This window comes from Streptomyces sp. CLV115, assembly GCF_038448545.1.
GTDB lineage: Bacteria > Actinomycetota > Actinomycetes > Streptomycetales > Streptomycetaceae > Streptomyces > Streptomyces sanglieri.
Map to the genome: position 1 here is coordinate 1 of NZ_JBCEWQ010000053.1, position 50,027 is coordinate 50,027.

A 50,027-nucleotide genomic window follows, 5' to 3' on the forward strand; every position below is an offset into this window, starting at 1 on the left:
TCCCCACCCCGCCGCCCGCCCCGGGCACGACCGAGGAACTGTTCGGCATCGACGCCGAACGGGCCGCCCGGCGGAGCGGAAGCCGTCGCGAGGCCCGCCGCGCGCTGCTGCGCAGCCTCGCCCCGGGATCCCCGCTGCTGCCCATCGGCGCCCGCGCGCTCCTCGGCTGCGCCCTGGCCGGATACGTCTCCCAGGCGGTCGGCGTCGGCCGCCCCTACTGGGCGATCGTCACCGCCGCCTCCCTGTACCAGGCCAATGTGACCCTGTCCTGGAACCGGGCCCTCCAGCGCACCCTCGGCAATCTGCTCGGCGTCCTCGTCTTCGCCGCCGTCCTCCCGGTCAGCCGCACCGGACCGCTGGCCCTCATCGGCTTCTGCCTCCTCTTCGGCTTCGCGGCCGAGGCGCTGATCACCCGCAACTACTGGCTCGGCTCCGTCGCCGTCACCCCGATGGCCCTGCTGGTGCTGGAATTCGGCGGCACCCACCCGGCGGGCGAACTCGTCGGCGACCGGGTCCTGGACACCGTCATCGGCGCCGGGGTGGGCATACTCGCCGCCGTGCTGGTGACCAACCGCCGCGCCGCCGGACGCCTGGAGAAGGCGCTGGCCGCCACCGACCTGGCCCGCGCCCACGTCGTACACGCGCTGGCCGCCCCGCAGCCCACGCCTGCCGCGCTCGACGCCGCCCGCCGCAGGCTGACCGGCTCGCTCGTCGAACTGCGCGAGGCGGACGACACGGCCGCGGGCGAATGGTGGCAGCGCGCACTGCCCCAGGAACGGGTCCTCGCGGCCGAGCAGGCCGGACACCGTACGCTCGCCGCGACAGCAACACGGCGGGGGCCGATCGCCCGCGCCCCGGAGAACGGAGCGGTGTGACCGACGACATCGTCGCCTCGGTGGTACGGCAGTGGCAGGCCGTCAACCCGGAACTGGACACCGGACCGATGGAACTCATCGGCCGGATCAACCGCTGCGCCGCCCTGCTCCAGCAGGCGGAGGACGCCCCGCTGCGCGCCGCCGGACTGACCCGCGCCGAGTTCGACCTGCTCGGCGCCGTACGCCGCACCGACCGCGAACTCACCCCCGGCGAACTGGCCAGGGAGACCTTCTCGTCCGGCGCCGCCGTCACCAAGCGGCTGCGGATCCTCCAGGAGCGCGGCCTCGTCGACCGCCGCGGCGACGAGCGCGACCGCCGGGTCAACCACATCCGCCTCACCGAGGAGGGGCGCGAGCTGGTGGACATGCTGCTGCCCCGGCAGCTCGCCTACGAGCGCACGGTGCTGTCCGGTCTCGACGAGCAGTCGCGCGCCCGGCTCAGTGCCCAGCTCAGCGAGCTGCTGGTGCAACTGGAGGGACGCATCGGCGGCGTCCGGCACTGAGCACGGGGGCAGGCCGGGGCCGGCTCCGACGGCCCCGGAAAAACCCGTGCGGATTCCCGCACGCCGTTGCTAACGTCCACCGCATGAAGCGCGCTGCCATGACGACGACGCCGGAGAGTGTCCCGGCGCGCTGACGACTGTGCAGTGAGAAGCCCCGGGGCGAGTGCCCCGGGGCTTCTTCCTGCGGTCACCCGCCCGACGACGCGAGGAGACCGCCATGCACGACCACCGCAAGCTCGGCCGCGAGCTGGGCCTGTTCGACACCGACCCGCTGATCGGCGCGGGACTGCCGTACTGGCTGCCCGACGGCGCCGCCGTGCGCCACACCCTGGAGGAGTACATCCGCACCGCCGAACGGCGGGCCGGCTACCGGCACGTGTACTCGCCGGTGCTCGGCAAACGAGAGCTGTACGAGATCTCCGGGCACTGGTCGCACTACAGCGACGACATGTTCCCGCCGATGGACCTGGGCGGGGAACAGGTCGTGCTGCGGCCGAGCCTGTGTCCGCACCACGCCGTCATCTACCGCTCCCGCTCCCACAGCTACCGCGAACTGCCGCTGCGCATGGCCGAGCTGGGCGGCATGTACCGCTCCGAGCTGTCCGGAGTGCTCGGCGGGCTGACCCGGGTGCGCTCCATCCAGCTGAACGACGCGCACATCTTCTGCACCCCGGACCAGGTCGCCGAGGAGGCACGGGCCGCCCTGGAGATGATCGGCGCGGCGTACCGGGCGCTGGGCATCAGCGCGGCCCGCTACCGGCTCTCCCTCCCCGGACCGGGCGGGAAGTACGTCGACGATCCCGGGATGTGGCGGAAGTCCGCCGCCCTGCTGACCGAGGTGCTCGACGGCTCCGGGGTGCCCTACGAGGCCGCCGAGGGGGAGGCCGCGTTCTACGGCCCCAAGATCGATGTCCAGGTGGCCGACGGCGCCGGGCGCGAGTCCACCCTCTCCACCGTCCAGATCGACTTCCACCAGCCGGACCGGTTCGACCTGCACTACATCGGTGCCGACGGGGCGAAACACCGCCCGGTCATGATCCACCGCAGCGTCGTCGGCAGTGTGGAGCGGGCCGTCGCCCAGCTGATCGAGGTGCACGGCGGGGCCTTCCCCGCCTGGCTGGCACCCACCCAGCTGGCGATCATCCCGATCTCCGACGCCGAACTCCCCGACGCCGAGGCGCTCGCCCGGCAGTGCGCCGAACTGGGGCTGCGGGCCGAGATCGCCGGACCGGAACGCGGCACCCTCTCGGCCCGCGTCCGGGAGGCCCGTCTGGTGCCCTGCCAGGCGGTGGTCGGAGCGAGGGAGGCCGCCGAGGGGCAGGTAGCCCTGCGCCTGCGCGACGGAAGCCGGCCGGCGTCGCGGCCCGCGGACGAGGCCCTCGCACGGATCGCCGCCCTGGTGGAAGCACACGCCGTCGAACTCCGGCTGTAGGCGACGCCGGCGGCGGACCGCCGGAGCCGGGCGCCGGGGCGGGACGGCGCGCTCCGGCGGTCCGCTCCGGCGCACCCGCACCCGTGGTCACCGGGCCGGAACCACTCGGTCCGTGTCCAGCAGCGCGGCGGACGAGCGGAGTTCTCCGGCCAGGCGGGCGAGCGCCGCGTCGTCCCCGCGATCGGCGGGTGCCGAGGCCATCAGGGCGAGCCGGTCGCGCCAGCTCGACCCCGTCAGCGGCACGGCCACGGTGTGCATGCCCCGGACCGACTCCCCGCGGCTGAGCGCGTATCCGAGGGAGCGGATCTCCTGGAGCTCGGCGAGCAGCGCGGAGCGCGAGGCGAGGGCGTCCGGCGTGGCCGCGGGCAGCTCCTCGTACGGGTAGAGGGCGCAGACCTGCTCCGGCGTCATCCGGGAGAGCAGCAGCTTCCCGCCGGACGTGGCGTGGGCGGGGTGCGTACTGCCGGGCTGCGCCATCACCCGTACCGGCAGGGGGGACTCGCGGCCGTCGGTGACGATGATCCGGTCGCCGCTCAGCGCCGTGCACTGCACCGTCTCGCCGGTGCGCAGCACCGCGTCCTCCAGCACCGCCGCGAGCCGCTCGCGGACGGCCGGGCCGAACCCCGCCGGGCGGCCGAGCCGGACCAGCTCCGGACCGGCCGAGTAGCCCCGGCCGGAGAAGTCCCGGATCGCGAAACCGCGTCCTTCCAGCGTGCTGAGCACCCGGTGCGCGGTGGACCGGCCGACGGAGAGCAGCTCGGCGGCCTCGGAGACGGTGAGCGTGTCATGGGCGAGGAAGAGCTGCATCAACCGGAGCCCGGTGTCCAGCGATTCGATGGTGTAGCTCCGTTTCGGTCCCATGGTGTGCCGGTTCCCCTTCGCTCGAATGTGCCCCTTTCGATGCAGTTCGATCACCTGTGCGCATGTCCCGTGCTGAGGGACGGAAGCGAGTGACCAACCGGACCGAAATCTCTGAACTTCCTTGTTCCGAGCCTACGTTGTCCCGCGCCCCGGTACGCCCGACCCCCGGCACCGACGGATTGCCCCGCCTGTCACTCCCCGTGCACGTCTGACGGCGGTGTGTGTAAAAACTCGTGAGTGTATTACCGCTGGAGCGCTCGCGCAGGGGGTTGGGTGAATGTGCCGAAGCACTGATTCGATCTGACTAAGCTCACGCGCAGTGAAGTCGAGTTGATATGAATTCGAGCGCTTGTTCCCGACTGTCCTGCAAGCGTGCATACCTCCCGAATCAACCGCCAGAGGTCTTAGATGGTTCGTGTTGAATCACCGCCGAGCGACCGAGAATCCTCCGTCGCTCGCGCCGTGTTCCTGCCCGTGCTCCTGATGGGCGGCGCCACCGCCGCCGCGGCGGCACTGGCCTCCACGGCCGCGCGGATACCAGTCGTCTGGTGCGGTGCCGTCGCCACCGTCGTGGTCGCCGCCCTGAGTGTCCAACTCACCCGCCGGGCGCGCGACCTGCGTGCCCAGCGCGCGGTGTACGAACGCCGCTTCGCCGACCTGGAACGGCGCATCGCCACCCACGACGACGAGACCGTGCGGATCAGCAAGGAGCTGCTGCCGGCCGCCATCCACCGGCTGCGCGTGGGCAATTCGCCCGAAGAGGTGCTCCGCGACGTCGTCGACGCGGACGAGATGTACCGGGACCTGCCCGACGCCCAGCGCACCCTCGTCTACACGGTGCTGCACATCATCGACAACGAGGAGGCGATGCGCGACTCCGCGCAGCGCGCCTTCGTCAACGTCGCCCGTCGCGTCCAGGCGATCGTCCACCGCCAGGCGAGTGAACTGCGCGAGATGGAGGAGCACCACGGGCGCAACCCCGATGTCTTCGACGACCTGCTCCGCATCGACCACGGCACCGCACTGATCGGCCGGCTCGCCGACTCCATCGCGGTGCTCGGCGGTGCCCGGCCCAGCCGCCAGTGGCCCAAGCCCGTACCGCTGTTCAGCGTGTTGCGCGGCGCCATGTCGCGGATCCTGGAATACCCCAGGGTCGACCTGCACTCGATCGCCAAGGTCGCCATCATCGGCACCGCCGTCGAGCCGCTCATCCACGCCTGCGCCGAACTCCTCGACAACGCCACCCGGTACTCGCCCCCGCAGACCCGGGTGCACGTCACCGCCGTCGAGGTGCAGACCGGCATCGCCATCGAGATCGAGGACGGCGGCGTCTCGCTCAGCGAGGAGGCCCGCTCGCGGGCCGAGAACATGCTCGCCAGGGCCCAGGCCGGCTCCAACATGAACGACCTCGGCGAGTCCCCTCGACTCGGCATGGCCGTCGTCGGCCGGCTCTCGCGGATGTACGACCTCCAGGTCTCCCTGCGACAGTCCGCCTACGGCGGTGTCCGCGCCGTGCTCATCGTGCCCCGCGCCATGATCACCACCGGACCCGCTCCCGGCATCGCCCACGGCATCGGCGCCACGTCGAGGCCCACCAGCGACATCGACCAGGAGGCGATGAAGCACGTCGTGCCGGCCCGCCGCAAGCCCCGTACCCCCGTGGCCCAGCGACCCGCCACCGGGCCGGTCGCACCCGCCACCCGGCCGGTCCTGCCCCCCGCCGCCATGGAGGACGACATCCCGGTGGTGACCGAATGGACCGCGGGCGGGCTTCCGCAACGCCGCAGCCGCGGCCGGGCACCGCTCGGCTCGCACAACCTCCCGGCCCAGCCCGCCGAACCCGCCGCAGGCCGGCACAACGGCCACACCAATGGCCACGGACCCGGTCCCGGCGGTGAGGGCGGCGGCAAGGAGCAGCCTCCCGGGCTCTGGCTGGAGGCCTTCACCAACGCGGTCAACGGCGTGCCGCAGGACCCCAGGACCGACGAAGACTCTGACGATGCGTGGGACAAGGGAGACCTGAAGTGATCCAGCAGCGGGGAAACATGGACTGGATGCTCAAGGAACTGGCCGACGACGTACCGGACATCCACCAGATCGTGGTGCTCTCCGCCGACGGTCTGCGCATCGCCCGGCACGGCGGCGACCCCGATGTCGCCGACCGCCTCGCGGCGGCCTGTGCCGGACTGCAGAGCCTGGCCGCCGCCGTCGCCTCCGAAATCCCCTACAGCGACGGGCTCATGCGGCTGGTCGTCATCGAGGTCACCGGCGGCTTCTTCTACCTGATGGCCGCCGGAACGGGCGCGTACCTCGCGGTGCTCGCCGGTGAGACGGTCGACGCGGGGCTCGTCGGATCGCGGATGCGTGACATGGTCGTCAGGATTGGCGCCCACCTGACGAGCCCGCCGCGCCACGACGGGCAGGCCGGATGAACTCTCCCCGACGAGAACGCCGAAAAGCCGATCCGGCTCTGAGCGATCCGGAACGGCTGTATGTGATCACCGGCGATCCCGACGGCAGCGAGCGGGCGCAGCTCGACCTGGTCACGATGATCGTCGCGCAGGCACAGCCGACGCCGACGGTCCAGCCCGAGCAGGCCGTGATCCTGCGGCTGTGCCAGGCACCGTTATCCGTCGCCGAGATCTCGGCATACCTCGGTCTGCCCTTCAGCGTGGTGACCGCGCTCCTCACCGAACTCCTCGCTGCCGGACTCATCGAATCGCGCGCACCCATCGTCCGCGCCACCCTCCCGGACAGGTCCCTTCTCGAAGCGGTGATGCATGGACTTCAGAAGCTCTGACACGATCACCGGCCCCCGGCGCGAGGACGTCCTTCCCACCACGGCGACAGCCGCGGTGAAGGTCGTGATCGTCGGCGGGTTCGGGGTCGGCAAGACGACCATGGTCGGATCCGTCAGCGAGATCCGGCCGCTGACCACCGAAGAGACCATGACCCAGGCCGGCGTCGGCGTGGACGACAACTTCGGGGTGGAGAGCAAGACCGCCACCACCGTCGCTATGGACTTCGGCCGGATCTCCATCAGTGAGGAGCTGATCCTCTATCTCTTCGGCACCCCGGGCCAGGAACGGTTCTGGTTCCTGTGGAACGGCCTGTTCGAAGGAGCCCTCGGCGCGGTGGTCCTCGTCGACACCCGCCGCCTCGAAGTCAGCTTCGACGTCATCGGGAGACTGGAGGAGCGCGGCGTGCCGTTCGTCGTCGCCGTCAACACCTTCCCCGGCGCCCCGAAGCACCCCGTCGAGGCGCTGCGGACCGCACTGGACCTCCCCGACGAGGTTCCGATGATCGACTGCGACGCCCGACTGCGCGGCTCCAGCCGCGACGTGCTGATGACCCTGATGCGCTATCTGCACAGTCTGGCCCTCCCGCTCGCCTGACCGCAGTACCACCCCCCCCCTCGCGCATCCCCATCCGTCCGGTACTCGGCCTGATCCCTGGAGCGATCGTGACAACCCCATTCCACTACGAGCCCGGAGCGGCCCCCGGGCCGGTTCCGCCCCCCGGATGCCCGGCGCACGGCCTCGGCGTCGGCCCCGGCGGACTCCGCCGGTTCTACGGCCCGGAGGCCGAGCGGGACCCCCACGGGCTCTACGAGAAGCTGCGAGCCGAACACGGCACCGTGGCCCCCGTGTTGCTGCACGGGGACGTACCCGCCTGGCTGGTCCTCGGACACAGCGAGAACCTGCACATGACCCGTACCCCCTCGCAGTTCTCCCGCGACTCCCGGCGGTGGCGGGCGCTGCAGGACGGCAGCGTCGCCCCGGACCACCCGCTCGCCCCGATCTTCACCTGGCAGCCGGTGTGCGTGTTCGCCGACGGGGCCACCCACGAGCGGCTGCGCGGCGCGGTCACCGACAGCATGGGCCGGATCGACACCCGCGGCGTCCGCCGCCACGTCAACCGCTACAGCAACCGGCTCGTCAACGACTTCTGCCAGCAGGGCCGGGTCGACCTGGTCAGCCAGTTCGCCGAGCGGCTGCCGATGATGGTGATGTGCGCGATCCTCGGCATGCCCGAGGAGTACAACGACCGGATGGTCCAGGCCGCCCGTGACATGACCCGCGGCACGGCGACCGCCGTCGCGAGCAACGCCTATGTGCTGGACGCGCTGACCCGGCTCGTCCAGCGCCGCCGGCGCGAACCCGCGGAAGACTTCGCCACCTGGCTCGTCGAACACCCCGCAGGGCTGAACGACCAGGAGGTCAGCGAGCACCTCCGGCTGGTCCTCATCGCCTCCTACGAGGCGACCGCCAACCTGATCGCCAACGTCCTGCGGATGGTGCTCACCGACCCCCGATTCCGGGCCAGGCTCAGCGGTGGTCACATGACGGTCCCCGAAGCGGTCGAGCAGACGCTGTGGGACGAGCCGCCGTTCACCGCGGTCTTCGGCCGCTGGGCGGTCGGCGACACCGAGCTCGGCGGCAAGCAGATCAAGGCCGGCGACGCGCTGATCGTCGGCATCGCGCCGGCCAACACCGACCCGGTGGTCCGGCCCGATCTGGGCGCCGACATGGCGGGCAACCGCGCCCACCTCGCGTTCAGCGGCGGCCCCCACGAATGCCCCGGGCAGGACATCGGGCGAGCCATCGCGGACGTCGGCGTCGACGCCCTGCTGATGCGCCTGCCCGACCTCGAACTCGCCGTCGAGGAGAGCGAGCTGAGCTGGGTCGGCAACATCATGGGCAGGCACCTGGTGGAGCTGCCGGCCGACTTCGCCTCCCGCCCGCCGCAGGACGACAAGGAACCGCCTTCCATGGGCAGGCCCAATACGCCGCGCCAGGACTGGGAGGTGCAGTCGACCGTCCGGCACACCGCGCCCACACCCGGCCGGGCCACGGCCACCGCCCCGATGAGCACGACGTCCACGGCCACCGCCGTCGACGAATCCGGGAGCCCCGCCGCCGCCCCTTCCGCCGTCGGAGGGATCCCGCAGCAGCGCGGCGAATCCGCACCGGCGAGGCTCTGGCGGGCCGTCTCCCGGTGGTGGAGCGGCAACTGACCCGACACGCCCCCCGGGAACGGGTGCGGCAACGCCGTCCGGCCCGGTGACCGAGGACTTTCGCGTCCACGGCCACCGGGCCGGACGCTGCCGGGCCCCCGGACCGGTCCCGTCCCCGTACCATGCACAAGCGTGAAGCTGACAATTCTGGGCGGCGGCGGATTCCGGGTACCACTCGTGTACGGGGCGCTGCTCGCCGATCACGCCGAAGGCCGCGTCGACGCGGTCACCCTCTACGACACCGACGCCGACCGGCTCACCGCCGTGGCCCGGGTGCTCGGCGAACAGGCCGCCGGTGTCCCGGACGCCCCCGCTGCCACCGCCACCACCGACCTCGACGAAGCGCTGCGCGGCGCCGACTTCGTCTTCTCGGCGATCCGCGTCGGCGGCCTCGAAGGCCGGGCGGCCGACGAACGGGTCGCCCTCGACGAAGGCGTACTCGGCCAGGAAACGGTCGGCGCGGGCGGCATCGCGTACGGACTGCGCACCGTCCCCGTGGCCGTCGACCTCGCGCAGCGCATCGCGCGGCTCGCCCCCGAGGCCTGGGTCATCAACTTCACCAACCCGGCCGGCCTGGTCACCGAGGCCATGTCCCACTACCTGGGCGACCGGGTCATCGGCATCTGCGACTCCCCGGTGGGCCTCGGCCGCCGCATCGCCCGGGTGCTCGGTGCCGACCCGGACCGGGCCCGGATCGACTACGTCGGGCTCAACCACCTGGGCTGGGTGCGAGGACTCTACGTCGACGGGCGGGACGAACTCCCGAGGCTGCTCGCCGACCCGGAACTCCTCGGCTCCTTCGAGGAGGGCAGGCTCTTCGGCACCGACTGGCTGCGGTCGCTGGGCGCCGTCCCCAACGAATACCTGCACTACTACTACTTCAACCGGGAAGCGGTCCGCGCCTACCAGGACGCCGAGCAGACCCGCGGCGCCTTCCTGCGGGAGCAGCAGGAGGGCTTCTACGCCCGGATGAAGGACCCCGCCACCTCCGCCCTGCCCGCCTGGGACCGCACCCGCGCCGAGCGCGAGGCCACCTACATGTCGGAGAACAGGGAGGTCGCCGGGGTGGGCGAACGGGAGGAGAGCGATCTGGAGTCCGGCGGCTACGAGCAGGTGGCGCTCGCCCTGATGCGGGCCGTCGCCCGCAACGAACGGACCTCGCTCATCCTCAACGTCCGCAACCGCACCACGCTCCCGGTGCTCGACGCGGACGCCGTCATCGAGGTGCCGTGCCTGGTCGATGCCAACGGTGCCCACCCCGTCGCCGTCGATCCGCTCCCCTACCACGCCGTCGGGCTGGTCACCGCGGTCAAGGCGGTCGAGCGCGCGGTGCTGGACGCGGCGGCGAGCGGATCCCGCGCCACCGCGGTGAAGGCCTTCGCACTGCACCCGCTGGTCGACTCGGTGACCGTGGCCGGACGCCTCGTCGACGGCTACCTCAAGGTCCATCCCCAACTCGCCTATCTGAACCGCCCGTAGGTACTACCCGGACACGTTCCATGGTTTCCCGGGTGTCCCGGACTCCGTTCCGTCGGAGCGGAGTTCGCTGCTGACCAGGAGGTGGAGCTGGGCGTCCAGCCACGCCCGGGAACGGGCCGCGAGGGCTTCCCCGGCCGGCAGGGCCCCGTCCTCCAGCGCCTCGGTGAAGGCACGCAGCAGCGTCGCGGCACGGGTCAGGCCGGTGCGGGACAGCGCGGTCGCCGCCTCGTCGATCCGGGCGCGGGCGGGGACGCCGAGGTGGCGCAGCCCGCTGTGCGGCACCGCCGACATCGCGGAGATCGCCTCCTCCAGCGCCGCGGTCAGCGGATCGGACGGCCGCCGCACCGCCGCGGCCAGGGCCGCGGAGCCGTCACCGGCGGCGAGATCCGGCACGACCGGCCCCGCCGGGGTGAGCACGCCGAGCGGATCGATCCGCACCCCACCACCGGACCGGTGCAGCGAACCGCTGATGTGCGTGGCGCCGCCCTCCAGGGCATCGGCCAGGGCGTCCAGCGCACCGGGGCACTCCGGCCGGTACTCCGACGCCACCAGCGCCCGGCCCCCCGCCGCATCCCGCACCACGGCTTCCAGGCGCTGCTCGGCGGGGTCGTAACCGACGCTCTCCACCTCGGACAGTTCGACGACATGGACCGCCTCCGCCTCGACCCGGGGCCGGATCAGCCGCGGCGGCCTGTTGTTCCAGCTTTCCGCCAGTGCGGTCACGTCCCGTACCAGCAGGGGCTCGGGCAGTTCGGTCCAGGCCGCGCCGACGGGGGTGACGGTCGTCGCGCCGAGCCTGCCCCGGGCCACGGTCAGCGCACGGCTCGGGGTGCGCCGGACGCTCTCGCTGACCAGGCTCCCGGTGGCCAGTGAGGCCAGTGTGGTGCCCAGGACACGACGGGTGGCCAGCCGGTGGGCGGACAGCTCCTTGCCCTCGGCGGCCGTCCAGGCCTTGCGCAGCACGAGTACGGTGCCCGCGCCGGGGTGGGCGAAGTACACCTCGGAGGTCAGGGACTGCCCGGTGCCGTGGACGCGGCAGCCGAGCGAGACCAGCCGGACCCGGCGCAGCGGGGTGTCCCCGGCCTCGCGGGTGCCGAGCACGCCGGGACGGGCGGCGGCCCGACGCCGGGCGTGCACCTCGGTGAGCAGGGCGGCGACCGACTCCGGGCGGTACCGGGCGGTGCGCTCGGCGTACGCGGTGAGCTGCTCCGCCAGCTCGGTGATCGCGCCCGCGGGCCAGTGCACCGACCGGGCGGTCAGCGCGGCGCCGGCGCGGGCGAGGGCTCCGCCGTGCACCGGGCCGACATGGGCCACGCCCTCCGCCAGCAGTTCGTCGGCCGGCCCGAGGGCCGCGTCGAGCGCGGACAGCGCCGTGGACGGTGCGGTGGCCCGGCCGCCGACCTGGACGGGCACGGAACGCTCGTCGGTGTCCGTGGCGTCGGCGGCCCGGAACGCCCAGACCGCCAGCGCCACCACCTCACCTCGCAGCGCGGCGGCCGCGTCCGTCAACGCGTGGGCGATCTCGCCGGGCACCGGGAAACGCACCGTGCAGGTGGGGAGCTCGACCCGGGGCTCGGGACGATCGGGGGTCGGGCGGTGCACGAGAGCGGCATAGCCCCGGTCGAGGGCGCGCCGCGCCGAGGCGACCGGGCGGGTGCCGACCGCGCCGGTGAGCGCGTCGTCGTCGGTGCTGCCCGGGGACCAGTCGGTGAACGCGGCGGGGGAGCCGGCCGGATCGGCCTCGGCACTGCGCTGATGAGCCAGCACCAGGGCGATGAGATGGCGGCACACGCCCGGTGCGGCGCAGCTGCAGTCGCCCTCGTCCAGTCCGGTGCCGGGCGGCAGCGCCGAGGTGGTGCCGTCGCCGAACCTGGCCCGCACCGTGGTGTCCGGATCGGTCGTGAGCACGGGCACCGTCCCCGCGTCCAGCTCCTTCGCGGCGCGCTTGACCAGGCCCCGGTTGGCGAGCGCCGCGAGTGTCTCCTGGGTGAGGGCGAGCAGATCGGGGCGCGCGGCGGCGGCACCTGCGGCAGTCATCGGCTCGGTCATCGGCCCAGCCTCTCGGCGACGAACTCGGCGAGCCGGCCAGGCGTCATCGCCCCGATGTGCGCCCCCGCCGCCGCGAGCTTCCCGGCCGTCACCCGGTCGTAGTCCGGGTCGGCGTCCTCGTCGAGCGCGGCCAGCCCCAGCACGGTCGAGCCCTGCTCCACCAGGCCCCGCACCGCCCGCACCAGCCGGTACGGGTCGCCGCCCTCGTAGAAGTCGGTGATCAGCGCGACCACGGTACGGCGCGGGTTCTCCACCAGGCCCGCGCCGTACTCCACGGCCCGTGCGATGTCGGTGCCGCCGCCCAGCTGGACCCGCATCAGCAGCTCCACCGGATCGGTCACGTCCGAGGTCAGGTCCACCACCTGGGTGTCGAAGGCGACCAGGTGTGTCTTGAGGCCGGGCAGGCCCCACAGACACGCGGCGGTCACCGCGGAGTGGATGACCGATCCGGCCATCGAGCCCGACTGGTCGACCAGCAGGATCAGTTGCCACTGCGTCACATGGCGTCGGGTGCGGGAGTGGAAGTGGGCGCGCTCGATGAGCAGGCGCCGTTCGTCCGGCTGGTAGTGGGCGAGGTTGGCCTTCACGGTCTGCCGGAAGTCGAAGTCCCTCGCCAGCGGCACCCGGCTGGGCCGGCGGGAGCGAGTGCCGTGGAACGCCCGGCGGATCTCCGGCTGGAGCCTGGCCATGAGCTGTCTCACCACCGACTCCACGATGCGCCGGGCCAGCCGCAGCACCTGCGGGTTCATCAGATGCCTGGTGCGCAGCACGGCACGCAGCAGGGTCTGGCTGGGCTCGACCCGCTCCAGCACCGCGGGGTCGGTGACGATCTCCTGGATGCCGTACTTCTCGACGGCGTCCCGCTCCAGCCGCTCGACGGTCTCCTTCGGGAAGAGCCGGTGGATGTCGTCGAGCCAGTCGACCGCGGTCACCGCGGACGGCCCGTCGCCGCCCGTCCGGGGGGCCGAGCCGGAGCGGCGCACCCCGCGCCGGGTGAGGCCGGGGTCGCGGCCGTAGAGCCAGTCGAGCGCGGCGTCCCGGCCGGCGTCGGCCGGACCCGGCTGTCCGGTGTGCCGTTCGGCGGCGGCGCCGAGGACCAGCCGCCAGCGCTCCAGCCCCGCGTCGGGAGCCGTGCCGGAACCCTTCTCGGGCCCGGGCGCCCGGCCGGGCTCCTGTTCGGGCGTGGTCATGGGGCGGCATCCAGTTCGTAGCGGGTCAGCAGTCGGGACACGGACTCCTCCAGGGCGCGGGCCCGGGCGATCAGCAGGGGATCCGCGGTGGTCCGAAGCAGGGAACGCGAGGAGCCGCGCACTCCTCGCCGTTCCAGCAGACGCGCGGCGATCCGGTCCCGCTCGCGCGGCGGGAAGAAGGCGAAGGCCTGCCGCAATGCGGGCAGCCCCGACAGGAACTCCTCGTCGGACAACGCGCTGACCAGGCCGTCCAGCACATCGATCAGTGACTCGGACGCGCCGTCCGTTCCACGGCCGTCGTCGTTGCCCACCGCGCCCGTCACCTCGTCGCGGGCGAGCGCGAACAGCCCGGCCAGCCAGTCGCCGAGCGCATCGGCTCCGGACCTCGCCACCGCCCGCACCACCCGGGCCGGATCGCCGGACGCGCCGGGGGCCCCAGGGGCCCGGCCCAGGGACCGGGCCAGCCCGAAAGCGGCCCCGCGCACATCGACCGGGGCCCGAGGGTCCTCGGCGATCCGCCGCGCGACCCCGGCCACCACCTCACGGGTGACGGAGAGCAACTCCGGCGCGTGCAGCACCGCGTCGCGCACCGCGACCACCGCCCGCAGCCGGGGGAAATCCACCCCCGGCGAGCCGCGCACACCCTCCAGGAGCCACAGCAGCTGCTCCGTCGCCCCGTCGATCACGGCGGCGAGCAGCGGACCGCGCACCATGCCGAACACCCGGTCGTGCCGCCACAGCCCGAGAGCCGTGGCGAGTATCTCCCCGAGCGGGCCGGTGACCTGCAACTCGCTCACAGAGGAGGAGAGTTCTTCGAGCAGCTGCTCCGAGAAGCCGCCCATTCCGCACAGCACCGCGTCGAACAGCGCCCCTGCCGCACCGTCGGCTCCCGCCGGACCGCTGCGGGTGCGCTCGGTGAGGGCGACGGCGGCCGCCTCGGCCAGGGTGGCCCCGTACGCCCCCGCCTCCACCAGCGCGGCCTCGCGCCCCAGGGCGGACTGCGCCTCCCAGCGCTCGGTGAACACCGGGTCGACGCCGTGCGTGGGACCGGCGGTCCGCACCTGGCCGGGGACACCCAGCACCCGCAGCCGGTGGAGCACCCGGCTGCGTTCCAGGTCGGTGGCGTCCGTGAGATCGAGGCGGTACGTCGCCTCCGGGCCGCCGTCCAGTGCCAGCCCGGCGAGCCGCGCCGCCACGTCATGCACCAGGGGCGGCGCCGGAGTCTGCGGATGGAGCCGCCCCGTGCGGTCGCCGCCGCAGGCCGCGACCATCTCGACGACCGCGGGATGGGCCCCCGCAGTCAGCGTGCCCCGGCCGGTCCACGGCAGCGGCCGGTCCAGGTCGTCCGTGATCAGAGCGCCCGCCAGGCCGTCCAGCACATCGATCCTGGCGGGGCTCGGATGGCCGCGCAGCGCCGTCAGGCCCTCGGCCAGGCTGCGGGCGGCGATCAGATCGGAGGTGGACACCGGGTACTTCCGGGCCCGCAGCCGTTCGACGACCACCCGCAGCAGGCCGTCCGCCGCGGCCTCGGGGCCCGCCTCCCACACCTGCTGGTAGTAGCCGGGGGACGGCATCCCCGACTGGTACCCGGCGAACGCGTCCAGCTTCCGGAAGGAGTACGGAACCAGGAAACTCCCGGCCATGGCGCCGTCCGGCGGGGCCGGAACCACCGGCCACCCGTCCGCGCCCCGCTCCCAGCCGTCGCCGTCCGCCCCGTCCCGCGCACCGGACGCGGTGAGCGCGCGGAGCGCCGGCTGATGGAAACCACCGGTGACCACCAGCACCGGCCGGTCACCGGCCGCCGCCACGGCAGCCCGCACCCACGCGGCCATGTACGACTCCCGCGCCCGGTCGCCGGCGTCGGCCTCCGCGTCACCGCGCACCAGCGCGAAGTACGCGTCGAGCCGTTCGGCGAGACCACGGTCCGGCTCGACCTCGAACAGGCGGTCCCACAGGGCGTCGGACGAGTCCACCGCGAACCGCCGGCACAGCCGCTCCGTCGCCTCCGCGTAACGCGCCTCCGCGTCGGCGTAGCGGTTGGTGCGCTCGGCGAACGCCGGATGCCAGGCCGGCAGATCGATGAAGCGGACCCGCGCCCCGGCCGCCCACCCCGCCCGCAGCGCCACCCACTCCGGCGAGTAGTCGCACAGCGGGGCCCAGGACGTCGCGGACCGCTCTTTGTCGCGGTAGTGGCTGAACACCGCGACCGGCAGCTCGTGCCCGAGCAGCAGCTCGTCCAGCCGCCCGTTCATCTCGGCCGGACCCTCGATCAGCACCTGGGCGGGCCGGAGCTCCGCGACGGTCCGTGCGACGAGCCGTGCACAGGCGGGGGAGTGGTGACGCACCCCCAGGAACACCGCGGACATCAGTCGGCCAGCAGATGGCGTGCGTCGTGCAGGGCCTTCCACTGCGGTCCTCGGCGGCGCGGCACCTGCTGCTCCAGATAGCGGCGCAGTCTGGCCAGGTCCTCCGGGCTGTCCTTTGCCGCGGTACCCGCCAGACACGCCACCACGTCGGCGGCGCTGCCCGGCTCGCCGCGCAGGAACCAGCCGCGTACCCCCACGGCGTGGGCGACCGACACGGCCTCCGCCGTACTCATCACCGCCGACGGGCGGTCCGCACCGGCACCGCCCTTCTCGCCGGCCCCGGCACGCAGCTCCCGGAACGTCCCGACCAGGACCTCCAGCACATCCCGGTCCGGCGGCGGCTCCACCCCGGAGCGCCGCAGCAGGGTCGTCACCTCGGCCTCGACCAGGGCCAGTTCGGTGTCCAGGTCGGGGATCGGGAAGACCGTCTCGAAGTTGAACCGCCGCTTGAGCGCGGCACTCATCTCGTTGACGCCCCGGTCCCGGGTGTTGGCGGTGGCGATCACATTGAAGCCCTGCCGGGCGAAGACCATGCCGTCCGGCCCGGTCAGCTCGGGGACAGCCACCACCCGCTCGGAGAGCAGCGACAGCAGCGAGTCCTGCACCTCCAGCGGGCAGCGGGTGATCTCCTCGAACCGGACGAGCCTGCCCTCCGCCATGCCGCGCAGCATCGGGGCCGGTACGAGCGAACGGGTGGACGGCCCCTCGGCGACCAGCAACGCGTAGTTCCAGCCGTACTTGATCTGGTCCTCGGTGGTGGCCGCGCCACCCTGCACCGTCAGGGTCGAGTCGCCGCTGACCGCGGCCGCGATCAGCTCGGAGAGCAGCGACTTGGCGGTGCCCGGCTCGCCGACCAGCATGAGCCCGCGGTTCGTCGCCAGCGTCACCAGGGCCCGGTCGACCAGCGAGGGGTTGCCGACGAACTTCCGTCCGATGCCGGTGTCCGCGTCACCGATGACGAACCGGCGCGCCGCACGCAGGCTCAGCTCCCAGCCCGGCGGACGCGGATCGCGGTCGCCGGCGCGCAGTGCCGCCAGCTCCTCGGCGTACCGGACCTCGGCCGGGGGCCGCTGCACCGGCTCCTCCCCGCCGCCCGGCGCCCCGGCACGGGTCTCCTTCCGCGCGGTCACGACGCCACGTCCTCGGTGAGTTCGGCCAGGTCGTTCAGGAACTCGGACACGGTCACCGCGTCCAGGCCGGCGAAGCGGTGCGGATATTCGCCACGCCTCCAGTGATCGTCGGGCCGGCTGTCGAGCCAGACCGTTTCCAGGGTCTGGTCGGGGAACATGTCGACCACGCCGACCGCGATGCCCGGGTCCAGCGCGATCACGAGAAAGCAGTTCTCGCCCAGCCGCTTGGAGATCCAGCGCTCCACCCCGGCGTCCTGCGGCACCCCGCGTTCCCAGCCGCGCCGCTGCAGTCCGAGAACCTTCCCGATCGGAACCTTGAGCCCCTCGAACCGGGCGAGCCGGTACTCGTCGGTCTCCTTCTCGGAGAGCGCGAGCACACCCCGCCCGAGCTGCGGGAACGGCTGCAGGATCTCGTAGTCGGCGAACAGCTCCGACCAGACGGCCAGTTCGTCACCGAGGTGCAGCGGGTGCGCGAGCCGCACCGTCGCGTCATCGGCCAGGTCGAAGACGTCGTCCTCCGCGTCGGCGAGCGTACGGTCCTCCGCGACGCGGAACGCGCTGCGCGTCCCGTCCTCCAGGTCGCTCAGCCACACCAGCCGGCGCACCAGGTGCCACAGCAGCGGATGCCCGACGAACAGCTCCTGGAACTCCTGGGCGGTCCAGGAACGTCCGGTGACCATCGCGGCCTCCAGACGCCGCACCTGGTCGGAGGCGATCGTCCGGACATCCTTCTTCAGCGCCATGAACCGCTTGCGCTCCGCCGGGGCGAGCTCCGCGTCGTCGCGGGCACCCGGCTTCGGCAGGTCCTTGCGGCGCTTGCCGTCTCCGTCCAGCACATACGGTCGCAACTGCTCGTCGAATCCGACCGTGAACGAACGGGGGCCGTAGTCGATGACCGTCGAACCGTCGGCGTCCAGCCCGAGGTCGGGCACGAGGCGGTCGGACAGCTGCTCGCCGGTCAGCCCCAGTCCCGCGGCCACCTCGGCGATCTTCTCCCCGGCCCGTACCTTGAGGCCCTTGAACTTCACCCGCTGCGCGATGCCGTGCAGATGCAGCAGCGCCACGTCGCTGCCGATGGCGGCCAGCACATCGAGGCCCTCGACGGCCCGGTGGTGCGCCGACTCACCGGGCCAGGACCGGATCATCGGGGTGAGCCGGCGGACCGTCTCGTCGTCGCCGAGCAGCCCCAGCGCGTGCAGCGCCCACGACTCCTTCGCGGGCATGTTCTCCATCCGCCACTGCTCGAACAGGGCCCAGGCGAACTCCGCGAGCGAGGCGGACTCGGCCGTCCCGGTCAGCGCGGCGACCCCCGGATACACCTCACCGGGCTTCGACAGCGCCAGCGTCATCAGGGCGTTGCGCACCGCCGCCACCGGCAGCGCACCGCCGGTCCGGACCGCGATCTGCGGCAGCACCGAGGGCTCCGCCCAACCCGGCAGCACCGGCATCCTGGCGGGCAGCGCACGCTCCAGCGGATCGGCGGCCAACAGTTCGTCCACCGCTGCCGCGGCCTGCGGACCGTACGTCCGGGCGGCCTCGCGCACCACCTCGTCGCCGTGCGTCGTGGCGATCGATGTCAGCGCCTGCTCGGCGGCGAGCCGCGCGGCGCCCGCCTTGCCCACGGCGGCCGGGACCAGGAGCGGCGCGGCCGCCACTCCGTGCCGGGCGAACCAGGCACGGGCGGTCGACGCGGTGGACTTCAGCCGGACCGCCCAGTCGGCCATGTGCCGGGCGACGTCCGCGTCGACGTACGGCAGGAACAGCGGGGCGAGCGCGCTCGGCTGCCTGGGAACGGCGCGCAGCAGCATCGGCAGCGCTGCCAGGCCGAAACGCGCGGCGATCGGCTTGAGGGTGTCCTCGCCGTCCCACAGATCGTCCGGATCCCAGGTGGCGAGCAGCGGGGCGACCACGTCCTCGTCGCCGTGCACGAACACCCACGCCGAGCGCAGATCACCGGGGGGCGACTCCTGGCGCAGCACGTCGATGTACTCGTGCATGTCGCCCTTGTCGCGATTCTGTGTGTACCAGGAGGAGGTGGCCGCCCAGGCCTCCCGCTCCTCGGGCAGCCACTCCAGCACGGGCTCGCAGACCGCGGTCAGCCCGGACACGGGCTTGGCCCTGACCGTGGTGCGGGGCCGGGACCACGGGGGAGCCGTCAGCACGGCGGGCAGGGCGTCCGCCGGTGCGTCGGCGACCAGATCCACCGGGTTCAGCAGCGGCTCGATGATCTCCACGACCTCCGGGCCGAGATCGCCGAGCGCCAGTGACACCACGTCGCGGTGGGCACCGACATGGCTCCGGAGCAGTTGCCGGGACCGGGACGCCGCCGCCGGACCGCCGACCGCATCGGCGGCGAGCAGCCGCACCGCCCGTACCGGATAGCGGCGCATGGCTTCGAGGAGCGAGGGGCGGACGTGCTTGGAGTCCGCGTGCGCCAGCAGGCCGAGGAAGGCGTCGTCCGTCGGCAGCTCCACCAGGGCGCCGGCGGCGAGCTTCACGCTGTCCGAGTAGTAGTGGGTGCCGTCGAGCGTGTCGGCCAGCGCCGGAGCGATGGCGGGGCCGACGCCCTCGGCGACCGTGGCGATGGTGGCGACACCGAGGGTGTAGTCCGGGCGGTAGGGCAGCAGGGCCATCTGGTCGGCCGAGTACAGCGAGCTGAACACCATGGCACGCAGCGTGCGGTCCTGCTCGGCGTGCACCGCCGGATCCGCGCAGAGCTCGTCGACCCAGCCGGTCTCGCTCGGGACCAGATAGCAGACGATGATCCTGCGCAGGGTGTCGGTGCGGCACTCGGCCAGGGCCTCGACCGCCGCCCGGTAGGTGGCTTCGTCGGCTGCCGCGAGCAGCGCACGGACCCGGTCGATCGGCGCTCGGTGGTGCCAGGCCCAGTACTGGTGGCGGGGGCCCGGAAGCGCCCTGAGCCGGGGTGCTCCCCGGGTGAGGCCGCTCTGCTGCCAGTCGGCGTCGACCGAGAACACTTCGGTCGCGGCCCGGGCGGCGAACGGGAGACCGTAGCGCTCGGACCAGAAGTCCGCCCATCCGGAGGTGTCGATGATCGCGGTCAGCGCGGCCGCACCGGCCGGACAGGGGTCTGCGCCGAGGTGCGCGCGCAGTGCTTCGGCCGCCGCGGTGTCCGAACGCGGCGAGTCCGCGAACTCCGCGATCCAGGCGGCGTCCTCCGCGAGCTTGGTCTCGATCGCCTCGAACGTCTCGCGCTTCGCCCTGGCCGGGCCGCGGCGCGCTCCGCCGCGCCGGGGGTGCAGCGCCCGCTTCCAGTTGTCGGGCAGGGTGAAGGTGTCCTCGTCGGGGAGAACGGTCGCGCTGTCGTCCACGACCGTGGCGGAGGCGGAGGCGGTCTCGGCCGGAGCCGCACCGGTGACGGTCGTGGTGTCCGGGGCGGCGGGCGTCGAAGCGGACGCCCCGACCTCGCGGTACCCCTTCTTCTCCTTCTCCGCGATCGTCCTGACGACCTGGGCGGCGGCGGCCTCGGCCGACGGGTACTCCTTGGCCTGTGTACGGCCCTCGCTCCCGCACCGCCCGTAGCGCACCGTCACCACGGCGCCCTCGGCCTCGGTCTCCCAGAACTTCGACGCGGTGCCCTCGACATATTCCCAGCGGTGCACAGTTCCGCCCCCTTCCCGCCCGCAGCCCGCTCCGCAGCGGGCTTTTCGATCAGTGGTGCCACAGTAGAACGGAGCACTGACAACGCAGCGTGACCGAGGTGTCCTGCAAGCAGAACCGCAGGTCAGAGGCTGGCCGAGGCGCTTGTTCGCATCGCGACGCACGGCATGGCTCCGTACGGTGACGGTCCGTGGAGCACCGTTTCGGTGCGCGGCCGTCCCGGCGCACCGCACCGCCCCGACTCCACGTACGCCATCGATCCGCGCCTCACCGCAATCCGGTGGTCCCGCCCCCCGTCGTCACGGAGCGGAAACGGCTCGCTCGCCGCCGGACGGGGCCCAGGACGGCGCCACACCGGTGACCTGGCACACCATCAGGAACAGCGGGATGGGCGGTGTGTAGGGCGTGCGGTTGTCGGGCTGGTGGATCAGCCGGGGCCGGACCGCGGGGACGAACGCCCCCTTCGCGTAGCAGGCCTGCGCGGGCCAGTCCAGATCGAGGTCGGAGCCCGCGGGCACGATCCACCACCAGCGCTCGGCGTCCGCGAAGACGCAGCCGGTGCGCGGCAGGTGCGACATCAGCCGGAAGCCGTACCGGGCGGGCACCCCCACCGCGTCGCACCCCAGGCTCGCCGAGAGCGCGGGCGGCAGGGGCAGCCGGACCGTGCCGACCGGGCCGGCGGCGGGCCGCAGCTCGCGGGGGCGCCGGGTGCCGAGGAGATGGGACATCGCGTTCTTCAGCATGGGCGCTCCGAGCCGTGCGGCAGTTCCGCCCAGACGATGCGTCCCGAGCCGTTGCCCGCGTCGCGGGAACCCCAGGAACTGCACATCGTGTCGACGAGCAGCAGGCCGCGTCCGTGCTCGTCGTCGGAGGTACGGCGCAGCTGCGGTCCGCCCGGCAGGTGCCCCTGGTCCTGCACGGCTATCCGCAGCCGTCTGTCGAGACAGCGCAGCTCGCACAGCACGCGAGCGCTCATGGTGTGCACGACCGCGTTGGTGACCAGTTCCGAAACGATCAGGATCGCCGAGTCATGGGCGTCCGCGTCGAGCTGCCACTGGTCGAGCCGGGCCCTGGTCAGCCGCCGTGCACCCGCCACCGATTCGGGGTGCGCGGGCAGGGCGAAGCAGTACCGGAGCGCCTCCGTCCCGGGACTGAGATCCATGAGCCGGGGGATGAGCGCACTGCCAGGTGCCACAACCGATTCCTCACAGTGGGGGCTGCGTCACGCTCCGCACGCCCATGGGAATGGGAGCGGTCGCGACATCGTGAACTGGTTCACTCACCAACTCTCCCCCTGTCGTGAACACTTGGCAAGGGGCACTCTGAAATTTTCAGAGTGGCTGTGTTCTGGTCGGCCCGCACATGGCACACTGCTCAAAAACAGCGCATGGGGAGGTCTGAAGTGAGCGAACCGCGGTCCGCCCCGACCGTGGGTCAGGTCGTTCTCGGCAAGCGCCTGCAGGATCTGCGGGAGCGTGTCGGCCTGAGCCGTGACCAGGCTGCCAAGGTGCTGCGGGTCGCACCTGCGACGATACGCAGGATGGAGACCGCCGAGGTCGCTCTCAAGATCCCTTATGTACAGATGCTGCTGAAGGCCTACGGGGTCGGCGACGACGAGGCCGACGCCTTCGTGGAGCTCGCCGAGGAGGCCAACAAGCCCGGCTGGTGGCAGCGGTTCCACGACGTGCTGCCCGACTGGTTCAGCATGTACGTCAGCCTGGAGGGCGCCGCGAGCCTCCTGCGCATGTACGAGCCGCATTTCGTCCCCGGACTGCTCCAGACCGAGGACTACGCGCGTTCGGTGATGCGTACCGGGGCCGTGGGCCAGACCAGACCCGAGGACATAGAACGCCATGTCGCACTGCGGATGCAGCGCCAGTCCCTGCTGACACGGCCGGACGCCCCGAAACTCTGGGTGGTGATGGACGAGACGGTGCTGCGCCGTCCCGTCGGCAGCGTCGAGGCCATGCGGGAACAGATCGACCGGCTGCTCGAAGCGACCGAGCTGCCGCATGTGACCCTGCAGATCGCCGAGTTCTCGACGGGACACCACCCCGGAACCTACGGCCCGTTCGTCCTCTTCCGCTTCGGTGTCCCCGAACTCCCCGACATGGTCTACAGCGAGTACCTGACCGGTGCCGTCTACTTCGACGCGCGCCCCGAGGTGGCCTCCTACCTCGAAGTCATGGACCGCATGGCGGCTCAGGCCGCAACTGCACAACGCACGAAGGAAATCCTCCGGGACTTCCGCAAGGAGCTGTGATGGATCCCATATACAACGGCATGCCGGCCGCCGAACTCGGCTCCGAGGGCTGGCACAAGCCGTGGAGCGGCGGGAACGGAGGCAACTGCGTCGAAGCGATGAAGCTGTCCGACGGCAGGATCGCCGTACGCCAGTCCGCCGATCCCGACGGCCCGGCCCTGATCTACTCCCCACGCGAGATCGCCGCCTTCATCCAGGGCGCCAAGTCCGGTCAGGCGGACTTCCTTCTCACCTGATTCCACGGCCTCCCGGGCGGGCCGGCCCCGCACCCGGAGCGGTCTTCTTGCCCGAATCCGCGGCGCCGGGGCCGTCCCGGCCCCAGACTCTTGCTTGTTCGCCGACCTCTGGACCCTTGGAGCGCGCTATGACCGGGCACGACCCCCGAGCCATCGAGATCGACACCACCAAGCCGCATCCCGCCCGGATGTACGACTGGTTCCTCGGCGGCAAGGACAACTACCCGGTCGACGAAGAGATGGCCCGGCAGCTGCTCGCCCTCGACGCCCGGGGGCGGGACATGGCCCGGGTGAACCGCGCCTTCATGCACCGGGCCACCCGATGGCTCGCCGAGAACGGCATCCGCCAGTTCCTGGACATCGGCACCGGCATACCGACCGAGCCGAACCTCCACCAGATCGCCCAGGCGACCGCCCCGGACGCCCGTATCGTCTACTGCGACAACGACCCGATCGTTCTCGCCCACGCGGCGGCCCTGCTGCGCTCCACTCCGCAGGGCGCCACCGAGTACATCCAGGCAGACGCCCGCAAGCCGGAAGCCATCCTCGAAGAGGCCGGCCGGGTGCTGGACTTCGACCGGCCGGTCGCCCTGTCGCTGCTCGCCCTGCTGCACTTCCTGGACGACGAGGACGGTGCGGCCGAGCTCGTCGACCGACTCGTCGAACGGCTCGCCCCCGGCAGCTATCTGGTGCTCTCGCACACCACCGGCGACTTCGACCCCGAGCGCGCGGAGGAGGCGTCCGCCATGTACCGGGCCCGGGGGATGACGCTGCGGCTGCGCTCCCACGCCGAGTTCACCAGGTTCTTCCACGGGCTCGAACCGGTCGAGCCCGGCGTCTCGCTCTCCGCGGACTGGCACCCTGAGCTCGGCGAGGTCGTCGAGGTCCCGGGCGACGAGCCGATCCCCGGCTACGCGGGCGTCGCCCGCAAGCCCTGACCGACGCCGCACCCTCCGGGTCCGGCCGGTCCCGCGCCGTTTTGGACCAGGAGGTCCTGGCCGCCACCGGCTCCGGCACGGTGTCCGCGCCGGGCAGGCGCCCGCCCCGTTCGGCTCCCCAGCCCATGGCCGGTCGTCGCGTCCACCGCTGGTCCGCCCCGACCCCGACGTGCTCTTCGTCGACGAGGGCCGGATCATCACCGCGGCCGGGAGCGCGGCCGCCCCGGACACCGGACCCCGCATCGTGCGCGCCCAGCTCGGCACGACCCCGCCCGGCCGAACGCCGGATCACACTCGCCCGGCGGCCGCCGGAGTGCCTCGACGTGGTCGCCCGGGCCGGCGGACTCGGCACGACGGCCAACCTGCGGACCCCCTTCCGCCGCAGTACCGGACCGACCCCCGGCGCACACCGCCGCGGGTTCACCCCGGTCCCCCGAGCCGGCCTCGCCGCAGGTCACAATGGACGCATGTCACGACGCACGAAACGACCGGGACGGCCCGCCCCCGCCGCGGCACGCACCTCCGCGGTCACCGCGGAATCGCCCTGCCCGTGCGGCCTGCCCGCGACCTACGCGCGCTGCTGCGGCCGGCTGCACGCCGGGAGCGCCGCCGCGCCGACCTGCGAGTCGCTGATGCGCTCCCGGTACGCCGCCTTCGTCGTCCAGGACGAGGCGTATCTGCTGCGCACCTGGCACCCGGACACCAGGCCGCCGTCCCTCGATTTCGACCCCGGGCTGCGATGGGTGCGCCTGGAGGTGCTGGAGACGACCGACGGCAGTGCGTTCCATACCACGGGCACGGTCACCTTCCGCGCGCACTTCACGGACGACGGGCGGCCGGACTCCCTCCACGAGAAGAGCCGCTTCGTCCGGCACGACGGCGCCTGGGTGTACGCGACCGCGGTCTTCGCCGACTGACGTGACCGGACGGCGGCGGATCCCGCTCAGCCCGCCGTTCCCGCCAGGGCCTTCTGCGGCGACAGTTCCTGTGCCAGATCCTCCGCCAGCAGCCGTTTGGCGATCACGTCCACCGCGGCCCGCAGCTGCCGGTCGTCCGCCCGCGTCCCGTGCTCGTCCAGCCGCTCGCCCAGCCACCGTGCCCAGGCGTCGGTGATCGCCGCCGCCTCCCGGCTCCCGGCGGCGGTGTGCGTGAACACATGACCGTCGCCGGTGAGATAGCCCTCCTCGATCATCCGGTCGAAGACCGGCACCAGCACCTCGGGCGGCAGTCGGTGCCGGGTCGCGATCAGCCGCAGACCCGCGTGGCCGACCATGCGGGTGAACAGCTCGACCTGCATCACCGCCCAGGCGCCCGCCATGTCCAGCCGGGTGTCCGAGTCCGCGATGATCCGCCGGGCCGTGTCCGGGCCCGCCCCGTGCAGGATCTTGGCCACGGCGAATTCGAGGAGCTTGGCCGAGTCGGCGTTGCCCGGCTGCGCGAAGCCCTCGCCCATGTCCGTCGAGCCGACCCGGGCCGTGTCCCGCAGCTTCACCTGCTTCAGGAAGAGCGCGACGAAGAACCCCAGCACCGCGACCGGCACCGTCCACAGGAAGACGGTGTGCAACGTGTCTGCGTACGCCTGGGCCAGCGGCGCGGACTGCGCGGCGGGCAGAGCGTGCAGGCCCGCCGGGCTCTGCGCCGCCTTCGCCAGTACCGCGGGGTCACCGCCCGCCCGCGCCGCCGCCGCGACGCCGTCGGTCAGATTGGGCTTCAGCGCGTTGGCGTAGATCGTGCCGAAGACCGCCGTGCCGAAGGAACTGCCGAGCGTACGGAAGAACGTCACGCCCGATGTCGCCGTGCCCAGGTCCGCGTAGTCCACCGTGTTCTGCACGGCGATCGTCAGGACCTGCATCGCCAGACCGATGCCGGTTCCGAGCACCAGCATGTACAGCGACTCCAGCCACACCCCGGTGCCGGGGCCCATCCGGGAGAGCAGATACAGGCCCACCGCCATGATCAGTGAGCCCACGATGGGGAAGATCCGGTACTGGCCCGTCTTGGAGACCACGTTGCCGCTGAAGATCGAGGCGACCAGCAGCCCGAGGACCATCGGCAGCGTCCGCACGCCGGACAGGGTCGCCGAGTCCCCGTCCACGTACTGCAGATAGGTCGGCAGGAAGATCATCGCGCCGAGCATCGCGAAGCCCACGATGAAGCTCAGGACCGAGCAGACCGTGAACACCGGATTCCGGAAGAGCCGCATCGGCAGCATCGGTTCCTGCGCCCGGAACTCCACGAGGCAGAACAGCGCCAGCGCGAGGAGGCCGCCCGCGAAGAGACCGAGGATGACGGGCGAGCCCCACGCGTACTCGTTGCCGCCCCAGCTCGTCGCCAGGATGAGCGCGCTCGCGCCGACCGTGACCATCGCGATGCCCGGATAGTCGATGACAGGTCTGCCCGCGGCCTTCACCGAGGGGATCGTCCGGGCCGCGGCGATGACCACCACGATCGCGATCGGCACATTGACGTAGAACGCCCAGCGCCAGCTCAGATGGTCGGTGAAGAGCCCGCCGAGCAGCGGCCCGATCACCGTCGACACCCCGAAGACCGCACCGATCGCGCCCTGGTACTTGCCGCGCTCGCGCAACGGGATCACATCGGCGATCAGCGCCATCGAGGTGACCATCAGCCCGCCGGCCCCGATGCCCTGAAGCCCGCGCCAGACGATCAGCAGCGTCATGTTGGTCGCGAGACCGCAGAGGAACGAGCCGGTGATGAAGATGATCGCCGACAACTGAAAGATGATCTTCCGGCCGAACAGGTCACCGAACTTGCCCACCAGGACCGTCGCCACGGTCTCGGCGAGCAGATACGCGGTCACCACCCAGGACATATGGGCCGCGCCGCCCAGATCCGAGACGATCGTCGGCAGCGCGGTGCCGACGATCGTCTGGTCCAGGGCGGCCAGCAGGATCCCCAGCACGATCGTCGCGAAGACGATGTTCCGGCGGCGCGGATCGAGTACGGGCGGCGCGGCGGCACTCTGCGCGACGGTGGCGGTCTCGCTGGCAGTGGTCACGCTTGCACCTTCACACCGCCCCGCCCCTACCGCATGTGGGGGACGGCCGGACGGGTCGTCAGCCCAGCAGATCCCGCACGGAGGCCTTCATCCGGGTCACGAAGGCCTCCTGTACGGGCTCCGCCACCCGGTCCAGCGACAGATACGGATTCAGGTCCTCCAGCTCGACGAGCAGCAGCTCGCCCCGCGCGGTCCGGCAGGCGTCGACCCGCTGGATGCCGTGGTCGAGGCTGTTCCACTCCACGAAGCCGCGGGCGAACGCCAGATCGGCCGCGTCCGGCACGTACGGCTCCAGCACCCACCGCCGCTCCGGGGCCGGGGCGTACAGCGCGTACTGGAAGTCGTGGTCGACGAAGTAGAAGGACACCTCGTAGCGGAAGTCGATCCGGGGCTGGACCAGCAGCGTGCCGTCCTCGCCGTCCGGCAGCGCTGCCTCCCGTACGAACCGCAGCCCGGCCGAGTCCGCCCCCAGCTTCGGCTTGACCACGTACTCGGGGGCCTCGGGCAGCCTCCCCAGATCGGCGGCCCGGTCCACGGTGGGGATCACCGGATGACCGGCCCTGCTCAGATCGACCAGATACTGCTTGCCCGCCATGTCCCCGCGACCGTGCAGGGGGTTGTAGACCCTGGTGCCCAGTTCCCGCGCCCGTGCGCGGAACGCGTCGTACTCCTCCCGGTAGTGCAGCACCGGGCCGCTGTTGCGTATGACGACCGTGTCGAAGCCGTCCAGCAGCGCGGCGGCGTCCCGGGGGTGACAGAGCGCGACGTCGAACTCCTCCCGCAGCCGTGAGGTCAGCCGGATGTCCTCGTCGCAGTAGCGCCGGCCCCGCGCCCGGTAGGCGAGGTCGGTGACGAACAGGACGGACGGTCGTGAACCGGCGGGCATGGCGTTCCTCCAGAGGGTGTGCCGGTGGACGGCTGATCAATAACCTTGACGGCGTTGCCCGTTCACGACTCCGGAGCGTCATGACCCCTGCCCCGCACGAGCCGGTCGCACCGCGATCGCCGTCCCCGCCCGACATTCTCTCGCCCGCCTTCGAGGCCGATCCCTACGGGGCCTACCGGATCATGCGGGAGAGCGCGCCGCTGATCCGCCACGAGGCCACGAACAGTTATCTCGTCTCCCGGTACGAGGACGTGGAGCGGGTGTTCAAGGACCGGGCGGGGGAGTTCACCACCGACAACTACGACTGGCAGATCGAACCCGTCCACGGCAGGACGATCCTCCAGCTCAGCGGCCGCGAGCACGCGGTGCGCCGGGCCCTGGTCGCCCCCGCCTTCCGGGGCACGGAGCTGCGGGAGAGGTTCCTTCCGGTCATCGAGCGCAACGCACGCGAGCTGATCGACGCCTTCCGGCACACCGGAGAGGCCGATCTCGTCGCCGACTTCGCGACCCGCTTCCCGGTCCTCGTCATCGCCGACATGCTCGGCCTGGACCGGGCGGACCACGACCGGTTCCACGGCTGGTACACCACCGTCATCGCCTTCCTCGGCAATCTGGCGGGCGACCCGGAGGTGGCCGCGGCCGGTGAGCGGACCCGCCGGGAGTTCGCCGAGTACATGATCCCGGTCATCCGGCGGCGCCGGGACGAGCCGGGCGGCGACCTGCTCTCCACGCTCTGTGCCGCCGAGGTCGACGGGGTGCGGATGAGCGACGAGGACATCAAGGCGTTCTGCAGCCTGCTGCTCGCGGCGGGCGGCGAGACCACCGACAAGGCCATCGCCTCCGTCTTCGCCAACCTGCTCACCCATCCCGAGCAGCTCGCCGCGGTACGGGAGGACCGCGGCCTCATCGACCGGGCCTTCGCCGAGACCCTGCGCCACAGCCCGCCGGTCCACATGATCATGCGTCAGACCGCGAAGGAGGTGGAACTCAGCGGCGGAACGGTCCCGGCGGGGGCCACCGTCACCTGTCTGATCGGCTCCGCCAACCGCGACGGGGCGCGCTACCGCGAGCCCGACCGGTTCGACATCTTCCGCACCGACCTGACCGGCACCACCGCCTTCTCGGCGGCCGCCGACCATCTGGCGTTCGCGCTGGGCCGGCACTTCTGCGTCGGTGCGCTGCTGGCCAGGGCGGAGGTGGAGACGGGGGTGAACCTGCTGCTCGACGCGATGCCCGATCTGCGGCTCGCCGACGGATTCACCCCCGGTGAGCAGGGCGTCTTCACCCGCGGCCCGCGGTCGCTGCCGGTCCGGTTCACCCCGGTCGCCGGCTGAGACCGGGGCACCCGCGCCGGAAGGGCCGGCAGGACGCGGGGGTCAGCGGATGTGGCGACCGGAGATCGCCCGCGCGATGACCAGCCGCTGGATCTCGCTCGTACCCTCGAAGATGGTGCAGATCTCGGCGCCCCGGTACATCCGCTCCACCGGGTGCTCCCGGCTGTACCCGGCGCCGCCCAGGATCTGGACGGCCCTCTCGGTCGCCGCCACGGCGAGTTCGCCCGCGCGCAGCTTGGACATGGAGCCCTGTCCGGCGTCGAAGGTCCGGTCGTTGCGGGCCATCCAGGCGGCCTGCCAGATCAGCAGCCGCACGGCCTCGATCTCGGTGCGGATGTCGGCCGGCGCGAACGCGATCGACCGGTTCTCGATGACGGGACGGCCGAAGGCCTCCCGCTCACCGGCGTACTCCAGCGCGTACTCGTACGCCGCGCGCGCGATGCCCAGCGCCTGTGCGCCGGCGGTCGGGCGGCTGACCTCGAAGGTCGCCATGGCCGCCTGCCCCTTGGCGTTGGTGCCCTCACGGGCCCGGGCCGGCCGGGCGTCCAGCTTCTCCTTCCCGCCGAGCAGAAAGTGCCCGGGTACGCGTACGTCGTCCAGGAACACGTCCGCCGTGTGCGAGGCGCGCAGGCCCAGCTTCTTGATGGTGCGGCTCACCGCGAGGCCCTTCGTGGCGGGCGGCACGATGAAAGCGGCCTGACCACGGGCCCCCGGCGCCGGGTCGACCGAGGCGACGACCACATGGACCCCGGCGATCCCGCCGTTGGTGATCCAGGCCTTCTGACCGGTGAGCACCCACTCGTCACGGGCCTCGTCGTAACGGGCCCCGGTGGTCATCGCGGAGACGTCGGAGCCGGCCTGGGGCTCGGAGACGCAGAACGCGGGGACGAGGGAGAAGTGGCTCACGGGATCAGGCCTTCGGAATGTCGAAGTAGCGGGTCAGCCCCGCAGCCGGGCCGACATCGCCGGAGACCTTCAGCTTGCGCATCATGAACGTGGTCACCGGATTGCCGTTGCAGGAGACCAGGTTGAGGAACTCGGCGTCCGCCATCACCAGCGTCGTGCGGGGCTCGGCCTCGGACCTGCCCTCGCCGACCGTGCAGGTGCCCCTGTCCATCGAGGTCTCGTAGACCACCTCGCTGTCGCCGGTGATCTTCCAGCGGATCCTGCCGTTGTCGGCCACACCAGTGCCTTACTCCGAAGTAAATTTACTTTTGAGTAAGGCAGGTGTCGGGACGCCCCTTCGCAAGACGGGCCGTGCGGGCGCATCACCAGGGGCTGCCGGGCCGCACCGTGAGCCGGGGATGGTGCGCGGCGAGGATCTTGTTGGCGCGGGCCAGGTCGGAGAGGGCCTGCTCGCGGTCGGCCCGGTCCTCGTCGCAGAGTCCCGGACCGCGGAACCTGCGTACCTCGCGCGCGGCGCAGTCGGCGTCGAATTCCGCCTGGAGGATGTGCGGGGGGATGCAGGATCCGATCAGTGCGGCGACCCGGTCCGGAATCGGCACGGGGACGAGGAGGTGCGAGGCGGTCATGGGGGGTTCCCTCTCGGAATGGTCGGCCAGGAGGCGGTTCTCGGCCCGGCCGCCGGGTGCGGCGGCCGACTTCTCCATATGTACGGGACGCGGTTCCGGGTTTCTCGTTGAGAACGTCTCCGTGTGGCAACCGTTTGAGAGTGACCGGCTATTTCGCCTTACCCGTAGGTAAGTTGACTCGTGGTGAGGACCGTGATCCGGCCGGAAGCGGACTCAGAGCGGTGTTTCGTCGCCCCGGGCCCGCAGTTGGAGCGCCCGCAGCACGGCTTCGGTGGAGAAACGGCTCTCGGGATCGGTGAGTTGCTCGCCGAAGATGGACTCCAGATTGCGCATCCGGTAACGGACCGTCTGCGGATGGACGTCGAGCAACTCGCCCATGTGGGCCGCGGTGCCGCGGGTGTCCAGCCAGATCCGCAGGGTCTCGACCAGCCGTTCCCGGCGAGTGGCGCTGATTCCGGAGATCGGGGCCAGTTCGCGCCGGGCGAGCTGGTCGACCAGGACCGGGTCGGAGAGCAGCCACAGGGTGATGAGGTGGTTCTCGCACAGGACGACGGGTGCGTCGTCGATGATCTTCGCGTCGACGAGTTCGAGCACGCGCCGGGCCCAGCGGATCGAGTCCGAGGCCAGGGCGACGGGCACGGTCAGGCCGATCGCGGCGTGGGTGCCCAGGAGTGCCTCGTCCAGCATCCGTCTTCGGGCGTCGTCGAAAGCTCCGGGAATCAATAAGTGCGGCTGCGGTGCGCTGAGATCCGCCAGCAGATCGCGGTCGGCCGAGGCCCGGTCCAGGGTGGCGGGGGCGCGGACGGCGACCAGGGTGACCTCGTCGGGCAGCGCCCATCCGGTCTGTTCGCACAATTCGGCGATGGCGGTACGGGGGGAGGGGCGTCCGGCGAGGATCAGATGCAACAGGCGCCGGCGCATGGCCTCGGTCTGTTCGCCGGTCTGCGACTGCACTTCCAGGAAGCCCTCCCTGGAGAGGGATTCGAGCTCGTCGATGTAGGTGAAGAGTGCGTCGGCGAAGCTGAGCATGAGGGCCGGCGAGAAGTTGTGACTCCGGCCGACCTTCTTGGCCCGGCGCAGTGCGACCCGGGCCCCGAGGCGGTAGGCGCCCTGGAGCGTTTCCATCGTGCGGCCTTCGTACGCCTCGAAACGTCCGAAGCGGCGGCACATGTCGTCGCGCAACGAGGTCGAGGCGGACGGCTCGGCGACCAGGTCCACGAAGGAGGAGAGGCTCTGTTCCACGCCGACCCTGATGGCCTGTCCGTTGGGACCGTCGAGCAGCCGGGCGTATTCCGGGTAGGCCCGGGTGACCTCGACGCCGATCTCCTTGATCAGGCTCGGCAGTTCCGGCCGCATGATGGCGGCGAATTCCTGGGGGAGCGGTCCCAGCGGATCCCCCGTGTCCAACGGCTGAATGAGTTCAGGCATGACTGACCCCCCTGCTCTCCGGCGCCCGGTGGGGGGACAGGCGGTGGGAAAGCGCTCCCACGAACCGACAGGTGCGTACCAAGTTCGCGATGAAGATAGACCAAGTCAGCGGTCGTGCCCACTACTTGGACAAGATCGAAGTGCAAGGGGCACATATCTCGGCCCCGTTGTGGTGCTTCGGTGCAGGTGGGAAGCCAGTGCTCACTTCAGGACAATGTTTTTCGGACATCTGCTCTCCCGGCGACAAGAAAGCAACCACGGGTCGCGGATTCCCGTCCGGGTGATTGGTGCGGATTCGTGCCGCTGGTGTGCATCTTCCCTGGGCGCTGCGGTCGTGGCGGGAATCGGTCATTTGCTGCCTCTTGGGCGCGGAATTGCAAGGGGGGCCTGCTATTCGGAGAAGGGGAATCCTTTGGGGTCGGCGGGCAAATTTCAAAACCGGTCGGCCGGAATGGATAATTCACCGGCGGCCCGCCGGTGGCGGTTCGGACCGTGGCCCGGGGCGGTGCTCCGTGATGCCCTGCGAGGGTCCGGTCGCGTGGTGGACGCCGGGCGCCAGGACGTCATTCGGCCGAGGTCCCGACGATCTTACCGGCGGGTACGCGGCCGGTCGGCGGGCCGGCCCGTCGCTGGTGACTGCGCCTGGGGTGAGTGTCCGGCGGGGGCCGGGGCGCACGACACGGCCGTAACTACTCACTTTCGTATAGAAAATCGCGGCGATCTGCTGAGTTGTCGCTAAGGCGGAATGCTTTTGCTGAGAGGCGCGGGGATTTTCTGCGCCGGGTATTGCCGCGTCGGGCTACTGGCTCGTAACGTTCGATCCGCACGGAGTTCGATCACGCAGTCGAGTCCATCGACTTCTGCGTTCCACGATGTGAGCCGCCCTCGTGCCGGGCCCATTCCCAGGGCGTGGCGCGAGGTAATCGGGTACGTCCAACTCCACTTCCCGGAGGTAAGTTCCGTGAGAAACACCCTCAGACGAGCATTGTTCGCCACGACCGTCGCCGCAGCCGCGTTCGGCTTCGCCGCCACGTCGGCCTCGGCCACCGCCCTCGCGCAGTGGACCGTGGTCAACCCCAACGCGAACGGCACCTTCACGGCCCAGCTCAAGGCCGGCACGGTGGCGACCCTGGTCGACACCAACACCAGCCAGCAGGTGGACTGCTCGGTGGGTACCGCCAGTGGCACCGCTCCCAGTGGCACGTACTCCACCGGCGTCGGCATCGCGAAGATCACCGCCGCCGCCTGGGGATCCGCGGCCAGCCCGTGCCCGGGACCGCTCGGCTCGAACTTCACGGCCGCACTCGCGTCGGGTGCCACCATCAGCATCGACGCGAGCAGCTACAGCGGTGGCATCACCTCGGGGAGCCTGTCCGGGGTCAAGGTCAACCTGACCGGTGACACCATCCTCGGCACCTGCAAGGCCGTGATCTCCGGGTCCGTGAGCAACGTGACGTACAACAACGCCACCGGCGAACTCGACATCAACACCGGCACCGGCCTGAAGGTCGACAGCGCCGACAACTGCTCGGGGCTGCTCAACGCGGGTGACTCGGCGACGTTCGACGCGACGTACAAGGTCGCCGCGCCGCTCACCATCACCTCGCCGTAACCGGTCCGGACCGGAACCGGTGGCAAGGAAGGGCCGCGGAGCGGAGGTTCACCTCCACTCCGCGGCCCGCCGTCGGCAGGTCCCTTCGCAATACGCAACGAGAGCCGAGCACCGAGACGACGGCAGGTAGGCCGAGATGAGAACAAGGACCACGGACCCGCGGCGCGCCGCGCGCATCGCCGCAGTCGGTGCGGTGACGCTCGTGGCGGGATTCATGCCGGGGACGGGAGCCGCGACCGACACCCGGACCGCCGAGGCGGACGTCGCCTACACCTGTGAACTTCCCTCCGGCGCACAGCCGGTCAAGGTGCACATCGCGGCGGAGCTGCCGGTGACCACGAGTGTCGGGACGGCGATCCGGATCCAGGACGTGGCCCTCTCCTTCGAGCTCCCGCGTTCCGTGCTCTCCGCCTTGCCGGGGGCCGAACCCGTGGCCGTCTCGGGATCCGCGCGGATGCTGACCGAGGTCTCGCAACGGGGCGAGTCGACGGATGTGCCCTGGCAGGGGCTGGAGATCCCGGAGACCGCTCTCCCCGCCACGGGCGACCTCGCGCTCCGGGCGACGGGCGAGGTTCCGACGATTACGCCGAGGTCCAGCGGTGACGTGCTCTTCGCCCTGGGGCAGCTGGACGTGGGCCTCGCCCCGCGAGCCGCCGAGGGCGCCGGGGACGCGCCGCCCCCGCTGGCCCTCTCGTGCAAGGCCGATCCGGACCAGAGCGCGGAACTGGCCACGGTCACCGTTCCCCCGGAGAGCGGAACCACGCCGCCTTCCGGGGCCGCCCCCGAGCCGTCCGGAGGCACCGGCCCCGACCCGTCCGGCGGTGCGAAGGCCGGACGGGCGGCGGATCTGCCGTCCGGGGGCGTGCAGCCGCCCGCCGACTGCACGGTCATGACCGGTCCGCTCCCGCAGGTGCCGAAACCGGCACACGGCTACATGGCGGGATACTCCAACGTCAACAAACTCGCCGGGGCGATCAAGTTCAGCGACCCCGGACATCTTCGCCTCAACCTGAACACGTCCGTCTCCTTCCTCAAATGCCCGACCGGCGTGAAGAGCTGGCTGACCACCGACGGCACGCTCGACTACAGGGGCAGGGCCCAGATGCCGCCGGCCGAGGCCACCTTCCTCACCTTCGGCTTCATGCCGACGACGGCGAAGGTGGAACTGATCCTCGAAGGCAGGATCGACATCGGAACGCTGGGCGACTCGGCCCCCGACCCGGAGACCAAGAAGTACAAGGAGACGACGACCGCCATCGCTCCCATGCGCGCACGCCTCTATGACGTGGAGGTCAACGGGGAGCCGCTGGACGTCGGCCCCGACTGCCGCAGTGCGAGCCCGATGACACTGAAGCTGGTCGGCAAGGGAGCCTCCGGCGCGGGCGGCCCCGAGGGCTACACGGTGAAGACCGGGGGGCCGCTGACCGGCTACGCGGATGTGCCGCCGTTCTCCGGCTGCGGGGTCACGGAGGATCTCGACAACCTCTTCACCGCCTCGGTCTCCGGAAAAGGCAACTACACGAAAATGATGCAGTCCCCGCTGTGTGTCGAAGGCGTTCCGGCGAACTGTCCCGAGCCGCCGAAGCCCGAGCCCGAACGCTGAGAGCTGTTCCGCAAGCGCTGACTCCCGGATCCCCAGAAAGGCTGGACCAATCATGCGAGCTGCCCCGAAAAGCGTCAGACCCGCCCTCCTCGGCGCGCTGATGGCGGTCGCCGTCGGCATTCCCCTGAGCACCTCGCCGGCGAGCGCCGCCTCCGCCCAGGAGATGAACGGCAACTGGGCGCCCTTCACCCGGTGTCCGGTCGACGACCCGGCCATGCTGGCCGCGGACGGCCAGACCGAGATCGCGATCTGCGTGGCCTCGCACTCCGAGAGCGGCTCCATCAAGCTCGGCAACACCCTGGCGACGACCGGTGCCAACGACCTCCAGTTCGGCGTCGTGCGGAACACAACGACGGGTGAGTCCAAGGTCGTGCCGCCCGCGGGCGGGGCGATCGTGGGAGCGCCGACGGAGATACCCGGCGGCCTGCTCGGCCTCATGTGCCCGAGCGGGATTCCGGTGGTCAGCGACATCTGCAGGCAGCTGACGGACAACAGCCTCAACCGGGTGGTCGCCACCGTCCAGTCGGCCGGCACGCCCAGGAACTTCGACGTGGCCGCAGGGATGCAGAGCGGGAAGACGATCGTCGACATCCCGGTCCGCATCCATCTGGAGAACCCCTTCCTGGGTTCGAAGTGCTACATCGGGACCACGTCCGACCCGATCGTGCTGCGCCCGCAGAACCTCACCCAGCCGGCCATCGGCAGCAAGCGCTTCGACGCCAACGGCACGGCGAACACCGGCGGTGCGCTCAACCGCATCGAGCTGACCGGAAACGCGCAGGGCGACGCGGGCTTCGCCGTCCCCGGGGTGAGCGGCTGCGGCCCCCTGACCCTCGGTGAGCTGAACTGGGCGGTCAACCTGAAGACGGCGCTGCCGTCGGCGGCCGGAAAGAACAACCTGGTGCTCAACAACGCCGCCACGTACACCGGGGGACTGGCACTGCCCGGTGCGGCGGCCCCCAACGCCGGCCGGCTGCTTTCGGAGAGCTGGCACGCGGGAGTGGCGCGGTAGGCACCTCGCCGGTACCTCATTTCGCGGAGTACGGAGATCAGCGATGCCGCCCGCCGCACCCGGCACATTTTCCGGGCGCGGCGGGCGTTTGCATACCGGTGCGCCGAATGGCTCACTTATCGACAAACGAGCGATGCGCAATACTCACTCGCTCACAAAAACAAAAAGGCCGTCGAATGGCGTGCAAAAAGTTTACGAACCGGTATTGCGGTGGCTGGTTACCGGGCCGTAGCGTCCCGTTGAGCAGCGGGGAAACGCATCCGCTGCTGTCTGTTCGGTACCTCTGGAGCCCCGGTGGCTCCGGTTCGCCGGCCGCGGGGCCCCGGTTCGTGGGCCGGAAACCTTGCGCAGATTTCGACAAAGCCCGCATCCGGCTTTGTCACTCGGTGACAAATGATCCACACCGAGAGCCCGGTTCGTCGATTTCCGCTGTTCAACGGCTTGTCCTGGCGGTTTCGACGGACATAGCGTGCGCCTCCTGGTGCATGTGTGACGAGCCGCCAACGCATTTCTCAGAGCCGGAGCGCTGACAGATGACTTCCACAACAACTTCGAAGGAGGGCCGATGGGAATCGAAGTAGTCGTCGAGGGCCTCACGAAGTCCTTCGGCAAGCAGAACATCTGGCAGGACGTCACCCTTACGCTGCCCGCCGGCGAAGTGAGCGTGATGCTCGGGCCTTCCGGCACCGGAAAGACCGTCTTCCTGAAATCCATCATCGGTCTGCTGAAGCCGGAGCAGGGGCGCGTCCTCATCAACGGCGTCGACATGGTGAACAGTCCGGAACGCGAGATCATGGAGACCCGTAAACTCTTCGGGCTCATGTTCCAGGACGGCGCGCTCTTCGGATCGATGTCGCTCTTCGACAACATCGCCTTCCCCCTGCGTGAACACACCCGCAAGAAGGAGTCGGAGATCCGCCGGATCGTCATGGAGCGGATCGACATCGTCGGCCTCCTGGGCGCCGAGGGCAAGCTCCCGGGCGAGATCTCCGGCGGGATGCGCAAGCGGGCCGGCCTGGCGCGCGCGCTGGTCCTGGACCCGCAGATCATCCTCTGCGACGAACCGGACTCCGGACTCGACCCGGTGCGCACCGCGTACATCTCCCAGCTGCTCATCGACCTCAACGCACAGATCGACGCGACGATGCTGATCGTCACCCACAACCTCGACATCGCGGCCACCGTCCCGGACAACATGGGCATGCTCTTCCGCCGCAACCTCGTCACCTTCGGACCGCGCGAGGTGCTGCTCACCAGCGACGTGCCCGTGGTCGCCCAGTTCCTCGCCGGACGCCGCGAAGGACCCATCGGGATGGCCGAGGAGAAGGACGCCGCCACCCTCGCGGCCGAGGAGATGAACGGGTACGGAGTCGGCATCAGCTCCGCCAACGGGCCGCGCACCGTCGTACCCCAGCTGGAGCCGTCGCCCGGCATGCCCGTACGGCAGGCCGCCGTGCGCCGCCGGGAACGGGTCCTGTCGATGATGGGCCAGCTGCCCGAAGCGGCCCGCACGGCCATCATGAAGAGCTACACCCCGGCCGTGGGCGGTGAACGCCTGTGACGGCCCCCATGCCGGTGCGGCCTCCGGAGCCGCCGCCCACCGGTGCGGTGGCGCCGAAGCAGCCGGCGGAGAAGCCCCCGAACCGGCTGCTCTCCCCGCTGCGCGAGACCGGGAAGCTGTTCTCACTGGCCGCGACCGTGAGCCGCGAGGTCTTCCGGCGGCCCTTCCAGGTACGGGAGTTCATCGAGCAGTTCTGGTTCGTCGCCAGCGTCACCATCCTGCCCGCGGCGCTCGTCTCGATCCCGTTCGGCGCGGTCATCGCCCTCCAGGTCGGCTCGCTGACCCAGCAGCTCGGCGCCCAGTCGTTCACCGGCGGCGCCAGCGTCCTCGCCGTCATCCAGCAGGCCAGCCCGATCATCGTGGCCCTGCTGATCTCCGGCGCCGCGGGCTCGGCCATCTGCGCGGACCTCGGCTCCCGGAAGATCCGCGAGGAACTCGACGCGATGGAGGTCATGGGCGTCTCGCCCATCCAGCGCCTGGTCGTCCCGCGGGTCCTCGCCACCATGCTGGTCGCCGTGCTGCTGAACGGACTGGTCTCCGTCGTCGGCACGCTCGGCGGCTACTTCTTCAATGTGATCCTCCAGCACGGCACCCCCGGCGCCTACCTGGCCAGCTTTTCCGCCCTCGCCCAGCTTCCCGACCTGTACATCAGCGAGGTCAAGGCACTGATCTTCGGCTTCATCGCGGGCATCGTCGCCGCCTACCGCGGGCTCAACCCGCGCGGCGGCCCCAAGGGCGTCGGCGACGCGGTCAACCAGTCCGTCGTCATCACCTTCATGCTGCTGTTCTTCGTGAACACGGTCCTCACGGCGATCTACCTCCAGATCGTCCCCGCGAAGGGGAGCTGACCGATGTCGATGCTCAGCTGGCTCGACCGATCCGGCGAACAACTCACCTTCTACATACGCGCGTTGATCTGGGTGCCACGAACCCTGCGGCGCTATCTGCGCGAGGTCCAGCGGCTGCTGGCCGAAGTGGCCTTCGGCAGCGGGGGTCTCGGTGTCATCGGCGGCACCATCGGCGTGATGGTCGCGATGACCCTGTTCACCGGGACCGTCGTCGGCCTCCAGGGATACGCCGCCCTCAACCAGATCGGCACCTCCGCCTTCACCGGCTTCATCTCCGCCTACTTCAACACCCGCGAGATCGCCCCCCTGGTCGCGGGACTCGCGCTCTCCGCGACCGTCGGCGCCGGCTTCACCGCCCAGCTGGGCGCGATGCGGATCAACGAGGAGGTCGACGCCCTGGAGGCGATGGGGATCCGGTCCATGCCGTACCTCGTCTCCACCCGGATCATCGCCGGGGTCGTCGCGATCATCCCGCTGTACGCGATCGGGCTGCTCTCCTCGTACCTCGCGTCCCGCTACATCACCGTCCTGTTCAACGGGCAGTCCGCGGGCACGTACGACCACTACTTCAATCTCTTCCTCTCCCCGGACGACGTGCTGCTGTCGGTGCTCAAGGTGCTGATCTTCAGCGTGATGGTGATCCTCGCCCACTGCTACTACGGCTTCCACGCCACCGGCGGTCCCGCCGGAGTGGGGGTCGCGGTCGGACGGTCGGTGCGCAACGCCATCGTGCTCATCAGCGTCACCGACTTCTTCCTCTCCCTCGCCATCTGGGGCGCGACCACGACGGTGAAGGTGGCCGGCTGATGAACTCCCACCGGACGCAGACCGTCCGCCGCAGGCTCGCCGGAGTCACCTTCCTGCTCGTACCCGCCGTGCTCGTCTGGGTCTCGGTCTCGGTGTACCGGAAGGACTTCACCGACGACGCCACCGTGACCGTACGCACCGCGAGCGTCGGCAACGAGATGCACGACAACGCCGACGTGAAGCTGCGCGGCGTCGTCGTCGGCCAGGTCCGCGGCATCGCGGCCGACGGGAACGGGGCCCGGCTCACCCTGGCCATCGACCCCGGCAAGCTCGACCGGATCCCGGCCGACGTGACCGCTCAGATGCTGCCCACCACGCTCTTCGGGGAACGCTTCGTCGCCCTCGTACCGCCCGAACTGCCGTCCACGCAGCCGCTGCGGGCCGGCTCGGTCATCCCGCAGGACCGTTCCAGCAACGCCATCGAGCTGGAGGAGGTCCTCGACAACGTCCTGCCGCTGCTCACCGCCGTCAAGCCGGAGAAGCTCGCCGCCACCCTCGGCGCGGTCTCCCAGGCCCTCGAAGGCCGCGGCGAGAAGCTCGGCGACACCCTCGCCACGCTCGACGCCCACCTGGCCAAGTTCAACCCCCAACTCCCCACGCTCAACGCCGACATCAAGGAACTCGTCAAGGTGAGCAAGGTGTACGGGGACGCCGCGCCGGATGTGCTCGACGCGCTCACCGACTTCACCACCACCAGCGGCACCATCGCCGAACAGCAGGCACAGCTCGCCGGGCTGTACGGGTCCACGACCGCCTCCGCCCAGGACCTCACCTCGTTCCTGCGGGAGAACAAGGACAACCTGATCCGGCTCTCCGCCGAGAGCAGGCCGACGCTGGAACTGCTGGCGAAGTACTCCGCCGAATTCCCCTGCACCCTGCGCACCCTGGCCGGTTTCGTCCCGGCCATGGACAAGGCGCTCGGCAAGGGCACCGACAAGCCCGGACTCCACGTCACCGTCAAGCCCGTGAAGTCCAAGGGCAAGTACGTGCCCGGCAGGGACACCCCGGTCTACGACGCGACCGGCGGACCGCACTGCTACTCCGTGCCGTACGTGGGCAGGGCCGTCCCGACCGCGGACACCCGCGCGGCGACGCCGCCCGCCGCACCCGGCACCGCGCCCGCCGGCGAACGGGCCGGCGCCGCGCCGTCGGACCCGAAGTCCGGTCTCGGCATGCCCAACTCCCCACAGGAGAGCCGGCTCGTCAACGAGCTGGTCGCTCCCTCACTGAAAGTCCAGCCGCAGACCCTGCCCGACTGGAGCAGCGTGCTCATCGGTCCGGCCTTCCGCGGTGCGGAGGTGAAGCTCAAGTGAAGCGCCGCTCTCTCGCCGCTCCGCTCACCAAGTCCATCGCCTTCATCCTGGTGACCGTGCTGGCCACCACCGTGCTGGCGCTCTCCATCGCCAACACGAGCGTCGGCGACACCACCACGTACAGGGCCAGGTTCACCGACGCCACCGGGCTGGTCGTCGGCGACAGCGTCCGGATCGCCGGGGTCAAGGTCGGACAGGTCGAATCCATCCGGGTGGCCGACAGACGGCTCGCCGAGGTCGGCTTCGCCGTCCGCAAGGGGCGCAAGCTCCCCGCGTCGGTGACCGCCTCGATCAAGTACCTCAACATGGTCGGCCAGCGCTACATCGACCTCGACCAGGGGGCCGGGCCGGTCGGCCGGAGCTTCGCCGCCGGAGCGACCATCCCGGTCTCCCGCACCACTCCGGCGCTCGACCTCACCCAGCTCTTCAACGGCTTCCAGCCGCTCTTCGAGGGGCTGTCCCCGCCCGACGTCAACCAGCTGGCCGGATCCATCGTCCAGGTGCTCCAGGGCGAGGGCGGCACCGTGGACAGCATCCTCTCGCACGTCGGCTCGCTGACCGGCACGGTCGCCGCCAAGGACAAGGTGATCGGCGAGGTGATCAAGAACCTCAACACGGTCCTGAAGACCGTCAACGACCGCGAGGCCGGATTCGACGACCTCGTCGTCACCCTGCAGAAGCTCGTCACCGGATTCGCCGGCGACCGCAAGCCGCTCGGCCAGGCGGTCACCGCCATGGGCGCGCTCACCACCGTCACCGCGGACCTCCTCGACGACGGCCGGGCGCCCCTCAGGAGTGACATCAAGCAACTCGGGCGCCTGTCCGACCAGTTGGGCAAGGGAACCCCGCAGATCGAGAACTTCCTGCAGAAGACCCCGGCCAAGATGGCGGCGATCAGCAGGCTCACCTCGTACGGCTCATGGCTCAACCTCTACCTCTGCGAGGCCAAGGTCGGCGGAGTGACGACCGAGGACGGCAGCGCCCCGCCCACCGGCATCGAGGTCGGGAAGCCGAGGTGCCAGTCATGAGGATCAAACCCGTACGGGAACGCAACCCCGTCGCCGTGGCCGTCGTCGGACTGCTCGTCCTCGCCCTCGTCGGCCTGGGCGCCTACCGCGTGGACTCGCTGCCCTTCATCGGCGGCGGCACCACCTACAGCGCCGACTTCACCGAGTCCGCCGGACTGAGCGAGGGCGACGAGGTACGCGTCGCCGGGGTCAAGGTCGGCGAGGTCACCGGAGTCTCGCTCGACGGCCCCAAGGTGAAGGTCAGCTTCAAGGTCAAGGACGTCTGGATCGGCAACTCCTCCACCGTGGGCATCGCCATCAAGACCCTGCTCGGCGAGAAGTACCTCGCCGTCGACCCGCTGGGCAACGCCCCGCAGGACCCGGACGAGCGCATCCGGGCGAGCCGCACCACCTCCCCGTACGACGTCACCCAGGCGTTCAACGGACTCGGCGAGACCATCGGCGAGATCGACACCGCACAGCTCGCCAAGAGCTTCGAGACGATCTCCGCCACCTTCAAGGACTCCCCGCCCGACGTGAAGAGCGCGGCCGAAGGGCTCTCCGCCCTCTCGAAGACCGTCTCCGAACGGGACGCCGAACTCGCCACCCTCCTCAAGGGCAGCAAACAGCTCACCAAGACCCTCGCCGACAAGAAGAGCAGCTTCGAGATCCTGCTGAAGGACGGCAACCTGCTCCTCGGCGAGATCCAGGCCCGCCGCGACTCCATCCACCTGCTGCTCACCGGCACCCGGAACCTGGGCACCCAGCTCACCGGCCTGGTCAAGGACAACAACCAGCAGCTGAAGCCCACCCTGGACTCGCTCGGCCGGGTCACCGCCGTACTGGTGAAGAACCGCAAGAGCCTCGACAAGGTGCTCTCGCTGGCCGGCTCGTACAGCCGGCTCGTCGGCAACACCCTCGGCAGCGGCCGCTGGTTCGACAACTACGTCTGCGGAGTCGTCCCGAAGGAGTACCTGCCCGCGGGCACCCCGGCCGGGGCCGAGTGCAAGCCACCCAAGCAGCAAGGCGGCCGCTGACATGAGAATGAAGCGCATCGTCGGCATCGGCGCCGGACTCGCCGTGGTGGCCGTCGCGGCCACCACCGGAGTGATGGCCCTGGACGACGAGGGAACGACCACCGTCACCGCCTACTTCGACCAGGCCACCGGCGTCTACGCCGGATCGGACCTGCGGATCCTCGGCGTCAGGGCCGGCCGGGTCGAATCGGTCACGCCCCACGGCAAGGAGGTCGAGGTGATCCTGCGCATCGACAAGGGCGTCAAGGTCCCCAGGGCCGCGCACGCCGTGGTCGTCGCACCCAGCCTCGTGGCCGACCGCTACGTCCAGCTCGCCCCCGCCTACGACGGCGGGCCGGAGCTCGCGGCGGGCGCCGTACTGCCGGCCGCGAACAACGCCACCCCCGTCGAGGTGGACCAGCTGTACGACTCCATCACCGAGCTCTCCAGGGCGCTGGGCCCGGAAGGCGCCAACGCCGACGGCGCGCTCTCCGGACTCCTCGACACCGGCGCCAAGAATCTCGACGGCAACGGAAAGGCCATCGGGGACTCCATCGAGCAGTTCGGCAAGGCCACCAAGACCCTCGACAGGAGCAGCGGCAACCTCTTCGACACGCTGTCCTACCTCCAGTCCTTCACCACCATGCTGAAGGACAACGACGGCAATGTGCGGGCCGCCGAACAGCAGCTCAACTCGGTCACCGGGTTCCTCGCCGACGACAAGGAGAACCTCGGCGCGGCGCTGAAGGAACTCGGCACCGCGCTCGGCCAGGTCAAGGGCTTCATCCAGAAGAACCGCGGCGCCCTGAAGGCGAATGTCGACGCCCTGGTGCCGCTCACCCAGACCCTGGTCGACCAGCGGGCCTCGCTCGCCGAGTCGATGGACACGCTGCCGCTCGCCGCGGGCAACGTCGTCAACGCCTACGACCCGGTCAACCGCACCCTCAACGGCCGCACCAACCTCAACGAGCTCTCCATGGGACCGCTCACCGGGGCGAGCGGACTCGCCGGCCTCACCCCGGTGGACGGCGCACGCCGCAAGGCCCTGCCCACCCTGCCGCTCCCGGCCGTCGGCACCGTCTACGGCACCCCGGCGAAGCCCGTCACGGAAAAGAAGGGGGCGAACCGATGAGCCGTGCGCTGCGCAGACCCGGAGCCCGCACGACCGGCATCGCCGCGGTGCTGGCCGTGGGCATCGGCCTGGCCGTCGTCGTCACCGCCTCCGGCCTGCCGTCGTTCACCGGGATCGACCAGGTGCCGCTGCCCGGCGGCGCCGACCTCGGCGACCACCCGTACGAGATCACCGCGGAATTCGCCGATGTGCTCAGCCTCGCCCCGCAGGCATCGGTCAAGGTCAACGATGTCGCCGTCGGCCGGGTCACCGAGGTCTCCCTGGGCTCCGGCAGCTGGAACGCCAAGGTCACCATGCGCGTCAACGGCAAGGTCGAACTGCCCGCCAACGCCTACGCCCACCTGGAACAGTCCAGCCTCCTCGGCGAGAAGTACATCCAGCTCGCCGCCCCGGCACGCGGCGCCGCACAGGGCAGACTCACCGACGGAGACCGCATCCCGCTGACCCGCACCAACCGAAACCCCGAGGTCGAAGAGGTCTTCGGCGCCCTGTCGATGCTCCTCAACGGCGGTGGCGTCAACCAGCTCAAGACCATCACCACCGAACTCAACAAGGCGCTCGCCGGACGCGAACCCCAGGTCCGCTCCATGCTCGGCCGGGTCAACACCCTGGTCACCGACCTGGACGACCACAAGAAGGACATCACCGACGCCCTCGACGGGGTGAACCGGCTCTCCGCCACCCTCGCCACCCGCAAACAGGACGTCGGCACGGTCCTCACCGGACTGAGCCCCGGCCTGAAGATCCTGGAGAAGCAGCGCGGCTCGCTCCTGACCATGCTGCGCTCGCTCGACACCCTCTCCACCGTGGCCGTCGACACGGTCAACAGGAGCAAGGCCGACATGATCGCCGACCTCAGGGCACTCGCCCCCAGCCTCAAGGCGCTCGCCGACTCCGGCCGCGACCTGCCCGACTCCCTCCAGGTGCTGCTCACCTACCCGTTCACGGACGAGGTGCTGCGCGGGGTGAAGGGCGACTACCTCAACGTCTACCTGGATGTGACGGCCATGCCCGGCACCCAGATCGTCCCGCCGATCGTCCCGGCGGTCCCTCCCGGGAGCACGGCCGCTTCGGGCCGGTCCGGGCAGGCACTGCCGCTGCCCCTTCCCGCGGTCCCGACGGCGGGCACGAACGGGAGCAGCCGATGATCACCCTCGCCGTCCGGCTCAAGAACATCTCCTTCCTGATCATCGCGGTGCTCGTACTCGGCTACCTCGGAGTCCGGTACGCCGACCTCGGCCACTACATCGGCCTGCGCAGCTACTACACCGTCAAGGTGCAGCTCCCGCGCACCGGAGGGCTGTACACCCACTCCAACGTCACCTACCGCGGTGTCTCGGTGGGCCGGGTCGGGCCGATCGAGCTCACCGACGACGGAGTCGAGGCCGAACTGCGCATCGAGAAGGACGCCCCGAAGATCCCCGACGGGCTCAAGGCCGTGGTCGCCAGTCTCTCCGCGGTCGGCGAGCAGTACGTCGACCTGCGGCCCACCCGCACCGAGGGCCCGTACCTGGCGAACGGATCCGTCATCGACCAGGCCGACACCACCGTCCCCGCCCCCGTCACCAACGTCCTCACCAGCGTCAACGACCTGGCCGGCTCGGTCGACCTGGAATCCCTGCGCACGGTCGTCGACGAGTTCGGCACCGCGTTCGAGGGGCGCGGCGACGACCTCCAGGTACTGCTGGACACCGGGAGCGAGTTCGTCCGGGCGGCGGACGACGCGCTGCCGGTCAACACCCGGCTGATGGCCGACGGCCGGACCGTGCTGCGCACCCAGGCCGAACAGGGCGAGGCACTCAAGGGCTTCGCCTCCGGCGCCGCGGAACTGGCCGCACAGCTCAAGGGGTCCGACACCGATCTGCGCAAGCTGATCGCGGTCGCCCCCGACGCGACCGGACAGATCAGCGGACTGCTGCGGGACCTCGACCCGAGCTTCGGCGTCGTCGTCGCCAACCTCCTCACCACCTCCCAGGTCGCCGTCACCCGCCAGCGCGGCATCGAGGAACTCCTGGTGAAACTCCCCGCGGTGGCCGCCGCCGGATCCAGCGCGATCGACGAGAAGGGCGCCCGGTTCGGCATGTCGGTCACCTTCTTCGAACCCCTGCCCTGCACCGCCGGATACGGCGGCACCGTCTACCGCAGCGGTCTGGACACCTCGGCCGGCCCGCCCGTCAACACCAAGGCCCGCTGCACCTCCTCGCCCGGCACCGGCATCAACGTCCGCGGCAGCGCCAACGCGCCGAAGGGCGGCGCCGTGCCCGAACCCGCCCGGCCCGGCTCGATGCTGCTGGGGAACGGATCCGGGAAGCGGCTCCCGGGGGCGCTCGGTGTCACCGGCCGGGCCCCGGCCGAAGACGGCATGGCCGGACTGCTGGGACTCGGACGGGAGGACGGCCGATGACGCCCCGGACCAGGACCCTGACCGGCTTGGCGGCACTGCTCGCCGCGGTACTCATCTGCGCCCTCGGCGGCTGGTCGTACGCCCGGGCGCGCGGCGACGACAGCCTGGCGTACGCGAAGAGCCGCGATGCCGCGCTGGCCGACGGCAGGCGCCACCTGGCCCGGCTGAACAGCCTCGACGCCAAGGACGCCCGGACCGTGGACGCCGGACTCGGCGCCTGGCTCGACTCCTCGACCGGGCCGCTCCACGACCAGCTCGGACGCACCCGGAGCAAGGACGCGAAGGAACTGGTCCGGGCGGGCGCCACCGCACGGGGGAAGGTCACCGACGCGGCGCTCACCGCGCTCGACGAGCGGACCGGGACCGCGGAGCTGATCGCGACCGTCGATGTCGAGGTCACCCCGCGCACCGGAAGGAGCGGCACCGAACGCAAACGCTTCGAGGCCACGCTGTCCCGGACCGCGGACGGCTGGAAGGTCAAGGCGCTCACCGCGATCCCGGTCGGGAGCGGCGCATGAAACAGCGGGGAGGGACGGCGGTCGTGAGCACGGACGTGGACGCGCGGGACGTCGAGGAACACGAGGAGACCGCGGCGGAGCCCGGTGCCGTCACCGACGACGGGCAGCCGGACCCGCCCGCCCCCGCCCGGCGGTGGCCGGGCGTCGTGGCGGCGGTCCTGGCCGTCGTACTCCTCGTGGCCGGCGGAGTGCTCTTCGCCCAGGGCAGAGCGCTGCGCGACACCCCCGCCACCGCCAACCGCGCACTGACCGACAGCGAGGCCACCACCCGGGTCGCGGGAGACGTCAGCAACGCACTCGGCAAGGTCTTCTCCTACAGCCCCCGGGCCACCGCCGTCACCAAGGAGTCGGCGAAGCAGCTGCTCGCGGGCAAGGCGCTCCAGCAGTACGCCGCCCTGTTCGGCCAGGTCGAGAAGCAGGCCGCCGACCAGAAGCTGACCCTCACCACCCATGTCGTGCGCGCCGGGGTCACCCGGCTGACGGAGCACAGCGCCCACCTGCTGGTCTTCCTCGACCAGGTCTACGAACGCGAGGGCAGGCCGGCCACCACCGCCGCCGCCCAGCTCTCCGTCACCGCCCAACTGAGGGACGGCCACTGGACCGTGGTCGAGATCACCTCCAGATAGCAGTACCCACACACGCGCAACTCGGTACGGATCGGCCGGCAGGGGAGAGACAGCAATGGCACGGGTACGGATCACGAGGAACCCGCTGACGGCGGTGGCGGTCGTGCTGACCGTCGCGGCGGCCGGCGCGGCGGCCTGGGGCGGAGTTTCCCGCTACGAGGCCGCGCACGACGAGTCGGCGGCCTACGCGCAGGCGCGCGACGAGGCGCTGGCGGCGGGGGAGCAGGCCGTGCAGAACATGAACACGCTGGACCACCGGAAGCTGGCGAAGGGACTCGACAGCTGGGAGGACTCCACCACCGGCGATCTGCACCGGCAACTCGTCGACGGGCGGGACGCGTTCGTGAAGCAGATCCAGGAGGCGAAGACGGTCAGCACGGCCCGGATCCTGTCCGGGGCGGTGACCGAACTGGACGACCGGGCCGGAAAGGCCGGAGTGATGGTGGCGCTGCGGGTCACCGTGACCGCGCCGAAGGGCAAGCCCGCGGTGAAGGAGAGCCGGATGCTCGGCCGGCTCAGCCGTACCTCCGAGGGGTGGAAGCTCAGCGCCCTCGGCCAGGCACCCGTCGGCAACACGGCCGGCTGAGAGGCGGTCGCCCGACCGCCTTCGACGCCACCGACTCCCACCCCGCCACCGAGAGGACCACCGGACATGTCGACGACCCGTCACCTCGTCAACCGCCGGCGCCGCCTGGCCACCGTCGCCGCGGAGCGCGCCGCCGCCCCGGCGCGCGGGACCGCGACCCCCGACACCGAACCCGGCGGACCGGCGCCGGACCCGTCCGCGAAGGACACCGGGGCCGACGACGAGGCCGCGCAGGACGGGGCCGGGGACGCCGCCGGTCCGGCAGCGGCCCCGCGGAAGAGCGGACCGGAGGGCGAACGGCCCGCCCGCCTCCGGGTCCGGCTGCCCGCCGTGCTCTGCGCCCTCACCGTGCTGCTCGGCGCCTTCGCCGCCTGGGCGTTCGCCTCGGCCGGCAGCCTGCGCGACGATCCGTCCCGGCAGAACACCGCCCTCACCGACATCAGCCGGACCAGCGAGGTGAAGGGCCGGATCGCCGACGCCGTCGGTGCGGTCTTCTCCTACGACTACGCCTCGCCCGAGAAGTCCGAACAGGCGGCCGGTACACATCTGGTGGGCAAGGCGGTGCAGCAGCACAAGGACATGCTCGCCCAGGTCCGGGCCCAGGGGCAGAAGCAGAAGCTCGTGCTGACCACCACCGTCACCGACAGCGGTGTCGAGCTGCTGGACGGCGACCGGGCCCGGCTGCTGATCTTCGCCGACCAGAGCAACACCCGTACCGGAAAGTCGGACGAGACGACCTACGCGGCGGCCATGTTCGCCGTGGACGCCGTTCGACGCGGCGGCACCTGGCGGATCTCCGCCATCGATACGTTCACCCGGTGACCCGGGGGAGAGGGGAGCACGCATGAGGTTCAACGGCACGATGCGCCGCGGACTCGGCGGAACGGCGGTCGCGGTCGCCGCGATGGCCGCGCTCACCGCGTCCCAGGCACCGGGGACCGTCGCTCACGAAGCGCCGTCGAAGCAGGCCCCGGAGACCGACGAGGTCAAGTGGTCGCACGTACCCAACGACGACTCGTACCACACCGAACTGCCGCCGCTGCAGTCGCCGAAACCGCCGAAGGCCGGAAAGAAGCAGAACCCGGCCGCCGCCCGGTCGTGGGCCGAGGCGGGCATCCCGGCCACGGTTCTCGCCGCCTACCGCAAGGCGGAGAGCGCACTCGGGAAGACCGACCCCGGCTGCCGGCTGCCGTGGCAGCTGCTCGCGGCGATCGGCAAGGTCGAGTCCGGCCAGGCGGGCGGAGGCCGGGTCGACGCACAGGGCACGACGCTCAGCCCGATCCTCGGACCGGTCCTCGACGGTGCGGGCTTCGCCGACATCCCGGACACCGACGGCGGCGCGTACGACGGCGACCGGAACTACGACCGGGCGGTCGGCCCGATGCAGTTCATCCCCTCGACCTGGGCCCACTGGGGGCAGGACGGCAACGGCGACGGGCGCCGTGACCCGAACAACATCTACGACGCCGCACTGGCCGCCGGAGAGTATCTCTGCGCCGGACCGCGCGATCTGTCGGTGAAGGCCGATCTGGACCGGGCGATCCTCAGCTACAACCACTCGGACACCTATCTGCGCACCGTGCTGTCCTGGCTGGAGTTCTACCGCAAGGGCATCCACCCGGTGGCCGACGGCAAGGGCACCGTCCCGAAGAGCCCCGGCGCGGGCGGACCGAACAAGCCGAAGCATCCGGTCGGCGGCCCCGGAGCCCCGGACGGCGGCATCATCGTGGGCCCGCAGCCCGGCGGCTCGCACCAGCCCTCGCCGTCCACCACCCCGAAGCCCTCCGGATCGCCGACCGGCTCCCCGGACCCCACCCTCTCCC

The 50,027-nt window shown here is 71.2% G+C and carries 43 protein-coding genes and 2 pseudogenes; 31 read left to right on the forward strand and 14 right to left on the reverse strand.

Annotated features, from left to right (window positions below):
• The 3 genes from AADR41_RS19515 to thrS form a co-directional block, all read left to right on the forward strand.
• Positions 1-875 (forward strand): FUSC family protein (locus AADR41_RS19515; RefSeq protein ID WP_342282702.1); only part of this gene is annotated, 875 nt, incomplete at its 5' end.
• Positions 872-1,378, forward strand: a complete 507-nt coding sequence (locus tag AADR41_RS19520) for a MarR family winged helix-turn-helix transcriptional regulator (RefSeq protein WP_342282703.1) — start codon at positions 872-874, stop codon at positions 1,376-1,378. The genes AADR41_RS19515 and AADR41_RS19520, both read left to right, overlap by 4 nt.
• Positions 1,379-1,559: 181 nt before the next feature.
• Complete coding sequence (gene thrS / locus AADR41_RS19525; RefSeq protein WP_342282741.1) at positions 1,560-2,810, forward strand: threonine--tRNA ligase; 1,251 nt, start codon at positions 1,560-1,562, stop codon at positions 2,808-2,810.
• Between the two features lie 87 nt (positions 2,811-2,897).
• Here thrS and AADR41_RS19530 read toward each other — a convergent pair whose 3' ends face one another.
• Complete coding sequence (locus AADR41_RS19530; protein ID WP_342282704.1) at positions 2,898-3,671, reverse strand: IclR family transcriptional regulator; 774 nt, start codon at positions 3,669-3,671, stop codon at positions 2,898-2,900.
• Between the two features lie 408 nt (positions 3,672-4,079).
• On the opposite strand from AADR41_RS19530, the gene AADR41_RS19535 reads away from it, so the two are divergent.
• The 6 genes from AADR41_RS19535 to AADR41_RS19560 all read left to right on the forward strand — a co-directional run bounded on the left by AADR41_RS19535 (position 4,080) and on the right by AADR41_RS19560 (position 10,167).
• Positions 4,080-5,699, forward strand: coding sequence for a sensor histidine kinase (locus AADR41_RS19535; RefSeq protein ID WP_342282705.1), 1,620 nt, complete (start codon positions 4,080-4,082; stop codon positions 5,697-5,699).
• On the forward strand, positions 5,696-6,103 hold the full coding sequence (locus AADR41_RS19540) for a roadblock/LC7 domain-containing protein (protein WP_093896207.1): 408 nt from the start codon (positions 5,696-5,698) through the stop codon (positions 6,101-6,103). Before AADR41_RS19535 ends, AADR41_RS19540 begins: the two co-directional genes overlap by 4 nt.
• The gene (locus AADR41_RS19545) at positions 6,100-6,471 is read left to right on the forward strand and encodes a DUF742 domain-containing protein (RefSeq protein ID WP_342282706.1); all 372 of its coding nucleotides are present in this window, start codon (positions 6,100-6,102) and stop codon (positions 6,469-6,471) included. Before AADR41_RS19540 ends, AADR41_RS19545 begins: the two co-directional genes overlap by 4 nt.
• Positions 6,452-7,066, forward strand: a complete 615-nt coding sequence (locus AADR41_RS19550; protein ID WP_124720727.1) for a GTP-binding protein — start codon at positions 6,452-6,454, stop codon at positions 7,064-7,066. Before AADR41_RS19545 ends, AADR41_RS19550 begins: the two co-directional genes overlap by 20 nt.
• A gap of 68 nt (positions 7,067-7,134) precedes the next feature.
• Positions 7,135-8,688, forward strand: a complete 1,554-nt coding sequence (locus tag AADR41_RS19555) for a cytochrome P450 (RefSeq protein WP_342282707.1) — start codon at positions 7,135-7,137, stop codon at positions 8,686-8,688.
• Positions 8,689-8,820: 132 nt separating this feature from the next.
• Positions 8,821-10,167 (forward strand): 6-phospho-beta-glucosidase, encoded by a 1,347-nt coding sequence (locus AADR41_RS19560; protein WP_342282708.1) that lies wholly within the window; start codon positions 8,821-8,823, stop codon positions 10,165-10,167.
• A 3-nt stretch (positions 10,168-10,170) separates the two neighbouring features.
• Here AADR41_RS19560 and AADR41_RS19565 read toward each other — a convergent pair whose 3' ends face one another.
• The 7 genes from AADR41_RS19565 to AADR41_RS19595 all read right to left on the reverse strand — a co-directional run bounded on the left by AADR41_RS19565 (position 10,171) and on the right by AADR41_RS19595 (position 21,718).
• Complete coding sequence (locus AADR41_RS19565) at positions 10,171-12,216, reverse strand: hypothetical protein (protein ID WP_342282709.1); 2,046 nt, start codon at positions 12,214-12,216, stop codon at positions 10,171-10,173.
• Positions 12,213-13,406: a VWA domain-containing protein gene (locus AADR41_RS19570; RefSeq protein WP_342282710.1), complete on the reverse strand. Its 1,194-nt coding sequence runs from the start codon at positions 13,404-13,406 to the stop codon at positions 12,213-12,215. The genes AADR41_RS19565 and AADR41_RS19570 overlap by 4 nt, the downstream gene beginning before the upstream one ends.
• Positions 13,403-15,772, reverse strand: coding sequence for a DUF5682 family protein (locus AADR41_RS19575; protein WP_342282711.1), 2,370 nt, complete (start codon positions 15,770-15,772; stop codon positions 13,403-13,405). Before AADR41_RS19575 ends, AADR41_RS19570 begins: the two co-directional genes overlap by 4 nt.
• On the reverse strand, positions 15,772-16,902 hold the full coding sequence (locus AADR41_RS19580; protein WP_342282712.1) for an ATP-binding protein: 1,131 nt from the start codon (positions 16,900-16,902) through the stop codon (positions 15,772-15,774). The genes AADR41_RS19575 and AADR41_RS19580 overlap by 1 nt, the downstream gene beginning before the upstream one ends.
• On the reverse strand, positions 16,899-20,525 hold the full coding sequence (locus AADR41_RS19585) for a WGR and DUF4132 domain-containing protein (RefSeq protein ID WP_342282713.1): 3,627 nt from the start codon (positions 20,523-20,525) through the stop codon (positions 16,899-16,901). Before AADR41_RS19585 ends, AADR41_RS19580 begins: the two co-directional genes overlap by 4 nt.
• 297 nt (positions 20,526-20,822) lie before the next feature.
• Positions 20,823-21,266: a hypothetical protein gene (locus AADR41_RS19590; RefSeq protein ID WP_342282714.1), complete on the reverse strand. Its 444-nt coding sequence runs from the start codon at positions 21,264-21,266 to the stop codon at positions 20,823-20,825.
• Complete coding sequence (locus AADR41_RS19595; protein WP_342282715.1) at positions 21,260-21,718, reverse strand: ATP-binding protein; 459 nt, start codon at positions 21,716-21,718, stop codon at positions 21,260-21,262. The genes AADR41_RS19590 and AADR41_RS19595 overlap by 7 nt, the downstream gene beginning before the upstream one ends.
• 207 nt (positions 21,719-21,925) lie before the next feature.
• Here AADR41_RS19595 and AADR41_RS19600 point away from each other — a divergent pair, with 207 nt between their 5' ends.
• The 4 genes from AADR41_RS19600 (at position 21,926) to AADR41_RS19615 (ending at position 24,877) form a co-directional block, all read left to right on the forward strand.
• Positions 21,926-22,786 carry a helix-turn-helix domain-containing protein gene (locus tag AADR41_RS19600; RefSeq protein WP_342282716.1) on the forward strand — a complete coding sequence of 287 codons (861 nt, stop codon included), beginning with the start codon at positions 21,926-21,928 and terminating at the stop codon, positions 22,784-22,786.
• Positions 22,786-23,022, forward strand: a complete 237-nt coding sequence (locus AADR41_RS19605; protein WP_124720717.1) for a DUF397 domain-containing protein — start codon at positions 22,786-22,788, stop codon at positions 23,020-23,022. Before AADR41_RS19600 ends, AADR41_RS19605 begins: the two co-directional genes overlap by 1 nt.
• A gap of 128 nt (positions 23,023-23,150) precedes the next feature.
• Positions 23,151-23,960: an SAM-dependent methyltransferase gene (locus tag AADR41_RS19610; protein WP_342282717.1), complete on the forward strand. Its 810-nt coding sequence runs from the start codon at positions 23,151-23,153 to the stop codon at positions 23,958-23,960.
• Positions 23,961-24,427: 467 nt separating this feature from the next.
• The gene (locus tag AADR41_RS19615; RefSeq protein WP_342282718.1) at positions 24,428-24,877 is read left to right on the forward strand and encodes a YchJ family protein; all 450 of its coding nucleotides are present in this window, start codon (positions 24,428-24,430) and stop codon (positions 24,875-24,877) included.
• 26 nt (positions 24,878-24,903) lie between these two features.
• Here AADR41_RS19615 and AADR41_RS19620 read toward each other — a convergent pair whose 3' ends face one another.
• The gene (locus AADR41_RS19620; RefSeq protein ID WP_342282719.1) at positions 24,904-26,979 is read right to left on the reverse strand and encodes an MDR family MFS transporter; all 2,076 of its coding nucleotides are present in this window, start codon (positions 26,977-26,979) and stop codon (positions 24,904-24,906) included.
• Between the two features lie 58 nt (positions 26,980-27,037).
• Positions 27,038-27,865, reverse strand: a complete 828-nt coding sequence (locus AADR41_RS19625; protein ID WP_342282720.1) for a hypothetical protein — start codon at positions 27,863-27,865, stop codon at positions 27,038-27,040.
• Positions 27,866-27,945: 80 nt separating this feature from the next.
• On the opposite strand from AADR41_RS19625, the gene AADR41_RS19630 reads away from it, so the two are divergent.
• On the forward strand, positions 27,946-29,199 hold the full coding sequence (locus tag AADR41_RS19630; protein WP_342282721.1) for a cytochrome P450: 1,254 nt from the start codon (positions 27,946-27,948) through the stop codon (positions 29,197-29,199).
• Positions 29,200-29,241: 42 nt separating this feature from the next.
• On the opposite strand, the pseudogene AADR41_RS19635 reads toward AADR41_RS19630, so the two are convergent.
• The 4 genes and pseudogenes from AADR41_RS19635 to AADR41_RS19650 form a co-directional block, all read right to left on the reverse strand.
• Positions 29,242-30,087, reverse strand: a pseudogene (locus AADR41_RS19635) (acyl-CoA dehydrogenase family protein); the annotation flags it as partial.
• A gap of 22 nt (positions 30,088-30,109) precedes the next feature.
• Positions 30,110-30,364 (reverse strand): annotated as a pseudogene (locus AADR41_RS19640) (SCP2 sterol-binding domain-containing protein); the annotation flags it as partial.
• Positions 30,365-30,467: 103 nt separating this feature from the next.
• Positions 30,468-30,731 carry a hypothetical protein gene (locus AADR41_RS19645; RefSeq protein ID WP_342282722.1) on the reverse strand — a complete coding sequence of 88 codons (264 nt, stop codon included), beginning with the start codon at positions 30,729-30,731 and terminating at the stop codon, positions 30,468-30,470.
• 213 nt (positions 30,732-30,944) lie between these two features.
• A complete protein-coding gene (locus AADR41_RS19650; protein WP_342282723.1) occupies positions 30,945-32,159 on the reverse strand; it encodes a PucR family transcriptional regulator in 1,215 nt (404 codons plus the stop codon).
• A gap of 961 nt (positions 32,160-33,120) precedes the next feature.
• Here AADR41_RS19650 and AADR41_RS19655 point away from each other — a divergent pair.
• From AADR41_RS19655 to AADR41_RS19735, 17 genes are all read left to right on the forward strand, one after another.
• Positions 33,121-33,771, forward strand: a complete 651-nt coding sequence (locus tag AADR41_RS19655) for a hypothetical protein (RefSeq protein WP_342282724.1) — start codon at positions 33,121-33,123, stop codon at positions 33,769-33,771.
• Between the two features lie 136 nt (positions 33,772-33,907).
• Complete coding sequence (locus AADR41_RS19660) at positions 33,908-35,374, forward strand: DUF6801 domain-containing protein (RefSeq protein WP_342282725.1); 1,467 nt, start codon at positions 33,908-33,910, stop codon at positions 35,372-35,374.
• Positions 35,375-35,426: 52 nt separating this feature from the next.
• On the forward strand, positions 35,427-36,386 hold the full coding sequence (locus tag AADR41_RS19665) for a hypothetical protein (RefSeq protein ID WP_342282726.1): 960 nt from the start codon (positions 35,427-35,429) through the stop codon (positions 36,384-36,386).
• A gap of 565 nt (positions 36,387-36,951) precedes the next feature.
• Positions 36,952-37,947, forward strand: coding sequence for an ABC transporter ATP-binding protein (locus AADR41_RS19670; protein WP_342282727.1), 996 nt, complete (start codon positions 36,952-36,954; stop codon positions 37,945-37,947).
• Positions 37,944-38,795, forward strand: a complete 852-nt coding sequence (locus AADR41_RS19675) for an MlaE family ABC transporter permease (protein WP_342282728.1) — start codon at positions 37,944-37,946, stop codon at positions 38,793-38,795. Before AADR41_RS19670 ends, AADR41_RS19675 begins: the two co-directional genes overlap by 4 nt.
• 3 nt (positions 38,796-38,798) lie before the next feature.
• Positions 38,799-39,602 carry an MlaE family ABC transporter permease gene (locus AADR41_RS19680; RefSeq protein ID WP_342282729.1) on the forward strand — a complete coding sequence of 268 codons (804 nt, stop codon included), beginning with the start codon at positions 38,799-38,801 and terminating at the stop codon, positions 39,600-39,602.
• Positions 39,602-40,915: an MCE family protein gene (locus tag AADR41_RS19685; RefSeq protein ID WP_342282730.1), complete on the forward strand. Its 1,314-nt coding sequence runs from the start codon at positions 39,602-39,604 to the stop codon at positions 40,913-40,915. The genes AADR41_RS19680 and AADR41_RS19685 overlap by 1 nt, the downstream gene beginning before the upstream one ends.
• On the forward strand, positions 40,912-41,943 hold the full coding sequence (locus AADR41_RS19690) for an MCE family protein (RefSeq protein ID WP_342282731.1): 1,032 nt from the start codon (positions 40,912-40,914) through the stop codon (positions 41,941-41,943). Before AADR41_RS19685 ends, AADR41_RS19690 begins: the two co-directional genes overlap by 4 nt.
• Positions 41,940-42,959, forward strand: a complete 1,020-nt coding sequence (locus AADR41_RS19695; protein ID WP_342282732.1) for an MCE family protein — start codon at positions 41,940-41,942, stop codon at positions 42,957-42,959. Before AADR41_RS19690 ends, AADR41_RS19695 begins: the two co-directional genes overlap by 4 nt.
• Position 42,960: 1 nt before the next feature.
• Positions 42,961-44,070 (forward strand): MCE family protein, encoded by a 1,110-nt coding sequence (locus tag AADR41_RS19700; RefSeq protein ID WP_342282733.1) that lies wholly within the window; start codon positions 42,961-42,963, stop codon positions 44,068-44,070.
• Positions 44,067-45,218, forward strand: coding sequence for an MCE family protein (locus AADR41_RS19705; protein WP_342282734.1), 1,152 nt, complete (start codon positions 44,067-44,069; stop codon positions 45,216-45,218). Before AADR41_RS19700 ends, AADR41_RS19705 begins: the two co-directional genes overlap by 4 nt.
• A complete protein-coding gene (locus AADR41_RS19710) occupies positions 45,215-46,474 on the forward strand; it encodes an MlaD family protein (protein WP_342282735.1) in 1,260 nt (419 codons plus the stop codon). The genes AADR41_RS19705 and AADR41_RS19710 overlap by 4 nt, the downstream gene beginning before the upstream one ends.
• The gene (locus AADR41_RS19715) at positions 46,471-46,992 is read left to right on the forward strand and encodes a hypothetical protein (protein WP_342282736.1); all 522 of its coding nucleotides are present in this window, start codon (positions 46,471-46,473) and stop codon (positions 46,990-46,992) included. The genes AADR41_RS19710 and AADR41_RS19715 overlap by 4 nt, the downstream gene beginning before the upstream one ends.
• The gene (locus AADR41_RS19720) at positions 46,989-47,618 is read left to right on the forward strand and encodes a hypothetical protein (protein ID WP_342282737.1); all 630 of its coding nucleotides are present in this window, start codon (positions 46,989-46,991) and stop codon (positions 47,616-47,618) included. Before AADR41_RS19715 ends, AADR41_RS19720 begins: the two co-directional genes overlap by 4 nt.
• 55 nt (positions 47,619-47,673) lie before the next feature.
• Positions 47,674-48,204 (forward strand): nuclear transport factor 2 family protein, encoded by a 531-nt coding sequence (locus tag AADR41_RS19725; protein WP_342282738.1) that lies wholly within the window; start codon positions 47,674-47,676, stop codon positions 48,202-48,204.
• Between the two features lie 66 nt (positions 48,205-48,270).
• Positions 48,271-49,026 (forward strand): hypothetical protein, encoded by a 756-nt coding sequence (locus AADR41_RS19730; RefSeq protein ID WP_342282739.1) that lies wholly within the window; start codon positions 48,271-48,273, stop codon positions 49,024-49,026.
• Between the two features lie 22 nt (positions 49,027-49,048).
• A partial coding sequence (locus AADR41_RS19735) for a lytic transglycosylase domain-containing protein (RefSeq protein WP_342282740.1) occupies positions 49,049-50,027 on the forward strand: 979 nt, incomplete at its 3' end.

What these genes read in the sequence shown, in the direction of transcription:
- AADR41_RS19530 (WP_342282704.1), bottom strand. Translation starts at nt 3,671, where the DNA reads ATGGGACCGAAACGGAGCTACACCATCGAATCGCTGGACACCGGGCTC.
- AADR41_RS19535 (WP_342282705.1), top strand. Translation starts at nt 4,080, where the DNA reads ATGGTTCGTGTTGAATCACCGCCGAGCGACCGAGAATCCTCCGTCGCT.
- AADR41_RS19545 (WP_342282706.1), top strand. Translation starts at nt 6,100, where the DNA reads ATGAACTCTCCCCGACGAGAACGCCGAAAAGCCGATCCGGCTCTGAGC.
- AADR41_RS19550 (WP_124720727.1), top strand. Translation starts at nt 6,452, where the DNA reads ATGGACTTCAGAAGCTCTGACACGATCACCGGCCCCCGGCGCGAGGAC.
- AADR41_RS19565 (WP_342282709.1), bottom strand. Translation starts at nt 12,216, where the DNA reads ATGACCGAGCCGATGACTGCCGCAGGTGCCGCCGCCGCGCGCCCCGAT.
- AADR41_RS19570 (WP_342282710.1), bottom strand. Translation starts at nt 13,406, where the DNA reads ATGACCACGCCCGAACAGGAGCCCGGCCGGGCGCCCGGGCCCGAGAAG.
- AADR41_RS19575 (WP_342282711.1), bottom strand. Translation starts at nt 15,772, where the DNA reads ATGTCCGCGGTGTTCCTGGGGGTGCGTCACCACTCCCCCGCCTGTGCA.
- AADR41_RS19590 (WP_342282714.1), bottom strand. Translation starts at nt 21,266, where the DNA reads ATGCTGAAGAACGCGATGTCCCATCTCCTCGGCACCCGGCGCCCCCGC.
- AADR41_RS19605 (WP_124720717.1), top strand. Translation starts at nt 22,786, where the DNA reads ATGGATCCCATATACAACGGCATGCCGGCCGCCGAACTCGGCTCCGAG.
- AADR41_RS19610 (WP_342282717.1), top strand. Translation starts at nt 23,151, where the DNA reads ATGACCGGGCACGACCCCCGAGCCATCGAGATCGACACCACCAAGCCG.
- AADR41_RS19615 (WP_342282718.1), top strand. Translation starts at nt 24,428, where the DNA reads ATGTCACGACGCACGAAACGACCGGGACGGCCCGCCCCCGCCGCGGCA.
- AADR41_RS19625 (WP_342282720.1), bottom strand. Translation starts at nt 27,865, where the DNA reads ATGCCCGCCGGTTCACGACCGTCCGTCCTGTTCGTCACCGACCTCGCC.
- AADR41_RS19630 (WP_342282721.1), top strand. Translation starts at nt 27,946, where the DNA reads ATGACCCCTGCCCCGCACGAGCCGGTCGCACCGCGATCGCCGTCCCCG.
- AADR41_RS19645 (WP_342282722.1), bottom strand. Translation starts at nt 30,731, where the DNA reads ATGACCGCCTCGCACCTCCTCGTCCCCGTGCCGATTCCGGACCGGGTC.
- AADR41_RS19650 (WP_342282723.1), bottom strand. Translation starts at nt 32,159, where the DNA reads ATGCCTGAACTCATTCAGCCGTTGGACACGGGGGATCCGCTGGGACCG.
- AADR41_RS19660 (WP_342282725.1), top strand. Translation starts at nt 33,908, where the DNA reads ATGAGAACAAGGACCACGGACCCGCGGCGCGCCGCGCGCATCGCCGCA.
- AADR41_RS19665 (WP_342282726.1), top strand. Translation starts at nt 35,427, where the DNA reads ATGCGAGCTGCCCCGAAAAGCGTCAGACCCGCCCTCCTCGGCGCGCTG.
- AADR41_RS19670 (WP_342282727.1), top strand. Translation starts at nt 36,952, where the DNA reads ATGGGAATCGAAGTAGTCGTCGAGGGCCTCACGAAGTCCTTCGGCAAG.
- AADR41_RS19680 (WP_342282729.1), top strand. Translation starts at nt 38,799, where the DNA reads ATGTCGATGCTCAGCTGGCTCGACCGATCCGGCGAACAACTCACCTTC.
- AADR41_RS19685 (WP_342282730.1), top strand. Translation starts at nt 39,602, where the DNA reads ATGAACTCCCACCGGACGCAGACCGTCCGCCGCAGGCTCGCCGGAGTC.
- AADR41_RS19695 (WP_342282732.1), top strand. Translation starts at nt 41,940, where the DNA reads ATGAGGATCAAACCCGTACGGGAACGCAACCCCGTCGCCGTGGCCGTC.
- AADR41_RS19700 (WP_342282733.1), top strand. Translation starts at nt 42,961, where the DNA reads ATGAGAATGAAGCGCATCGTCGGCATCGGCGCCGGACTCGCCGTGGTG.
- AADR41_RS19705 (WP_342282734.1), top strand. Translation starts at nt 44,067, where the DNA reads ATGAGCCGTGCGCTGCGCAGACCCGGAGCCCGCACGACCGGCATCGCC.
- AADR41_RS19710 (WP_342282735.1), top strand. Translation starts at nt 45,215, where the DNA reads ATGATCACCCTCGCCGTCCGGCTCAAGAACATCTCCTTCCTGATCATC.
- AADR41_RS19715 (WP_342282736.1), top strand. Translation starts at nt 46,471, where the DNA reads ATGACGCCCCGGACCAGGACCCTGACCGGCTTGGCGGCACTGCTCGCC.
- AADR41_RS19720 (WP_342282737.1), top strand. Translation starts at nt 46,989, where the DNA reads ATGAAACAGCGGGGAGGGACGGCGGTCGTGAGCACGGACGTGGACGCG.
- AADR41_RS19725 (WP_342282738.1), top strand. Translation starts at nt 47,674, where the DNA reads ATGGCACGGGTACGGATCACGAGGAACCCGCTGACGGCGGTGGCGGTC.
- AADR41_RS19730 (WP_342282739.1), top strand. Translation starts at nt 48,271, where the DNA reads ATGTCGACGACCCGTCACCTCGTCAACCGCCGGCGCCGCCTGGCCACC.